At 67.5% G+C, this 42,225-nt stretch carries 34 protein-coding genes and 1 pseudogene (1 of these 35 running past the window's edge); 27 read left to right on the top strand and 8 right to left on the bottom strand.

The annotated features are described in order from the left end of the window. Positions 1-281 precede the first annotated feature (281 nt). Positions 282-480, bottom strand: a pseudogene (locus AC5W54_RS06050) (IS1380 family transposase); the annotation flags it as partial. Between the two features lie 239 nt (positions 481-719). Between AC5W54_RS06050 and nadA the strand changes: the two are divergent. After that, positions 720-1,748: a quinolinate synthase NadA gene (gene nadA / locus AC5W54_RS06045; protein ID WP_495961166.1), complete on the top strand. Its 1,029-nt coding sequence runs from the start codon at positions 720-722 to the stop codon at positions 1,746-1,748. 279 nt (positions 1,749-2,027) lie between these two features. Here nadA and AC5W54_RS06040 read toward each other — a convergent pair whose 3' ends face one another. Beyond that, on the bottom strand, positions 2,028-3,491 hold the full coding sequence (locus AC5W54_RS06040; RefSeq protein ID WP_495961165.1) for a M48 family metalloprotease: 1,464 nt from the start codon (positions 3,489-3,491) through the stop codon (positions 2,028-2,030). A 154-nt stretch (positions 3,492-3,645) separates the two neighbouring features. Here AC5W54_RS06040 and AC5W54_RS06035 point away from each other — a divergent pair, with 154 nt between their 5' ends. Then, a complete protein-coding gene (locus AC5W54_RS06035; RefSeq protein WP_495961164.1) occupies positions 3,646-3,894 on the top strand; it encodes a sulfurtransferase TusA family protein in 249 nt (82 codons plus the stop codon). Beyond that, positions 3,891-4,991 carry an AI-2E family transporter gene (locus tag AC5W54_RS06030; protein WP_495961163.1) on the top strand — a complete coding sequence of 367 codons (1,101 nt, stop codon included), beginning with the start codon at positions 3,891-3,893 and terminating at the stop codon, positions 4,989-4,991. The genes AC5W54_RS06035 and AC5W54_RS06030 overlap by 4 nt, the downstream gene beginning before the upstream one ends. A gap of 36 nt (positions 4,992-5,027) precedes the next feature. Here AC5W54_RS06030 and AC5W54_RS06025 read toward each other — a convergent pair whose 3' ends face one another. Continuing rightward, complete coding sequence (locus AC5W54_RS06025) at positions 5,028-5,504, bottom strand: peroxiredoxin (protein WP_495961162.1); 477 nt, start codon at positions 5,502-5,504, stop codon at positions 5,028-5,030. Between the two features lie 226 nt (positions 5,505-5,730). On the opposite strand from AC5W54_RS06025, the gene dapA reads away from it, so the two are divergent. The 13 genes from dapA to AC5W54_RS05960 all read left to right on the top strand — a co-directional run bounded on the left by dapA (position 5,731) and on the right by AC5W54_RS05960 (position 20,026). Continuing rightward, positions 5,731-6,615 (top strand): 4-hydroxy-tetrahydrodipicolinate synthase, encoded by an 885-nt coding sequence (gene dapA / locus AC5W54_RS06020; protein WP_495961161.1) that lies wholly within the window; start codon positions 5,731-5,733, stop codon positions 6,613-6,615. Positions 6,616-6,663: 48 nt separating this feature from the next. Further along, positions 6,664-7,632, top strand: a complete 969-nt coding sequence (locus tag AC5W54_RS06015) for a lipoprotein, NlpB (protein WP_495961160.1) — start codon at positions 6,664-6,666, stop codon at positions 7,630-7,632. A gap of 11 nt (positions 7,633-7,643) precedes the next feature. Then, positions 7,644-8,435: an MBL fold metallo-hydrolase gene (locus tag AC5W54_RS06010; RefSeq protein WP_495961159.1), complete on the top strand. Its 792-nt coding sequence runs from the start codon at positions 7,644-7,646 to the stop codon at positions 8,433-8,435. 41 nt (positions 8,436-8,476) lie between these two features. Beyond that, complete coding sequence (gene purC, locus AC5W54_RS06005) at positions 8,477-9,190, top strand: phosphoribosylaminoimidazolesuccinocarboxamide synthase (protein WP_495961158.1); 714 nt, start codon at positions 8,477-8,479, stop codon at positions 9,188-9,190. A gap of 253 nt (positions 9,191-9,443) precedes the next feature. Then, positions 9,444-12,434 (top strand): xanthine dehydrogenase family protein molybdopterin-binding subunit, encoded by a 2,991-nt coding sequence (locus AC5W54_RS06000; RefSeq protein ID WP_495961157.1) that lies wholly within the window; start codon positions 9,444-9,446, stop codon positions 12,432-12,434. Continuing rightward, positions 12,431-13,276 (top strand): FAD binding domain-containing protein, encoded by an 846-nt coding sequence (locus tag AC5W54_RS05995; RefSeq protein ID WP_495961156.1) that lies wholly within the window; start codon positions 12,431-12,433, stop codon positions 13,274-13,276. Before AC5W54_RS06000 ends, AC5W54_RS05995 begins: the two co-directional genes overlap by 4 nt. After that, positions 13,260-13,787, top strand: coding sequence for a (2Fe-2S)-binding protein (locus tag AC5W54_RS05990; RefSeq protein WP_495961155.1), 528 nt, complete (start codon positions 13,260-13,262; stop codon positions 13,785-13,787). The genes AC5W54_RS05995 and AC5W54_RS05990 overlap by 17 nt, the downstream gene beginning before the upstream one ends. Then, on the top strand, positions 13,780-15,309 hold the full coding sequence (locus tag AC5W54_RS05985) for an AMP-binding protein (protein ID WP_495961154.1): 1,530 nt from the start codon (positions 13,780-13,782) through the stop codon (positions 15,307-15,309). Before AC5W54_RS05990 ends, AC5W54_RS05985 begins: the two co-directional genes overlap by 8 nt. A 26-nt stretch (positions 15,310-15,335) precedes the next feature. After that, on the top strand, positions 15,336-16,139 hold the full coding sequence (locus AC5W54_RS05980; protein WP_495961153.1) for an enoyl-CoA hydratase/isomerase family protein: 804 nt from the start codon (positions 15,336-15,338) through the stop codon (positions 16,137-16,139). A gap of 41 nt (positions 16,140-16,180) precedes the next feature. After that, on the top strand, positions 16,181-17,458 hold the full coding sequence (locus AC5W54_RS05975; RefSeq protein ID WP_495961152.1) for a benzoate/H(+) symporter BenE family transporter: 1,278 nt from the start codon (positions 16,181-16,183) through the stop codon (positions 17,456-17,458). Between the two features lie 39 nt (positions 17,459-17,497). Next, positions 17,498-18,472 (top strand): XdhC family protein, encoded by a 975-nt coding sequence (locus AC5W54_RS05970; RefSeq protein ID WP_495961151.1) that lies wholly within the window; start codon positions 17,498-17,500, stop codon positions 18,470-18,472. Further along, the gene (locus tag AC5W54_RS05965; protein ID WP_495961150.1) at positions 18,462-19,067 is read left to right on the top strand and encodes a nucleotidyltransferase family protein; all 606 of its coding nucleotides are present in this window, start codon (positions 18,462-18,464) and stop codon (positions 19,065-19,067) included. Before AC5W54_RS05970 ends, AC5W54_RS05965 begins: the two co-directional genes overlap by 11 nt. A 101-nt stretch (positions 19,068-19,168) precedes the next feature. Continuing rightward, a complete protein-coding gene (locus AC5W54_RS05960; RefSeq protein ID WP_495961149.1) occupies positions 19,169-20,026 on the top strand; it encodes a helix-turn-helix transcriptional regulator in 858 nt (285 codons plus the stop codon). Positions 20,027-20,054: 28 nt separating this feature from the next. Here the strand turns inward: AC5W54_RS05960 and tsaA are convergent, their stop codons facing one another. Next, positions 20,055-20,759 carry a tRNA (N6-threonylcarbamoyladenosine(37)-N6)-methyltransferase TrmO gene (gene tsaA / locus AC5W54_RS05955; RefSeq protein WP_495961148.1) on the bottom strand — a complete coding sequence of 235 codons (705 nt, stop codon included), beginning with the start codon at positions 20,757-20,759 and terminating at the stop codon, positions 20,055-20,057. Positions 20,760-20,902: 143 nt separating this feature from the next. Here tsaA and AC5W54_RS05950 point away from each other — a divergent pair, with 143 nt between their 5' ends. Next, positions 20,903-21,418: a GNAT family N-acetyltransferase gene (locus tag AC5W54_RS05950; RefSeq protein ID WP_495961147.1), complete on the top strand. Its 516-nt coding sequence runs from the start codon at positions 20,903-20,905 to the stop codon at positions 21,416-21,418. 176 nt (positions 21,419-21,594) lie between these two features. On the opposite strand, the gene nadC is transcribed toward AC5W54_RS05950, so the two are convergent. After that, complete coding sequence (nadC, locus tag AC5W54_RS05945) at positions 21,595-22,455, bottom strand: carboxylating nicotinate-nucleotide diphosphorylase (protein ID WP_495961172.1); 861 nt, start codon at positions 22,453-22,455, stop codon at positions 21,595-21,597. Positions 22,456-22,567: 112 nt separating this feature from the next. Between nadC and ampD the strand changes: the two genes are divergently transcribed. From ampD to AC5W54_RS05915, 6 genes are all read left to right on the top strand, one after another. Then, complete coding sequence (ampD, locus tag AC5W54_RS05940; protein ID WP_495961146.1) at positions 22,568-23,164, top strand: 1,6-anhydro-N-acetylmuramyl-L-alanine amidase AmpD; 597 nt, start codon at positions 22,568-22,570, stop codon at positions 23,162-23,164. Positions 23,165-23,496: 332 nt separating this feature from the next. Further along, entirely contained in the window at positions 23,497-26,169 is a 2,673-nt protein-coding gene (gene aceE, locus AC5W54_RS05935; RefSeq protein WP_495961145.1) for a pyruvate dehydrogenase (acetyl-transferring), homodimeric type, read from the top strand. 61 nt (positions 26,170-26,230) lie between these two features. Then, positions 26,231-28,189, top strand: a complete 1,959-nt coding sequence (gene aceF / locus AC5W54_RS05930) for a pyruvate dehydrogenase complex dihydrolipoyllysine-residue acetyltransferase (protein WP_495961144.1) — start codon at positions 26,231-26,233, stop codon at positions 28,187-28,189. A 249-nt stretch (positions 28,190-28,438) separates the two neighbouring features. Beyond that, positions 28,439-29,095 (top strand): adenylate kinase, encoded by a 657-nt coding sequence (gene adk, locus AC5W54_RS05925; protein WP_495961143.1) that lies wholly within the window; start codon positions 28,439-28,441, stop codon positions 29,093-29,095. Positions 29,096-29,364: 269 nt separating this feature from the next. Continuing rightward, positions 29,365-30,069: a tRNA (adenosine(37)-N6)-threonylcarbamoyltransferase complex dimerization subunit type 1 TsaB gene (gene tsaB / locus AC5W54_RS05920; RefSeq protein ID WP_495961142.1), complete on the top strand. Its 705-nt coding sequence runs from the start codon at positions 29,365-29,367 to the stop codon at positions 30,067-30,069. Continuing rightward, complete coding sequence (locus AC5W54_RS05915; protein ID WP_495961141.1) at positions 30,066-30,836, top strand: class I SAM-dependent methyltransferase; 771 nt, start codon at positions 30,066-30,068, stop codon at positions 30,834-30,836. Before tsaB ends, AC5W54_RS05915 begins: the two co-directional genes overlap by 4 nt. A gap of 11 nt (positions 30,837-30,847) precedes the next feature. Here the strand turns inward: AC5W54_RS05915 and plsB are convergent, their stop codons facing one another. Further along, a complete protein-coding gene (plsB, locus tag AC5W54_RS05910; protein ID WP_495961140.1) occupies positions 30,848-33,298 on the bottom strand; it encodes a glycerol-3-phosphate 1-O-acyltransferase PlsB in 2,451 nt (816 codons plus the stop codon). Between the two features lie 128 nt (positions 33,299-33,426). Here plsB and AC5W54_RS05905 point away from each other — a divergent pair, with 128 nt between their 5' ends. Continuing rightward, on the top strand, positions 33,427-34,548 hold the full coding sequence (locus AC5W54_RS05905) for a phospholipase D-like domain-containing protein (RefSeq protein ID WP_495961139.1): 1,122 nt from the start codon (positions 33,427-33,429) through the stop codon (positions 34,546-34,548). Between the two features lie 58 nt (positions 34,549-34,606). Here the strand turns inward: AC5W54_RS05905 and AC5W54_RS05900 are convergent, their stop codons facing one another. Continuing rightward, on the bottom strand, positions 34,607-35,251 hold the full coding sequence (locus AC5W54_RS05900; RefSeq protein WP_495961138.1) for a YecA/YgfB family protein: 645 nt from the start codon (positions 35,249-35,251) through the stop codon (positions 34,607-34,609). A 67-nt stretch (positions 35,252-35,318) separates the two neighbouring features. Between AC5W54_RS05900 and AC5W54_RS05895 the strand changes: the two genes are divergently transcribed. The 3 genes from AC5W54_RS05895 to AC5W54_RS05885 all read left to right on the top strand — a co-directional run bounded on the left by AC5W54_RS05895 (position 35,319) and on the right by AC5W54_RS05885 (position 38,902). Continuing rightward, positions 35,319-35,879: a SprT family zinc-dependent metalloprotease gene (locus tag AC5W54_RS05895; protein WP_495961137.1), complete on the top strand. Its 561-nt coding sequence runs from the start codon at positions 35,319-35,321 to the stop codon at positions 35,877-35,879. Positions 35,880-36,037: 158 nt separating this feature from the next. After that, on the top strand, positions 36,038-37,987 hold the full coding sequence (acs, locus tag AC5W54_RS05890) for an acetate--CoA ligase (protein ID WP_495961136.1): 1,950 nt from the start codon (positions 36,038-36,040) through the stop codon (positions 37,985-37,987). 252 nt (positions 37,988-38,239) lie between these two features. Further along, positions 38,240-38,902: a LuxR C-terminal-related transcriptional regulator gene (locus tag AC5W54_RS05885; protein WP_110283237.1), complete on the top strand. Its 663-nt coding sequence runs from the start codon at positions 38,240-38,242 to the stop codon at positions 38,900-38,902. Positions 38,903-39,073: 171 nt separating this feature from the next. Here the strand turns inward: AC5W54_RS05885 and AC5W54_RS05880 are convergent, their stop codons facing one another. Next, on the bottom strand, positions 39,074-42,225 hold the 3' portion of the coding sequence (locus AC5W54_RS05880; protein WP_495961135.1) for a hybrid sensor histidine kinase/response regulator. It continues 799 nt past the right edge of the window; the window shows 3,152 of its 3,951 coding nt (coding positions 800-3,951); its start codon lies off the right edge, out of view; its stop codon occupies positions 39,074-39,076.

Genomic DNA, 42,225 nt, shown 5'->3' with positions numbered 1-42,225 from the left:
TGGATGAACATTATGACCAGCTCAAGTTCGGCATGTGAGGATGGCCGCCTTCAGGCGGCTCAAATTCTTGCCCCTTTGAGGGGCTAACAAAATAAAGCCCCCGGCTTTGCCGGGGGATATTTACTCCAAATCCACTAGCCACTGAAGCAGGAGTTCACGATGCCCCACAACTGGTAGGAACCCTTGGCTGGCGGGGCGAGGGTTGCCAGCCAAGATCCGCCGGCGCTATGTCCTGACAAGCGACTGTTTAATGTCGTTGATCTCCGTTTGTTTCGCTACACGGCGGTTCTATTTTCCCTGGTGGTACTGACCGCGCTAGTCGGCACCTTCCTGCAGGGTCAGCAGTTGCTGGAAAGGTTTGTTGCGGAGGAAGTTCTCGATAACGTCATAGTCGCTCATCCCCAGGCACAGCAGGCCCAGATAGCTCTTGACCACGTCGCTGGTGAGCATGCCCAGCGTGGTGGGGAAGCGGCCATCGATGCAGCCACCCGGGGTGCCCCTTGATCCCGCCGGTGGGGGCCCCCATCTTGTTTGCATGACGCTTTTCTGGCCGGGGGTGGTCAATACCCCGGTGTTCTGGTCTACAATAGGTAATCGGGTCGACCGTGGCGAAAGACGCAAGAGTCGACCCCTTGGTGTATTGCCCCGTGCGGAGCGCACGAGCGGCGATACCTGGTGAAACGCAGGGGGAGCCCCTGCCAGTCACAGTGGTAGACACGATGACGATCATGACTTCCCGTGCCGAGGTGCGTGAGTACCTGGCACGCGCCTACTGCCCCACCCGGATTCCCGCCGAGGACGAGGCCCGCGTAGACGAGATCAAGCGGCTGCTCGAGGCCCACAACGCCGTCCTGGTGGCGCACTACTACACCGACGATGCGATCCAGCAACTGGCAGAGGAGACCGGCGGCTGCGTGGCCGACTCCCTGGAAATGGCGCGCTTCGGCGCCCGCCACGAGGCCTCGACCCTGGTGGTGGCCGGGGTGCGCTTCATGGGCGAGACCGCCAAGATCCTCTCACCGGAGAAACGCGTGCTGATGCCGACCCTGGAGGCGACCTGCTCGCTGGACCTGGGCTGCCCGGCAGACGAGTTCAGTGCCTTCTGCGATGCCCATCCGGATCGCACCGTGGTCGTCTACGCCAACACCTCGGCGGCGGTCAAGGCTCGCGCCGACTGGGTGGTGACCTCGTCCATCGCCGTGGACGTGATCGAGCATCTCCAGGCCCGCGGCGAGAAGATCCTCTGGGCCCCGGACAAGCATCTGGGCGGCTACATCCAGCAGAAGACCGGCGCCGACATGCTGATGTGGGACGGTGCCTGCATCGTCCACGAGGAGTTCAAGGCCAAGGGGGTCGAGGACCTCAAGGCGCTCTACCCGGAGGCGGCGGTGCTGGTCCACCCGGAGTCGCCGGCCCCGGTGGTCGAGCTGGCCGACGTGGCCGGTTCCACCTCGCAGTTGATCAAGGCGGCCAGGGAGCTGCCCAACGACAAGCTGATCGTCGCCACCGACCGCGGCATCTTCTTCAAGATGCAGCAGGCGGTGCCCGGCAAGACCCTGTTCGAGGCGCCCACGGCCGGCAAGGGTGCGACCTGCAAGAGCTGCGCCCACTGCCCGTGGATGGCGATGAACGCCCTGGACAACCTGGCCGGCGCCCTGCGCGACGGCAGCGGCGAGATCGTCGTCGACGCCGAACTGCGCCGGGCCGCCCTCAAGCCGCTCGAGCGGATGCTCAATTTCCAGAAGTAAGCCATGCCCCGGCGTTACGCTCGGGGCAGGCACGACTCGCTTGCGCCGTGACGAAACCCCGACGCTTCACGAGCCGGGCGACGCGTCGGACTGGAACAAGGTCCCTCTTGCCAGTCCTCGATCGACATCCCTGTCGATCGCCGCTGCCCGACTCGTTTGCGTCGGCGTCCCGGCTAAATCGCTCGCATGCCTGCACCTTGGCGTGTCTAGCGCGCGACCACTCCACCATCCTGACTTCCAGCTTCCAGCTTCCAGCTTCCAGCTTCCAGCTTCCAGCTGTCAGAACTTCTCCAGCGTCTCCCGGTAGCCGAGGAAGTCGCGGCGGCGCTGCTCGATGCGGCTGGTCGCGGTGCTGTCGCCTTCACGCTCGGCGACCTGCCTGGCCACATCGAGCTGGCGGATGGCACTGTCGATGTGCCCGGTGAGCTGCAGCTGCTCGGCCCTGGCGAGGTGGCCCCAGGCCTCGCGGCCGCTTCGGCCAGCGGCCTCGGCCAGCAGAGTGAACACCTGGGGATCCTCGGGACGGTGCTCGGACAGCCCCCGTAGCACCCGCCAGGCCTCGTTGGGGTCGCGCTGCAGCAGTGCCTCGCCGAGCAGCCGGCTGGTGGGCACATGACCGGGCATCAGTCGCAGTTGGCGGCGGCTGCGCTCGATGGCGTCATCGTAGCGGCCCGCCTTGAAGGCCACTTCGGCGGCCGAGGCGGGCAGTAGCGCCAGGTCGGGCAGCTCCCGGGCCAGGGCATCGAGTTCGCGCAGGGCGTCGTCGGTATTGCCCTGCTCGGCGTCGATCAGCGCCGCCAGGTAGCGCCGGGCACTCTGTGGTGCCTCTCCCTGGGCCAGGCGGGTAGCGGCCTGCCGCGGGTCACGCCGATGAATCGCCAGCAGTGCCCGGGCCCGTATCAGGTGGTACTCGGGGCCCTCGTCCCGGGGGGTGCGGACCGTCAGCTGTCCGGCGCGATCCTGGGTGTCGCTGATGCGCGACTCGGTCACCGGATGGGTCAGCAGGAACTCGGGCGGGTTGCCGCCCTGTAAACTGGCCATGCGCTGCATGGCGCGGAACATGCGCACCATGGCCTGGGGGTCGTAGCCGGCCTGGGCCATGGCCTGGAGGCCGATGCGGTCGGCCTCTTGCTCGAAGCGCCGGGAGTAGGCGAGCTGGTCCTGGATGAAGGCCGCCTGGGAGCCCATGGCCACGCCGATGCCGGCATCACCGCCGCCGCCGGCGGCGATCAGCATGCCGGCCAGCATGGCGGCCATGGCGGGGATCTGGGTCTGCTCCGCGCGGGCCTGGCCGCGCGTGTAGTGGCGCTGGGAGAGGTGGCCGAGCTCGTGGGCGAGTACCGAGACCAGCGCGGCCTCCTCGTCGGCGAAGGCGAACAGGCCGGCATTGACGCCGATCACCCCGCCCGGCACGGCGAAGGCGTTGAGCATGCGGCTCTCGACCAGGGTGACGAGGGTGTTGGTGTCGACCAGGCCGCTGTGGGGCAGCAGTCGGGTGACCAGCGACTCCACGTACTCCTGGGCGATGGGATCGTCCCAGCCCGGGGCGCGGGCGCGGAACTGCCTGAGCCAGGCGCGGCCCAGGCGAGCCTCCTCGCCGCTGGCCGCCTGGCTGCTGCCGGCCAGGCTAGGCAGGCCGTAGTCGCCGCTCGAGCGGTCGTCGATCCATTGGGCGGTGGCGGGTTGGGCGAACGCGAGGCTCAGCACGCAGACGGCGAGGCAGGTTGTGACGATCCGGGGCATGGCCATCCTCTTTATCCGGCGGGGCAGGCGGCGGGAGTTACTCTCCGACATTGATTCGGCCCGTAAAGTGCCTTTAAATCTCCATGGGTTCCATGTCGAGCGGCGTCCTGCCTGACGCCCGGCATCCCCTGAATGCATTCTCCCGGGAGACAACATGGCTGTGCAACCTGATGATGTGCTCGATGCCCGCGGTCTTCCCTGCCCCCTGCCACTGCTCAAGGCCAAGCAGGCACTGGCCCGCCTCGAGCCCGGCCAACTGCTCGAGGTGATGGCCACCGACGCCGGTTCCTGGCGCGACTTCGAGACCTTCATCGAGCAGAGCATCCACGAGATGCCGGCCAGGGAGGAGCGTGGCGACGTCTTTCATTACTGGATCCGCAAGGGCGGGGAGCACCCCTCATGACCCTGCGGGCGGTCTTCAAGAGCTGGATCGACCACTACTTCTCCGACGAGGAGGCGGTGATCCTGCTGGTGGTGCTGGTGCTGGGCTTCGCCGTGGTGATCTGGCTCGGCCGGATGCTCGCGCCCTTCTTTACCTCCCTGGTGATCGCCTTCCTGCTGCAGGGGGCGGTGAGCTGGCTGGAGCGCCGCGGTGCGCCGCACCTGCTGGCGGTGACGCTGGTGTTCCTCGGTTTCCTCGGCATGCTGCTGGCGCTGGCCTTCATTCTCCTGCCGTTGATCTGGAACCAGCTCGTCAGCCTGGTGCAGGAGACACCGCGCATGTTCGCCAGCGGCCAGCAACTGCTGGATGAGATGCAGGAGCGCTACCCCAACCTGGTGACGCCGGATCAGATCCAGAACTGGATCGGCGTCGCCGGGCGCGAGATGACCCAGTTCGGTCAGCGCGCCCTGACCCTGTCGCTGGCGTCGCTGGGCAACGTCCTGGGGCTGATCATCTACCTGGTGCTGGTGCCGATCCTGGTGTTCTTCATGCTCAAGGATCGTGACACGCTGGTGGGCTTCATGCTCTCGCTGCTGCCCCAGAAGCGCACCCTGATGACCCGCATCTGGCAGGAGATGGACGACCAGATCGCCAACTACGTGCGCGGCAAGTTCATCGAGATCATCATCGTCGGCACCGTGGCCTTCCTGACCTTCGCCTTCTTCGGCCTGCCCTATTCGGCCCTGCTGGCGGTGCTGGTGGGGTTCTCGGTGCTGGTGCCCTACATCGGGGCCGCCGTGGCCACCCTGCCGGTGGCGGCGGTGGCCGGTTTCCACTTCGGCATGACCAACGAGTTCGTCTACGTGGTGATCGCCTACGGCATCATCCAGGCGCTGGACGGCAACGTGCTGGTGCCGATCCTGTTCTCCGAGGCGGTCAACCTGCACCCCGTGTCGATCATCGTGGCGGTGCTGTTCTTCGGCGGGATCTGGGGCTTCTGGGGCATCTTCTTCGCCATTCCGCTGGCGACCCTGCTCAAGGCGCTGGTCTATGCCTGGCCCCGGGGCATCAAGCAGCACAAGCAGCAGGAGGCGGAGGAGCCGCTGGCCGAGAAGTGAGGGCCACCGCCCGGTGCAGGGCGGTGGGGGAGGGGGTCAGGACGCGGCGTGCAGCGCCCTGGCGGCCTCCAGCACCTCCTCGACATGGCCGGGCACCTTGACCCCGCGCCACTCCCGGGCGAGCTTGCCCTCGGCGTCGATCAGGAAGGTGCTGCGTTCGATGCCGAGGTGCTCCTTGCCGTAGAGCTTCTTGAGCTTGATGACATCGAACAGTTGGCAGACGGTCTCGTCCTGGTCGGAGATCAGCGCGAAATTGAAGCCCTGCTTGGCCTTGAAGTTCTCCTGGGCGCGGAGGCCGTCGCGGGAGACGCCAAGGATCACGGTATTGGCGGCGTCGAAGGCCGCCTTGTGATCGCGGAAGTCGCCACCCTCGGTGGTACAGCCCGGGGTGCTGGCCTTGGGGTAGAAGTAGACCACCACCTGACGGCCCTGCAATCCGGAGAGGCTCACGGTGGTATCGCCGGTGGCGCTGGCGGTGAAGTCGGGCACGGGCTGGCCGATGCTGACGCTCATGAATGGCTCCTTTGTCGACGGAAGAGTGGCTACCGATTACACGCAACCGCGGCCGTGCTGTAAAGTCTCGCCTGCCCGTGCTGTACAGGCTTTGATCGCCTGAGTACCATCTACCCTCTACCCCCCCTGGCATCGGTGCCACCGTTTCACGGCGCGTGGGGGATGGCAGACGCAGCAGTCGTATCGCGTAGTCGTATCGCGTAGTCGTATCGAGAGGAATGTGAGGATGATCACTGGCAGTATCGTCGCCCTGGCGACGCCGATGAAGGTCAATGGCGACATCGATTGGGAGGCGCTGCGCCGCCTGGTGAGCTTCCACCTCGACAACGGCACCGACGGCATCGTCGCCGCCGGCACCACCGGCGAGCCCACCACCATGTCCTTCGCCGAGCATTTCGACGTCATTCGCGCGGTGGTGGAGGAGGTCGGCGGGCGTATCCCGGTGATTGCCGGTACCGGCGCCAACGCCACCTCCGAGGCCGTCGAGCTGGCCCGCTACGCCAGTGAGGTAGGGGCCGATTACTGCCTGTCGGTGTGCCCCTACTACAACAAGCCGACCCAGGAAGGCCTCTACCAGCACTTCAAGGCGGTGGCCGAGGGCAGTCGGCTACCGGTGATCCTCTACAACGTGCCGGGGCGCACCTGTTCGGATCTCTACAACGAGACGGTGCTGCGCCTCACCGAGGTCGACAACATCATCGGGCTCAAGGATGCCACCGGCAACCTGGAGCGCGCCGAGGACCTGATCGCACGCCTCAAGGGCAGCGACTTCATGCTCTACTCCGGCGACGACGGCACCGCCTGCGACTTCATGTTGATGGGGGGGCATGGCGACATCTCGGTGACCGCCAACGTTGCCCCCCGGGCGATGCATGAGCTGTGCGCCGCCGCCGTTGCCGGCGACGCCGACAAGGCCCATCAGATCAACACCCGACTGATGCCTCTGCACACCAACCTCGGCATCGAGTCGAATCCCATCCCCGTCAAGTGGGCGCTGCACCGCATGGGCTTGATCGAGCCCGGCATCCGTCTGCCGCTGACATGGCTGTCCGAGAAGTATCACTCCACCATCGGCGAGGCCCTGCAGTTGGCCGGCCTGATCGACGATTGACCGGTGCTCGGGTGCTGGAACCTGGACAACCCTTTGCAAGGTAACCGCATGAACTCTGCGCTGAAATGGATGCCGCTGGTGGCGGCCATTGCCCTGGCCACGGCCGGCTGTGCCCGCGACGGCTACTATCACGACCGCAACATCGACTACGCGGAAGCCAGCGGCAGCACGCCGTTGATCCTGCCCGAGACGCGCAACCCCAATCGCTACCGGGACGCCATGCCGGTACCCGAGGCGGCGGGCTCCTTCCGGGCGCCGGATGGCCGTTTCAGTGCCCCGAGTCCCCAGCCGCTGGCGGCAGGCCGCGCGGCCGAGCGTGACTTCGTCGAGCGCCGCGACATCGGCCGCGACAGTTGGCTAGTCGTCGGGGCCGACCCCGGCACGGTCTGGCCCCAGCTCGAGGACTTCGCCCGTACCCGCGGCCTGCAGGTGACCACCAGTGACAGCTCGCGTGGTGTGCTCGAGACTCCCCAGGCGCGGCTCAGCGTGCGCCAGGGGTTGCGTGCCGGCGACAGCGAGGTGCGCTGTGACCGCAACGGTGCCGCGGTGGCAACCTGCCTCGAGGAGATGGAACGGTTCTTCGGCGCGCGCAGCGCCTCGGCCAGCTCCTCGTCGCTGGCCGCTCAGCGCCTGGCCGGCGAGGAACGCTTGCGCCTCGAGCAGCAGGGCGACGCGTGGCGGGTGCTGGTGCCGCTGGACATCGATCGCACCTGGGCCGAACTCAGCCATCAGCTGCAGCAGGACTTCACCGTGGAGGAGCGCCGCGAGCTGCTCGACAGCGACCCCGCTGCCCACGACTTCCTGATCAGCTACATGACCCAGAGCGAACGCGATCGTAACCCGCTGCAGATCATCTTCAGCCCCGACGTGCGCCAGATGTCCCAGCAGATCCGCCTGGTGCTGGAGTCCGCCGGCCCCGAGCAGACCGTGCTGCGGGCCGAGAACGCCAGCGAGCGGGCCTTCACTCCCGCGGACCAGCGCGAGCTGCTCGAGCGGGTCTCGGGCCTGCTGCGCTGATGGGGGACCGGGTGGCCGAGTCGTGTCCACCCGCCGGGACGCTGTGTTTCGGCTCCCTGGGCAGCGGCAGCAAGGGCAACGCGACCCTGGTCAGCGACGGCGAGACCCACCTGCTGGTCGACTGCGGCTTCGGGCTGCGCGAGACCGAGCGCCGACTGGCCGCTTTCGGTCTGCATCCGCGCCAGCTCGATGCGGTGCTGGTAACGCATGAGCACGGCGACCATGTGCGCGGGGTCGGCCCCCTGGCCCGCCGCCACGGCGTGCCGGTCTACCTGACCCCGGGCACCTGGGCCTCGGGGCGGCTCGGCGAGCTGCCCGGCCGCCACTGGCTCACGCCCCAGGCCCGTTTCGCCATCAAGGGGCTCACCATCGATCCGGTCACCGTGCCCCACGACGCCCGCGAGCCGGTGCAGTTCCGCTTCCATGCCGGGGGGCGCAGTCTCGGCGTGCTCACCGACCTCGGCCACCCCACCGACCATGTCGTCCAGGCCTTCGCTGGCTGTGACGCCCTGATACTGGAGTGCAACCACGACGTGCGCATGCTCGCCGAGGGGCCCTACCCACCGCGACTCAAGCGGCGGGTGGGGGGCGACTGGGGCCACCTGGCCAATGCCCAGGCGGCGGCCCTGCTGGCGCGGCTGGGGCTCGATCGTCTGCAGCGCATCGTCTGCTCGCACCTGTCCGAGCACAACAACCGCCCCGAGCTGGCGCTGGAGGCCCTGGTGCCGCTGCTCGACGGCGACGAATCACGGCTGATGATCGCCGCCCAGGACACCGGCCTGGCGTGGCAGGCGATCGGCTGATTTCCCATACTCTCTCGTATTCGCAGCCTGTGGAGGCTCCCATGGAAAAGCGCCAAGAACTCTACGCCGGCAAGGCCAAGTCGGTCTTCGCCACCGACGACCCGGACCGCCTGGTCCTGCACTTCCGCGACGACACCAGCGCCTTCGACGGCGAGCGCATGGAGTCGCTGGCGCGCAAGGGCATGGTCAACAACAAGTTCAATGCCTTCATCATGGGCAAGCTCCAGGCGGCCGGCATTCCCACCCATTTCGATGGCCTGCTCTCCGACACCGAGAGCCTGGTCAAGAAGCTCACGATGATCCCGGTGGAGTGCGTGGTGCGCAACCTCGCCGCCGGTAGCCTGGTCAAGCGCCTCGGCGTGGCGGAGGGCCAGGAGCTCACCCCGCCCACCTTCGAGCTGTTCCTCAAGAACGATGCCCTGCACGACCCGATGATCAACGAGTCGCTGGCCGAGACCTTCGGCTGGGCCACGCCCGAGCAGCTCGCCGAGATGAAGGCGCTGACCTTCCGGGTCAACGAGGTGCTCAAGGCGCTGTTCGCCGAGGGCGGCCTGCTGCTCGTCGACTACAAGCTGGAGTTCGGCCTGTTCAAGGACCAGATCGTGCTCGGCGACGAGTTCTCGCCGGACGGCTGCCGGCTGTGGGACGCGAAGACCCGCGAGAAACTCGACAAGGACCGCTTCCGCCAGGGCCTGGGTGGGGTGATCGAGGCCTACGAGGAGGTCGGGCGGCGCATCGGCGTCGACTTTGACTGAGTCAGCCAGCTGCTGATGAAGCACTCCAGCGTCATGACAGGAAGGCGGCCCTTGGGCCGCCTTCCTGCATTCTGACGGCGTCTGTTGAGTCGGTTTCAACCCCTTATCCTTTGGTCGCAATTCAGACTCTCGGGTAAATCAGCCGATGCCAGGGCCAAACTCCAGCCCGCCGGGCAAGGCCGAGCGACGCACCGCTCCATAGACTCTTCGCTAGATGGCAACCGATTCCGACACGGCCATCGTGGAGAGGTGAATGAACGCTTTCGAGCCAACCATGCGGGAGGGGCAGTCGGGCCAGATTGGCCGACGACAGCCGCGCGTCGAGGACGATGCCCTGTTGCGGGGGCGTGGTCGCTATGCCGACGATCTGGCGGTTGCGCCGGGCACCCTGCATGCCGCCGTGCTGCGTTCCCCCCATGCCCATGCCCGGCTGGTCGACCTGGACGCCTCGCCGGCGCTGGCCATGCCCGGCGTGCATGCCGTCCTGACCGGCGAGGACGTCAAGCGCTGGGCGGCCCCCTTTCCCGTCGGCGTGCGCCAGCCCATGGAGCACTGGTGCCTGGCCGTCGACAAGGTGCGCTATGTCGGCGAGCCGCTCGCCGTGGTGATGGCCGAGAGTCGCTACCTCGCCGAGGATGCCCTCGACGCCATCCGCGTCGACTACCAGACGCTGCCCGTCGCGGTGGATACCGAGGCGGCCATCGCAGCAGGCGCCCCGTTGCTCCATGAGGGAGTCGGCAGCAACGTGGTCAGCGAGCGCCACTTTCGCTACGGCGACCCCGAGCAGGCCTTCGCCGAGGCCGAGCGCCGCGTCGCGCTCAAGGTGCGCGTGCCGCGCAGCTCCTGTACGCCGATGGAGTGCTACGTGGTCATCGCCGACTATGACGCCTCCAGCGACAGCTACGACGTGCTCTCCAACTTCCAGGGGCCCTATGCGCTGCACTCGGTGATGACTCGCGCCTTGAAGGTCCCCGGCAACCGCCTGCGCCTGCGCACTCCGCCGGAATCCGGCGGCAGCTTCGGCATCAAACAGGGGGTCTTTCCCTATGTGGTGATGATGGGCCTGGCCGCGCGCAAGGCCGGCGCCCCGGTCAAGTGGGTGGAGGATCGCCTCGAGCACCTGCAGGGGGCCTCCTCGGCCACCAATCGAGTGACGGAAATCGAGGCCGCGGTGACCCATGACGGCCGTGTCACCGCGCTGCACTGGGACCAGGTCGACGATTGCGGGGCCTACCTGCGTGCCCCCGAACCGGCCACCTTCTATCGCATGCACGGCAACCTCACCGGCGCCTACGCCATCGAGCATCTCGCCGTGCGCAACCGCGTCGCGCTGACCAACAAGACGCCCACGGGGCTCAACCGTGGCTTCGGCGGCCCCCAGGTGTACTTCGCCCTCGAACGGCTGATGCAGCGCATCGCCGTGGAGCTCGAGCTGGACCCTCTCGAGGTGATCCGCCGCAACCTGGTGCCTTCCGGGAGTTTCCCCTACCGTGCCGCGGCCGGGGCGTTGCTCGACTCAGGCGACTATCCCGCCTCGGTAGAGCAGGGTATTCGTGACGGCGGACTGGACGAGCTGCTGGCGCGCCGCGCGGCGGCACGCCGCGAGGGGGGGCTCTATGGCATCGGCTACACCGTGGCGGTGGAGCCGTCCATCTCCAACATGGGCTACATCACCACCGCCATGACGCCCGAGGAACGGCGCAGGGCCGGCCCCAAGAACGGGGCGGTCAGCACCGCGACGATCAGCGTGGGGCCGCTGGGAGACATCAGCGCTCATGTCTCCTCGACACCCCAGGGGCAGGGGCATCGCACCGTGGTGGCCCAGGTGATCGCCGAGGTGCTCGGGGTGCCGCTGGAGTCGATCCGTGTCAATGTCGAACTCGATACCGGTAAGGACGCCTGGTCGATCGCCTCGGGCAACTACTCCAGCCGTTTCTCCGGCGCCGTGGCCGGGGCCGTCTACCAGGCGGCGGTGAAGGTGCGCGATCGCCTGGCCGGCATCGCCGCCGCCCAGTGGCAGGTGGAGGCCGCCCACATCCGCTTCGCCGAAGGGCAGGTGAGGGTGGTCGATAGTGAGTTGACGATGCCCTTTGGCCGCCTGGCCGGTGCCACGCACTGGGCGCCGGGCACCCTGCCCGAGGGCGAGCCGGGCGGACTGCGCGAGACGGCCTTCTGGTCGCCGCCCCAGCTCGAGGCGCCGGATGATGACGATCGTATCAACAGCTCGCTCTGCTACGGTTTCATCTTCGACTACTGCGGCGTGGAGGTCGACCGCATCACCGGCAAGGTGAGACTCGACCGCTATGTCACCCTCCATGACGCCGGCCGCCTGCTCAATCCTGACCTGGTCGATGGCCAGGTGCGCGGAGCCTTCGCCCAGGGACTGGGGGCGGCACTGATGGAGGAGTTTGCCTACGGCGACGATGGCAGCTTCCAGTCCGGCACCTTCGCCGACTACCTGGTACCGACCAGCGTCGAGGTGCCTGAACCAAGGATCCTGCACAGGGAGACGCCGTCGCCGTTCACGCCGCTGGGGGCCAAGGGAGTCGGCGAGGGCAACAATATGAGCACCCCGGTGTGCATCGCCAATGCCGTGGCCGACGCGCTGGGCATGGCGGATATCGAGCTGCCGCTGACGCCGTCCAAGGTACGCGCTCTGATCGGCATCGAGGAGCCTCCGCGCCCCCAAGGAGTGGGCGAGGATCAGACGGCTCCCGCAGCCGGTGGCGGCTCGCGGCTCACTGCCAGCGACTCGGTGACGCTGCCGGGCAGTCCTCAGGCGGTCTTCGACACCCTGCTCGATCCCGAGACCCTGCAGGCGATCATCCCTGGCTGCCATGCCCTGGAACTCACCGGCGAGAACGCCTACCACGCCGATGTCACCGTCGGCGTGGGGATGATCCGAGCGCGCTTCGATGCGCGGGTGGCGCTCTCCGATCTCGACCCACCGCACGGTCTGCGGCTCTCCGGGGCCGGCACCAGCGCCATGGGCTCGGCGGAGGGCAGTGCGCGAATTCGGCTGACCGAGATCGAGGGCGGCCAGACGCGACTCGACTATGACTACGACGCCACCGTGGGCGGCAAGGTCGCCTCGGTGGGTGGGCGCATGCTGCAAAGCGCCTCGCGGATGATCATCGGCCAGATCTTCGCGCGCCTGGCCCAGCGCATGGGCGGCGCCGCACCACGGCTGTCGCTGTGGCAGCGCCTCAAGACCCTGTTCGCCGGCCGGGGAGGGCGCTCATGAAACCCGCTGCTTTCGATTATCTGCGCCCGGCGAGCCGTCGCGAGGCCTGCGAACTACTGCATGAGGCTGGGGACGACGCTCGGCTGATCGCCGGGGGCCAGTCGCTGATGGCGGTGCTCAACATGCGCCTGGCCCAGCCTAAGCGGCTGATCGATATCGCGGGTATCGAGGACCTGCACTATATCGAGCGTCGCGACGATCATCTGGCGGTGGGGGCCGGGATGACCCAGGCCGAGCTGCTCGAGTACCCCGGTCTCGCCGAGGCGGTCCCGTTGCTGGCGCAGGCGATGCCCTGGATCGGCCATTGGCAGACCCGTAACCGCGGCACGGTGTGCGGCTCGATCGCCCACGCCGATCCCAGCGCCGAGCTGCCGCTGTGTCTGACCACCCTGGGTGGCGAGGTGGTGCTCGAGAACAGGCGCGGCAAGTCGCGCCGGGTCCTGGCGAGAGACTTCTTCCAGGGCGTACTGACCACCGACCGCCACCCCGACGAGCTGATCACCGAGGTGCGTTTTCCCCTGGCGAGGCCGGGCGCGGAGTACCGCTTCCACGAAGTGGCCATGCGCCATGGCGACTTCGCGATCGTCGCGCTGGCGGCGGTGATCGACAGCGACCACGTCACCCTCGGCGTGGGCGGCGTCGCCGACCGCCCAGTGAGTCGCGAGTTCGCCCGCCACGATGACCCGAGCGAGGCCCTCAACGTCCTCGCCTGGTCCCTGGGCGCCGAGGACGACGCCCATGCCACGGCGGCCTATCGCCGCCAGTTGATCCGTGAGCTCGGCCGGCAGTTGATCGCCGGCGGGCCAAGTGACGAGGAGATCGCCCATGCACGCCAGGGCTGACCAGCGCATTCGTGTGACCCTGACCCTCAATGGGCGTGAGCGCAGCGGCTACGCCGAGCCTCGTACCCAGCTGTGTGACTTCCTGCGCCACGAGCTGGGGGCCACCGGCACCCACGTGGGCTGCGAGCACGGCGTGTGCGGGGCCTGCACGGTGCGCGTCGACGGACGCGCCAGCCGCAGCTGCCTGATGCTCGCGGTACAGGCCGAGGGGCGACGGCTCGACACCGTCGAGTCGCTGGCAGGAGGCGGGGGCCTTTCCGATCTGCAACAGGCTTTCCGGCGTCATCACGCCCTGCAGTGCGGCTTCTGCACCGCAGGAATTCTGATGTCCTGCGAGGAGTTCCTGGGCCGTGAGGCCGACCCTAGCGAGGCCCAGGTGCGCGACATGCTGTCGGGGCATCTGTGCCGTTGCACCGGCTATACCGGCATGGTCCAGGCGGTACTCGAAGTGGCCCGGACGCGCCGCGAGGCGGCCGTGCCTGACAGTCAACAGGAGAACAACGATGTTTGATCTTGGTCGCAGTTTTCTCGCCTCGGTGGAGCGTCGCCCTCGGGCGATCGCCATTTCCGATGGCGAGCTACGCAAGACCTATGCCGAATGGTTCGCCGATATCCAGAGCATGGCGAGGAGCCTCGAAGCGATGGGCCTGGCCAAGGGGGATCGTCTGCTGGTGGTGATGCAGAACCGCTGGCAGATGGCGACCCTGCACTGGGCCTGCCAATTCGCCGGGATCGTGGTCGCCCCCCTTAACTGGCGATCCACGGCCCGGGATCTGAGTTATTGCATCGAGGATGCCGAGGTCAAGGCACTCGCCTATGACGCTTCGGTGGCCGAAGCGGTGAACGGCTGTCCCGAGGCACAGCGGCTGCCGCGCATCACTGCCGGAGGGGTCGAGGACATCGGCGCCCATGATTTCGACGCCCTGCTCGGTGTGGACGGTGAGCTGGTGCTGCGTGCCGGCGCCGAGGATGTCTCGCTGATGCTCTACACCTCGGGTACCAGTGGCAAGCCCAAAGGCGTGCCACGCCTGCATCGCGCCGAGCGGGCCGCAGCGCTGGCCCATGTGGCCCAGAACCTCTATCGCCACGACGAGTGCACCCTCGGCGTGATGCCGCTCTATCACACCATGGGCGTGCGCTCGCTGCTGTCGATGGCACTGATCGACGGCCACTTCGTCTGTGTTCCGAAGTTCGATCCCGCGGCGACGCTGGACTCCATCGCGCGTGAGGGCGTGACCAACCTCTACCTGGTGCCGACCCTTTACCACATGCTCATCGAGCACCCCGAGTTCTCACCGTCACGGGTGGCCAGCGTCGACAAGCTGGGCTTCGCCGGCGCGCCGATGAGTGCGGGGCTGATGGCCCGGGTTCAGGAGGCCTTCCAGCCCAGCCTGTTCGTCAACCACTACGGCAGCTCCGAGATCTATACCTTCACCATCGACCAGCGGGCCAGTGACAAGCCGGGTTCATCGGGTCGGCCGTCGCTCAACCAGCGCATCCGGGTGGTCAGGGTGGGCGCCGAGTCGCCGGACGAGATCCTGGGCGTGGGGGAGGAGGGCGAGATCATCGCCGACATGGCGGGCGACGAGGCCTTCCAGGGCTACTGGCACCGCCCCGATGCCGACCGCAAGGCGCTCAAGGAGGGCTGGTACTTCACCAGCGACACCGGCTACTTCGACGCCGACGGCGACCTGTTCGTCACCGGCCGGGTCGATGACCTGATCATCACCGGCGGCGAGAACGTCAGCCCGGTGGAGATCGAGAATGTGCTCTCGGTGCACCCCCAGGTGGAAGAGGTCGTGGTGGTGGGGCTGGCCGACGAGCAGTGGGGCGAGGTGGTCACCGCCTTCGTCAAGGCCCGACAGACCATCGACGAGGGCGAACTCGACCGGCACTGCGTCGATTCCGGCCTGGCCCGCTTCAAACGCCCGCGGCGCTACGTCTTCGTCGATGAGATTCCCAAGTCCCCCGTGGGCAAGATCCTGCGCCGCGTGCTGCGCGAACAGGATACCCCCAGCGCACAACCCCACTGACCAGCAAACCGACAAGGAACCAAGACATGACTACCACCGACGTGAACGCCATCCTGGCCAGCGACTTCGACGGCTTCAGGGTCCAGGTCGACGCCGAGGCCGAGCGCGCCGACATCATCCTCGGCCGTCCACCGCTCAACGTGATCTCGATGCCCCAGCGCGACGAGCTGCGCCGCGTGTTCGAGGCGCTGGATGCCCATGACGGTGTGCGCGTGATCGTGCTGCGCGCCGAGGGCGAACACTTCTCCAGTGGTGGCGACATCAAGGGGTTCCTCGAGGCCTCGCCCGAACATGTCTCGAGACTGGCCGCCAACGTGGCCGCCCCGGCGCGCTGCTCGAAGCCGGTGATCGCCGCCAACCGTGGCTACACCTTCGGCGTCGGCTTCGAGCTGTCGCTGGCCTGCGATTTCCGCATCGCCTCCGAGACGACCCTCTATGCCCTGCCGGAGCAGAAACTGGGGCAGATCCCGGGTTCCGGAGGCTCGGCCCGCCTGCAGAAGATCATCGGCATCGCCCGGACCAAGCACATGGTGATGCGCGCCAAGCGCATCGACGGCGCCCAGGCACTGGCGTGGGGTATCGCCACCGAGTGCGTGCCCGATGACCAGCTGGAGAGCGCTACCCAGGCGCTGGTGGATGAACTGCGCGGCTTTTCGCCGCTCGCTCAGCGCACCGCCAAGCGCCTGATCAACGACAACGAGGATGCCCCGCTGTCAGTGGCCATCGAGATGGAAGGCCACTGCTACAGCCGGTTGCGCACCTCCAGCGATTTCCGTGAGGGTGTCGAGGCCTTCCATGCCAAGCGCCGGGCCGACTTCACCGGTGAATGACCCGTACCCCATGACATAACAACAACCCCAGGAGAGATACCATGCAAGCACACGACAACAACGGGGTCAGCCCCACGCCGGGTGCAGTCGTGGGCGCCAAGCGTCCGCTGCTCAAGGACCTGACCCGGGTCTTCACGGCCAAGTCGATCAGTGCTGGCACCGTCGCCGCACTGTTCGGTTGCTCGGGGCCGGCGCTGATCGTGATCAGTGCTGCCGAGGCCGGCAATCTGAGCAATGGCCAAACGGTGGCCTGGCTGTTTGCCATCTACTTTCTCGGTGGCCTGATCAGCCTGATCATGGCGTTGCGCTATCGTCAGCCGATCACCGGCGCCTACTCGATTCCCGGGGCGGCGATCATGATCGCCGCTCTGGCGACGATTCCCTTCAACGAGGCGGTCGGCGCCTTCATCATGAGTGGGGCGATTGTGCTGGCGCTGGGCATCAGCGGGGTGGTCGGGCGCATCATGCGCTGGCTGCCGATGCCGATCGTCATGGCGATGATCGCCGGCGCCTTGATCCGCTTCGGCATCGGCGCGGTGAACTCGGTGGGGGCCGCCCCCTGGATCGCCGGCACGGCGGTGGTGGCCTTCTTCCTCAGCTCGCGCTTCATCAAGGCGGTGCCACCGGTGTTGGTGGCGGCGGTGGTGGGACTCGGTGTGGCCTTCGTGATGGGCGCAGTCCAGCCTGCCGACGTGGACATCGCCTTCGTCGCGCCGCAGTTCACCGCACCGAGCTTCACCCTGGGTGCCTTCCTGGCCATCTCCGTGCCGCTGGCGGCACTGGTGATCGGGGCCGAGAATGCCCAGGCCACCGGGGTGCTGCTGGCCGAGGAGTACCGTCCCCCGGTTAATGCCATGACCATTATCAGTGGCATCGGTGGCATGCTCGCCGGCCTCCTCGGCGGCCACAACGCCAACATCGCCGGGCCGATGACCGCCATCTGCTCCTCCGAGCAGGCCGGCGACGACAAGAGCGCCCGCTATGGTGCCACCCTGGTAAATGGCGTGCTGTTCTGTGCCTTCGGCCTCTTTGCCGGTGCGGCGGTGCCCTTCATCCTGGCGTTGCCCAGTGCCCTGATCGGCAGCGTGGCCGGTCTGGCAATGATCGGCGTGCTGCTGGCAGCCTTCCAGCATGCCTTCTCCCGCCATCGTGGCCACCAGATCGGTGCCTTCGTGGCGCTGGTGGTGGCGATGAGCAACATCAGCCTGCTGGGGATCAGTGCCCCCTTCTGGGCACTGGTCTGCGGTATCGCTGTCTCCCTGCTGCTGGGCGAGAAGACGCTGGATCCCGACACCGAGACGACCCAGGTGGCCGATTGAACGCGGCTGCACCATCGGTAGCCAAGAGGGGGCGGAGCGATGCGTGACCTCGATCATCAGGTGATCACCCAGGCACTGGCCTGGGTCCGCGACGGCCACCCGATCTGGCTGTGCACGGTGCTGGCGACCTACGGGTCGGCACCCCGGGCGCCGGGCGCAATGCTCGTCGCCCGGCGCGATGGGCATCATGTCGGCTCGCTGTCCGGTGGCTGCATCGAGGAAGCTTTCCTCGAGCGCCTCGCCGCCGGTGATTTTGATCGACCGGTGACACTTCGCCGCTACGGCGAGAGCCGGGAGGAGCGCCAGCGGTTCGCCCTGCCGTGCGGCGGCGTGCTAGAGGTGATGATCGAGTACCGTGCCCCCGGCGCCGCCTGGCTGGCGCACCTCGAGGTGCTGTACCAGGCCCTGCAGGGGCAGCGCCGGCTGGTGCGGTGTGTTGATGTCGAGGCCGGCACCTTTCAGGCTCGCGATGATGACGTTGTCGAGGGGCCATGCGTGGTGCGCCGGCCCGTGTCCGTCGACATCCGTATCGGCCCCGTGCTGCGCCTGCTGCTGGCCGGCCTCTCGCCGGTGGCCGAGGCCTGTGCTCGCTTCGCCCAGGCGTTGGGCCACGAGGTGATCGTCTGTGACCCTCGCCCGGAAATGCGCGAAGGGTTCAGTATCGATGGGGTGACGGTGGTGCCGCAGTTGCCGTCGGCCTTCATCGCCGCCGGGGGCTGCCATGCGGCAACCGCGGTGGTGGCCTTGACCCACGATCCGCGCATTGATGATCTGGCCATGATCGAGGCAGTGCGTACCGAGGCCTTCTATATCGGCGTGATGGGCTCGCGCCGGACCTCGGATGCCCGCGCCACACGGCTGCTGCGTTCCGGGGGGCTGTCCCAGGCCGATATCGATCGCATCCACATGCCGATCGGCCTCGATCTCGGCAGCAAGACCCCGACCGAGATCGCCCTGGCCGTGGTGGCCGATATCGTGCGGGTCTACCACGGGAAAGCCCGCGATGCCCTCTGACGCCGTCGTTGCCCTGGTATTGGCGGCCGGTCGGGCGCGCCGCTTCGGCAACGACAAGCGCCTGGCGCACCTGCCACAGCGTGGGCCGCTGCTGGCCGCCACGCTGGCGACTCTCCGGCCACATTTCGGCGAGATCCGGGTGGTGCTGGGCATCGGGGACGATCCCGTCCATCTGGGCATTGCCAAGGATATTGGCACTATTGTTGCCGAGACGGCAGAACAGGGCATGGGAGCCAGCCTCGCCGCCGGCATTCATGCGCTGAGGGCCGAGAGCCAAGCCCTTGCGGTGGCGGTGATGCTGGGCGATATGCCTTGGTTGAGCGAGGACACCTTTGCCCTATTGTGCTCAAGGGCTAGTGATCGGGCGATCGTGCGGCCCTTCTACCGGGGGCAGGGTGGGCACCCGGTGCTGTTCGGTCGGTGTTTCTGGGGCTCGCTCGAGCAGCTGACCGGCGACGAGGGAGCCCGCAGTGTGGTGCGGCGGCATCGGGATGCCTGTATCGAGATCGAGGTTCAGGACCCGGGCGTCGTGCAGGATGTGGACCGGCCAGTGGATCTGGTCTGGGCAGGGAAGGGCGTAGTGGCCTCTGAGTGACTCGCCATGCGACTTTGGTCTGGCTGTGGCCGGTGCGCGGGTAAGAGATGGTACGCTGGCTTGTACCAGCATGCCCTTACACTTCCACTGACGAGGACGTCATGTCGAGTGCCCACCGCATCTTGCATGGCGAGTTTGGTCGCGTTGCCCTGCTGGACATGGACGAGTCGCTGGTGCCTCACGCCCATTCCGAATGCCATGTACTGCTCAAGGTCTCCGGGGAGGATACCTACTTCTCGGTGCGCGACCGCCGGCTGCCGCTGACCGACAGGACGGCGGTGCTCATCAACGCCTGGGAGCCGCACTTCTACGATCACCAGAGTGGTGCCGCCGACACCCTGATCCTGGCCCTTTACATCGAGCCGAGCTGGCTGGCGGCCTTGCAGCGTGGACTGGCACTGAGTGGCCGACCCGACTTCTTCTCCAGCCCCTGCATCGAACTCACCCCCCGCATGCGGGATCATGCCGACCTGCTGATCGACGCCATGTTCTCCTTCGGGCTGGTGCCTCAGGACAGGCTGGAAGAGCTGCTTTTTGATTTGCTGATCGGGATTACCGAGAAACATTCCGACTGGCGCCACCTGGCCAGGCTGCGAGTGGGTGTCGCCAGCGACTTCTACGATGCCCGCATTCGCCAGGCGAGCCAGTTCATTCTCGACCATCCCCAAGGGGAACTGGACATGGAAGGCATCGCTCGCCAGTGCGGCCTTTCCCGGGCGCATTTCTTTACCCTATTCAAGAAGAACACCGGCATGACACCGCAGATGTTCGCCAACATCGGCAAGATGCAGATGGCGTTCCGCTGCCTGTCCGACAATCGCTCCGGCACCCTGGGCAACTTGTCGGAATCCCTGGGTTTCTCTGAACAGGGCCACTTCACGCGCTTCTTCCGCCGCCATATCGGGGCCTCGCCCAGCCAGTACCAGAAGGTGACAGACAGCTATACGCTCACTTCATGACGGCGGACAGCTACTGCCACCCCGCTGGTCAGCGAAGAGTCACAAGTTCGATCACGTGCATCCATGACGGCTCGCCGGCCTGTTCCATCCGAAAGCGCACATCCACGTCGCGCAGCCGCACGCCATAGACCCGGGCGTCATCGCCACCGAGCGTGCGCCGGTGATAAGCGGGGCGGGGGTCCTGGGCCAGCACCTGGTGGATCAGGGCGCGCAGCGAAGCGCCGTCGGCGCGCTTCGCCAGGGTCGCCTCGGCCTCGGGCGCGAAGGTCACCGGCAGCAGGGGTGGGGCCTCGGGGGCGAAGCCGGCGCGCGCCTCGGGCTTCGCCTCGGCCCAGGGCAGGTAGGGCTTGATATCGAGCACCGGGGTGCCGCTGACCAGGTCGCACCCACCCAGCACCAGGCGTACTCCGCGGCGGGTATCGATCTCGAGGAGTTCCACCAGCGACAGGCCCAGGCGATTGGGGCGGTGGGTGCTACGACTGGCGAAGACCCCGGTCTTGGCGTTGCCGCCGAGGCGCGGCGGACGCACCAGAGGCGTCCAGTGGTCAGGGCTGTGGTGAAACACGAAGGTCAGCCACAGGTGGCTGAAGGCCGCAAGGCCCCGCACCGCCAGCGGGTCGTCGAAGGGGGACGAAAGCACCAGGGTGGCGCGGGCGGCCGGGGCCAGCCCAGGCTGGCGGGGAATGCCGAACTTGTCCGGATAGTCGCTCGCGATGACGCCGATCGGGGTCATCACAAAGTCGGGGGCAGTGGGGGAGGAGGGTGAACGGGTCATGGTGCGATTATGCCCGTTCACCCTGGGTCGAGCGAGGGGATTGGCCGCGGCGCTCTCCTTGTGTAGGCTGCAGCCGACAACGTCGCCGAGACAGGACCGCCATGAGCCAGACCGCCAGTGCCTCCGGGCCGCGCATCCTCTATCGTCAGGCCCTAGCCCGGGACGCCGCCGACCAGGCGGAGGTCTTCCACCACGCCGTGATGCAGGGTGCCGCGGCGCACTACAGCGTCATCCAGCGCGAGGCCTGGGCCGGCGTGCTGCCGCGTGAGGCGAGCGCCTGGATGGCGCGGCAGGCGCTCTACACCACGCTGGTAGCGACCTGCGACGGGCGCTGCGTAGGCTTTGCCGAGCTGGACATTCCCGTCGGGCGCGTCGTTACCCTCTATGTCTGGCCGTCGCTGGCCCGGCGCGGCATTGGCACCACCCTCCTGGTGCACGCCGAACGGCTCTTCCTCGAGCAGGGGTGTTGCCGGATGCGCATCGATGCCAGCCTGATGCTGGCCGATGCCCTGGTGCGGCGGGGCTGGCGGGATCTCGGCGAGGAGTGGGTGGAACGCGGCGGCGAACGGCTGTGCCGCCGCCGGCTGGAGAAGCCGCTCACCGCCGTCGAGACCTGAACTCCGTGAGTTCACTAGGATGACCGAGGGGCGCCGGGGGCAGGCCGGAGAGGAGGTCCGATTCCAGGGAAGGAATCGGTAGCGCCCAGGGACGGGTTCACAGCGCCTCCTCGCAGGTCTGCCTCCGGATCAGCCCCGCTGCCGAGACGCTTGGAGATCGACTTCGATGGACCGGCTTAGTCCACCAGCCGCATCGACAGGTCGATGGCCTTGAGGTCCTTGGTCAGGGCGCCGCTGGAGATGCAGTCGACACCGGTCTCGGCGATGGCGCGCAGGGTGGTCTCGTCGACGTTGCCGGAGGCCTCCAGGGTGGCCCGGCTCGCATTGCGCCTCACCGCCTCGCGCATGTCGGCGAGCGAGAAGTTGTCGAGCATCACGATGTCGGCACCGGCGGCCAGGGCCTGGTCGAGTTCGTCGAAGGTTTCCACCTCGACTTCCACCGGCAGGTCGCGAGCGATGTTGCGCGCTTCCTTGACCGCCGCGGCGATGCCGCCGCAGGCGGCGATATGGTTCTCCTTGATCAGGAAGGCGTCATACAGGCCGAGGCGGTGGTTGTGGCCGCCGCCACACATCACTGCATACTTCTGCGCCAGACGCAGGCCGGGCAGGGTCTTGCGGGTATCCAGCAGGCGTACCCCGGTGCCGGCGAGCAGGTCCACGTAGTGGCGCGTGCGGGTGGCCGTGGCCGAGAGGGTCTGCAGCAGGTTGAGCGCCGCGCGTTCGCCGGTCAGCAGGCTGCGCGCCGGGCCCTCGAGCTCGAGGAAGGCCTGATTGGCCTCGAGACGGTCGCCGTCCGCGGCGCGCCACCGCAGGGTCACCGTGGTGTCAAGCCGGCGGAACAGCTCGTCGACCCAGGCCACGCCGCACAGCACGGCAGCCTCGCGGGTGATGACCCGTGCCTTCGCCCACTGGTGGTCGGGGATCAACTGGGCGGTGATGTCACCGGGGCCGACATCCTCGGCCAGCAGACGGGCGGCGGCGTCGCGGATCTCTTCGCCGAGCTTCTGGTGATAAAGAGGGGCATCCTGATAAGGCATGGCGGGCCTGTCACTCTCGGGGTTGAGGCGGTCCTTGCAGGGCAAGGGGGTGCGATGAGCGTTCGAGGCGTTCATTATAGGGAATCCATACGGAAGACGTCAGGGGAAGGGGATGACGATCGATGCGGGGTGGCTGTCAGCTGCACGGCGGTTGCCGTCGCCCAACCGGGACGCGAGGCCCGAGGGCGAGGTCTCGCTGCTGGTGCTGCACTCCATCAGCCTGCCACCGGGGCAATTCGGCGGTGAGCACATCGAGCGCCTGTTCACCAACCGCCTCGACCCGCATGCCCACCCCTACTTCGCCGGCATCGCCGACCTGCGGGTCTCGGCGCACCTGTTGATCCGACGTGACGGCGAGTGCGTGCAGTTCGTCCCCTTCGAGGAGCGGGCCTGGCACGCCGGCCGTTCGCACTGGTGCGACGACGGCTGGCCGCGCACCGCCCTGAATGACTTCTCCATCGGCATCGAGCTGGAGGGCGATGAGGTCTCGCCCTATACGCTGGCCCAGTACCGGGCGCTGGCGGTGGCCACCGCCGAACTGCTGGCCACCTACCCGGCGCTCACCGGGCGTCGCATCACCAGCCACGCGCGGGTGGCGCCGCTGCGCAAGAGCGATCCCGGCCCGGCCTTCGATTGGGCCTTCTTCCGCCAGCTGTTAAGCAGGCAATGTTGGAAAGACTACGCAGTTCGGGGCGACAGGTGGTCGTGATCGTTCCCATTGGATGGCACGTTCGCTTCATACGGTAGTTCGGCTACAAATCCTTGTCCTTGGTCGAATTCATCGCCTTGACGTTTGCGTAATGCCTTGTGTTGCGTCGCGATGTATGGTTTTGGAAAATATTTCCATGTCTCCTTGAATTGGCAGAGAGGGGCGTTTACGGTATCTTCTTCGCCATCAGCGGCGGGTATGCCGAGCTGTCTTGTAAAACTACTACACCACCCCCGACGTGCGGCGTGTACAGCATCTCCACAAGAGATAACACCCATGCCCCCTGGGTTGCGGGGCAATCGACACCCCCATCGTCATTCGGAGAGACGTCTATGAGTCTGGAGACAAGAGAGGATCTCGATCCGATCGAGTCCGCGGAATGGTTGGATTCCCTGGAATCGGTGCTGGATCGTGAGGGCGAGGAACGTGCCCAGTACCTGCTGACCCGCCTGGCCGATCGCCTGCGTCGGGATGGCATGCAGGTGCCCTTCTCGGTGACTACCCCGCATCGCAACACCATCCCGGTGCACCGCGAGACGCCGATGCCGGGGGATCTCTTCATGGAGCGGCGTATCCGCTCGCTGATCCGCTACAACGCCATCGCCCAGGTGATCCGCAACAACCGTGCGAACCCTGGCCTGGGGGGGCACATCGCCAGCTTCATGTCGGCGGCCACCCTCTACGACGTGGGCTTCAACCACTTCTTCCGTGCCCCCCACGGTGACTTCGAGGGCGATCTGGTCTACATCCAGGGGCATGTAGCGCCGGGCGTCTACGCCCGCGCCTACCTGGAGGGGCGCCTGACCGAAGCGCAGATGGACAAGTATCGTCAGGAAGTCGACGGCGATGGCCTCTCGTCTTACCCGCACCCCTGGCTGATGCCGAACTTCTGGCAATTCCCCACCGTCTCCATGGGGCTCGGGCCGATCCAGGCGATCTACCAGGCCCACGTGATGAAGTACCTCGACTCCCGCGAGCTCAGGGACATGCACGACCGCAAGATCTGGTGCTTCATGGGTGACGGCGAGTGCGACGAGCCGGAATCCCTGGGTGCCATCTCGCTGGCCGGCCGCGAGAACCTCGACAACCTGATCTTCGTCATCAACTGCAACCTGCAGCGCCTCGATGGTCCGGTGCGCGGTAACTCGCGGATCATGGACGAGCTGGAGGGCGTGTTCCGTGGTGCCGGCTGGAACGTGCTCAAGGTAGTCTGGGGCCGCCTGTGGGATCCGCTGTTCGAGAAGGACAAGAAGGGCATCCTGCAGAAGCGCATGGACGAAGCGGTCGACGGCGAGTACCAGAACTACAAGGCCAACGGCGGCGCCTACACCCGGGAGTACTTCTTCGGCAAGTACCCGGAAACCGCCGAGATGGTCAAGGACATGTCCGACGAGGACATCTGGAAGCTCAACCGCGGCGGTCATGATCCGTTCAAGGTCTATGCGGCCTACCACCAGGCGGTCAACACCACCAATGGCAAGCCTACCGTGATCCTGGCGCACACCGTCAAGGGCTACGGCATGGGGGGTGGCGACGGCGAGGCGGCCATGGAGGCCCACCAGGTCAAGACCATGGAATACGAGGCGCTGCGCACGTTCCGCGACCGCTTCGGCATTCCGCTGACCGACGAGCAGCTCAAGGAGGTGCCGTACTACAAGCCCGAGGACGACTCCCCGGAGCTCAAGTACATGCACCTGCAGCGCGAGCGCCTGGGCGGCTACCTGCCGCAGCGTCGCAGCGACTTCGAGGCTCTCGAGATCCCCGATCTCGACGACAAGACCTTCGCCTCCCAGACCGGCGGCTCCAAGGGGCGCGAGATCTCCACCACCATGGCCTTCGTACGCATCCTCAACGGCCTGGTGAAGGACAAGAAGATCGGCAAGCAGGTGGTGCCGATCATCCCCGACGAGGCTCGCACCTTCGGCATGGAGGGCATGTTCCGCCAGCTCGGGATCTACACCTCGGAAGGCCAGAAGTACGAGCCCGTCGACAAGGGCCAGATCATGTTCTACCGCGAGGACAAGCAGGGCCAGATCCTCGAAGAGGGCATCTCCGAGGCGGGTGCCATGTCGGCGTGGATCGCCGCGGCCACCTCCTACAGCAACAACAACCTGACGCTGCTGCCGTTCTACGTCTACTACTCGATGTTCGGCTTCCAGCGTATCGGCGACCTGGCCTGGGCCGCCGGCGACCTGCAGGCGCGGGGCTTCCTCGTCGGCGGCACCGCCGGTCGGACCACCCTCAACGGCGAGGGGCTGCAGCACCAGGACGGCCACAGCCATCTCCAGTCGTCGACCATTCCCAACTGCCGCAGCTACGACCCGACCTATGCCCATGAGGTCGCCGTGATCGTCCAGGACGGCCTGAAGCGCATGTTCGCCGACAAGGAGAACTGCTTCTACTACCTGACGGTGATGAACGAGAACTACGAACACCCGGCCCTGGAGGAGGTCCCGGCCGAGGACATCGTCAAGGGCATGTACCTGCTGCGCGAGACCCGGGGCGACAAGGGCCGCGTGCAGCTGATGGGCTCCGGCACCATCCTGCGCGAGGTCGAGGCGGCCGCCGAGCTGCTGCGCGATGACTGGGGCGTCGGCGCCGATATCTGGAGCGTGACCAGCTTCAACGAGCTGCGTCGTGAGGCGCTGGGCCTCGAGCGCGAGGCGTTCCTCAATCCGGAGGCCGAGCCGGTCAAGCCGCACGTCACCCGCTGCCTGGAGGGACGTCAGGGCCCGGCCATCGCCTCCACCGACTACATGCGTCTGTTCGCCGACCAGGTCCGTGCCTGGGTGCCGACCGACTTCCATGTGCTGGGGACCGACGGTTACGGTCGCTCCGACACCCGTGAGAAGCTGCGTCACTTCTTCGAGGTCGATCGCTACTTCGTCACCGTGGCCGCACTCAAGGCCCTGGCCGACCGCGGCGAGCTCGACCGCAAGGTGGTCGGCGAGGCAATCGGGAAGTACGGCATCGACCCCCACAAGCCTAATCCGCTGACCAGTTGATCAGGTGGCTGGCGGGCCCCGGGCCCGCCTGTTCCAGGCACGAGTTGGAAGGAGCGCGACCTTGAGTAGCGAAATCATCAAAGTTCCCGACATCGGCGGCAGCACGGATGTCGAAATCATCGAGATCGCGGTGTCGGCAGGCGACGTGATCGACGCCGAGGATACCCTGATCACCCTGGAGTCCGACAAGGCCTCCATGGATGTGCCGGCCCCGAAGGGGGGCAAGGTCATCAAGGTGCTGGTCAAGGAGGGCGACACCGTCTCCGAGGGCGACGATATCGTCGAGCTGGAGCTGGAGGGGGCCGGCGGTGGCGAGGCCGAAGAGACGAAGGCCGAGCCCGAACCGGCTCCCGAACCCGCCGAGGAGAAGCCCGCGGCCAAGGCCGCCGGCGGTGGCGGCAAGCGTACCGTGGAGATCAAGGTGCCGGACCTGGGTGGCTCCTCCGATGTGGAGATCATCGAGGTGGCGGTGGCCGAGGGCGACGAGATCGCCGAAGAGGACACCCTGATCACCCTGGAATCCGACAAGGCCTCCATGGACGTGCCGAGCCCGCACGCCGGCAAGCTGGTCTCGCTGGCGGTGAAGGAGGGCGACACCGTCTCCGAGGGCGATGTCATCGGCACCATGGAGATCGCCGGTGAAGGCAGCAATGACGCCGAGGCGCCAGCCGAGCCGGCCCAGGCTGCCGAGGCCGAGCCGGCTCCGGTCGAGGAGAAAGAGGCGACCGGCGGCGAGCCCGAACGCAAGGAGATCCGCATACCGGACCTCTCCGGCTCCAGTGACGTGCCGGTGATCGAGATCATCGCCTCGGTGGGCGACGACCTCGACGAGGAAGACCCGCTGATCACCCTGGAATCCGACAAGGCCTCCATGGACGTGCCCAGCCCCTACAAGGGCAAGCTGGTGGAGCTCTCCGTCAGGGAGGGCGATACCGTCTCCGAGGGCGACCTGATCGGTTATATCGAGGTGGCGAGTGCCAAGCCGGCCCCGAAGCCGGCCGAGCGCCAGGCCGAGGCGCCTGCCGACAAGCCGGCACCGACGCCGGCCGGGACGCCGAGCCCCGAGGCCCAGATGGCGGCCCACAAGCCCCGCGACGCCAAGCTGGTCCACGCCGGTCCCGCGGTGCGCATGCTGGCCCGCGAGCTGGGGGTCGACCTGGGGCTGGTCAGGCCCAGTGGCCCGAAGGAGCGGGTGCTGAAGGAGGACGTCCACGCCTACGTCAAGCAGGTGATGGCCGGCCAGGCCCAGGCGCCTGCCGCCGCCCCGGCGACCGCCGGCGGTTCCGGCATCCCGCCGATTCCGGACCAGGACTTCAGCCAGTTCGGCGAGGTCGAAGAGAAGCCCATGGGGCGCCTGATGAAGATGGGCGCCACCAACCTGCACCGCAGCTGGGTCAACCTGCCCCACGTGACCCAGTTCGACGAGGCGGACATCACTGAGCTGGAGGCCTTCCGCAAGTCGATGAAGGCCGAGGCCGAGGCCCAGGGTGCCAAGCTCACGCCGCTGCCCTTCCTGATCAAGGCATGCGCCTTCGCCCTGCGTCAGTACCCGCAATTCAACGTCAGCCTCAAGGCCGACGGCGAGACGGTGGTGCACAAGAAGTACGTCCACATCGGCATCGCCGTGGACACCCCGGACGGCCTGATGGTGCCGGTGATCCGCGATGCCGACAGGAAGTCGCTGATCGAGCTGGCCAAGGAGTCCGTGGAACTGGCCGGCAAGGCCCAGTCGAAGAAGCTCAAGCGCGAGGAGATGACCGGTGGTTGTTTCACCATCTCCAGCCTGGGCTCCATCGGCGGCACCGCCTTCACCCCGATCGTCAACGCCCCGGAGGTCGCCATCCTCGGCATCTCCAAGGCGCAGATGAAGCCGGTGTGGGACGGCAAGGCCTTCGAGCCGCGGCTGATGATGCCGCTGTGCCTCTCCTACGACCACCGGGCGGTCAATGGCGCCGATGCGGCGCGCTTCACCGCCCTGCTCGGTCAGCTACTGACCGATATCCGCCGCCTGCTGCTGTAGTTACCGGGCGGGGGATCGACGACGGCGCCGTGAGGCGCCGTCGTTGTTTGTAGTGCCGAACGGGCACGATGACGCAGGGAAGACCAAAGTGTTATTCGGCTGTCAGCGGATTGATCTGCAACCGGTTTTCGCTTCTTTTTCCACAACATTCGGGTCGCGTCGCTTGTCTACGGACGATGCCACGGTTATCGTTCCTTCCCATCCATTTTTTCGCTTGTGACGACCACTTACCTACCGAGGTACAAGAACATGCGTTTGATCCTGTTGGGCGCCCCGGGTGCCGGCAAGGGCACCCAGGCCCAGTTCATCTGCGAGCGGTTCAAGATTCCGCAGATCTCCACCGGCGACATGCTGCGTGCCGCGGTCAAGGAAGGCAGTGAGCTGGGGCTCAAGGTCAAGGAGATCATGACCAGCGGTGGCCTGGTGTCCGACGACATCATCATCGCCCTGGTCAAGGAGCGCATCGCCCAGCCGGACTGCGAGAACGGCTTCCTGTTCGACGGTTTCCCGCGCACCATCCCCCAGGCCGATGCCATGAAGGACGCAGGCGTCAAGCTCGATCACGTGCTGGAGATCGCCGTCGCCGACGAGGAGATCGTCAAGCGCCTGGCCGGCCGTCGTGTCCATCCGGGCTCGGGCCGCGTCTACCACGTCGAGTACAATCCGCCGAAGGAAGCGGGCAAGGACGACGTCACCGGCGAGCCGCTGATCCAGCGCGACGACGACCGCGAGTCCACGGTGCGCAACCGCCTGGCGGTCTACCACGAGCAGACCGCACCGCTGGTCGACTATTACCGGCAGTGGGCCAAGGACGACCCCGCAACCGCCCCGTCCTACCACCGCGTCGAGGGTGTCGGCAGCGTCGACGAGATCACTGCCCAGGTGCTCGAGGCCCTCGAGGGCTGATTCGCCTCGATGTAGGGCAGAACTGCTGGGTGGTTGCGGGGCGCCGGGGACAGGCCGAAGAGGAGGTCCTACGCCAGGGATGGCGTCGGTAGCGCCCAGGGAGGGGTTCACAGCGCCTCCTCGTAGGCCTGTCGCCGGACCAGCCCCGCTCCAGAAGCGTTTAGAGCATGCCCGACTGCCACCTGATGGCCCGCCTATGGCGGGCCATCGCCGTTCCGGGCCTGTATAATGCGACCGTCCCGAACCGATCCTGATGAGGCTGCCCGCCCATGCCGATCCTGCTGGCCCTCGACGCCTCCTCGCAAGCCTGCTCCGCCGCCCTGCTGCGCCGTCGCGAGGGCGCCGATGACGAACTCCTCTCCCGCTTCGAGCTGGCGCCCCGGGCGCATACCCGGCGGCTGCTGCCCCTGGTCGACGAGGTGCTCGCCGAGGCCGGCCTCGCCGCGACGGCGCTCGACGCCGTGGCCTATGGCCACGGCCCCGGGTCCTTCACCGGCCTGCGCATCGCCGCCGGCGCCGCCCAGGGGCTGGCCTACGGCCTCGACCGGCCGCTGATCGGCGTCTCGACGCTCGCCGCCCTGGCCCTGGGGGGCCACCGCCGTCACCATTTCCGCTACCTGGTCACCGCCCTGGACGCCCGCATGGGCGAGATCTACGTGGCCGCCTGGCAGTGCCGCGACGGTCTACCCGAGCCGCTCAGCGAGGAGGCGGTGATGCCACCGGCGCGGCTGCGCTTGCCAGCGGGCCACGCCGACCACGACTGGGTGGGGGTCGGGTCCGGCTGGGGGCTGTGGGAGCAGCTGCCCACCGAGGTGCAGGCCGGAATCGGCCAGCACCTGCCCGAGATGGAGGCCGACGCCGCCGACATGGTGCTGCTGGCGGCGCGGGCCTTCGAGGCCGGCGAGGCGCGCCTGCCCCACGAAGTACAGCCGGTCTATCTGCGCGATCAGGTCGCCTGGAAGAAGGCACGGTGAGCGAGCGCCCCCTCCTGGTGGTGCGCGGCGCGGCCCTGACGGGGCTGGCCGATCGCCTCGGGTTGCCGCTCGGCGCGTCGGAGGAGGCGGAACTGGCCCTCGAGTGCCGCGGCGACCGCCTGGTGCTGGTCGGCGACCCACGGCGCTACGGCAATCCCTTGTCGGTGGACTTCGCCGCCGGCCGGGCGGCTCACCGGCGCCGCTTCGGCGGCGGGCGCGGCCAGCTCATCGCCCGCGCCTGCGGGCTGGGCAAGGGGGTGACGCCGTCGGTGGTGGATGCCACCGCCGGACTGGGGCGCGATGCCTTCGTGCTGGCGAGTCTCGGCGCCAAGGTGCTGCTGGTCGAGCGGGTGGCGGCGATCTTCGCCCTGCTCGAGGATGGCGTGGCGCGTGCCCTGACGGATCCGGAGACCCGCGGAATCGCCGAGCGGATGCGATTGGCCCGGGGCGACGCCACCCGCGAGCTCGCCGCCCTGGTGGCGGCCAGCGGCGTGGCCCCCCAGGTGGTCCACCTCGATCCCATGTTTCCCCACCGCGACAAGTCGGCGCTGGTCAAAAAGGAGATGCGCCTGTTCCGCAAGCTAGCCGGCGACGACGGCGACGCACCGCGGCTGCTGGAGGCGGCGCTGGATGTGGCCACCCATCGGGTGGTGGTCAAGCGGCCGCGCAGGGCGCCGCCCATCGAAGGGCCCGCTCCCCAGCACGTCATCGAGGGCAAGACCAGCCGTTACGATCTCTATGTGCACCAGTCATTGACCCGCGACTGAGGGGGCGGGATTCACGCGTCGTGGCTGCGAGTGATCAGCTGCAACCGGTGGCGCAGCGCCGGATCGAACAGCTCGCGCGAGCGCAGCGCCGCCTCGCGCAGGCGCTGGTCGAACACCAGCCGCTCTCCCTCGTGCCACAGCCAGCCCTCTCGTTCGAGACTCTCGACCAGGCTGGCGAACAGCCGGGTATCGAAGAACTCCGGGGCGTCGAGCCCGGAGAGCAGGGCCAGGCGCTCGGCCAGCTGACGGCTGCGTTCGGCGAGCTCCTCGGCGACCAGTCGACCGGGGCCGGCGTCGAGCAGTACCGCCAGCAGCAGGTAGCCGCGCTCCAGCGAGGGCTGCATCAGCTGGCCGAGCAGGCGCAGGCGTTCGCCGGCCTCCAGCGGCTCCTCGGGGCGCCGCCACCCCTCGGCGTCGCGTTCCAGCAGCCCCTGGTCGACCAGCAGGTCGAGCATCTCGGCCAGCGCCTCGCGCAGCGAGGCCGGCGGCTCGATGACCAGCTCCCGGGCCAGTATCGGCCAGGCTGGGGCGAGCAGCGTCGCCAGCGGCTCGAGGCGGTGGGCCGCTCGATGACGGAAGGCGAAGGCGACCAGCCCGGCCAGGGCGAAGAGGTGCATCACGTTGTTGCGATACCAGGCGAGCAAGCCCGCCTGGCCGGCATCGGCGATCAGGATGTCACCCAGCGGGTGCGACCGCTGCTCGACCATGTCCAGGGCCACCACCTGGTCGATCCACTCACTGGGGGTGCCTTCCGGCAGGCTCGCGTGGGCCCCGCCGGGGCGGCGTCGCTGCAGGTCGGCGAGCAGGGCGAGCTGGCGTTCCAGCAGGCTGATCTCGATGGCATGGTGGGGGGTGGCCAGCAACACCAGCGCCACCAGGTTGACCGGGTTGAGTGCCGCTGCGGCATTGATCCGCCGGCACAGCTCCTCGCCGAGTCGGGGCACCAGCGGGGTGAGCCAGGCGGGGCGCGTCTCGTCCAGGGTCTGTCGCCAGTCGCTCGCCTCACGGTCCAGATAATCGGCCAGGGTGAGGGGCTCGCCGACATTCACCGCCACCCGGCCGAAAGGCTGACGCAACTGGCCGAGCACCCGCAGCAGGGCCAGCGGGCTCTCCTTGCGCTTCCTGCCGCCACGCAGCTCGCGCTGGTAGCTGGCGCTCTCGATGATCCGTTCGTAACCGATGTAGACCGGCACGAAGGCGAGCCGCTGCTGGCCGCTGCCGGCGGCGCTGCGCAGGTAGGAGCGCAGGGTCATGGCCAGCATGCCGGGGCGAGCAGCGAGCATGCGCCCGCTGCGCGAGCGGCCGCCCTCGATGAAGTACTCCAGCGGGTGACCGCGCGACAGCAGCCGATGCAGGTACTCGTTGAACACCGCCGCATAGAGGCGGTTGTCGCGGAAGCTGCGCCGCAGGAAGAAGGCGCCACCGCGGCGCAGCAGCGGGCCAATCAGCGGCATGTCGAGGTTGCGGCCGGCGGCGATATGCGGCGGCATCAGACCGTCGCGGTAGAGGACGTAGGAGAGCAGCAGGTAGTCGATGTGACTGCGGTGACAGGGCACGTAGACCAGGGTATGGTCGCCGGCCAGCGCCTTTACCCGGTCGAGGCCGCGGACCTCCACGCCGTCGTAGAGGCGGTTCCAGAGGCGCTTGAGCAGGCCGTCGAGGAAGCGCAGTACCGGATAGGCCATGTTGGAGGCGATCTCGCGCCCGTAGCGCAGGGCGCGACGTTGCAGCCGGGCGGGAGAGCGTTTTTCATTCGCGGCCTGTTCGGCGATCACCCTGCACACCTCGGGGCTACGCACTACACCTTCGATCAGGGTCCGCCGGTGGGAGAGGTCGGGCCCCAGCACCCGGGTGCGCTGCCGACGGAAGTGCACGCGCAGCAGCCTCGCCGTCTTGCGGTTGGCGAGCGCCGCCCCGCGCTCGTCGAGCAGGTCGCCGAGCCTGAGCGGGGCGCCGAAGTGCACCTCCACGTTCTTGCCGTTGACCAGCACCGAGAGCGCCCGGCGCAGGCGGCCGGTGAACTGCCAGCTGTCGGCGGCCAGCATCTTCCAGAAGCCGAAGCGCTTGCCCGGGGCCCGGCCCCAGAAGACGCTGACCGGCACCAGCTGCACCCCGTGTTCGGGGTGTGCCCTGCGCTGCTCGAGCAGCGCCAGGAAGGGGGCCTCGAGTCGCGTGGAGCGCCGCCACAGGCGGCGCCCGGGGGAGGGCAGGGCGAGGCAGGCCGGCAGGCTGATCTCGCCCACGCGGCGCTGGCCGGCGGCCGTGGGCAGGCCGCGGGCGCGGCAGAGCGATTCCAGCAGCAGGGCATCGGACAGTGCCGGGTGGGGCAGGACATAGAGCACCGGCAGCGTCGGGTCGAGTTCCTCGGCGGGGGGCTCGATCAGGCGCAGCTCGACCCAGGCGGCGATCAGCCGCCGCAGTGGTGCGCGCAACGGGGTCATCAGCGTGCGTACGAAGGCCATCCGGTTGCCCTGGCTGAGAAAGCGAAGTGGCCAGTATAGCCATCGTGGGTCGGCCGGTCAGGGGCGTGGCTTTTCCTGGCCCGGCAAACGTGCGTCAATGCGGTGGAACCTCGTATCGGGAAGCGGCCATGCACGGCATGTGGAGAGACGGCAATCACTTCCAGCTGCTGCCGGAGTCGGCACGCTTCCTGCCGGCCATGTTCGAGGCGATCCACGCAGCGCACGAGTCGATCCTGGTCGAACTCTACCTGATGGAGTCCGGGCGGCTCGCCTCGGCGCTGCTCGAGGCGCTGTGCAAGGCCGCCGAGCGCGGCGTGACCGTGATGCTGATGCTCGATGGCTATGGCGCCATGGGGCTCTCGGCCGCCGACCGCCTGGCGCTCGAGGAGGGGGGGGTGGCGCTGCGCTTCTTCAACCCGCTGGGCTTCCACTCGCTGGCCCGAAACTTGACTCGCGACCACCGCAAGCTGCTGGTCGTGGATGGCCGCGTCGCCTATACCGGCGGCTTCGGCGTGGTGGACGAATTCCTCGACGCCTGGTACGAGGTGGCGGTGCGCATCGAGGGGCCGGTGGTGGCCGACTGGGTGCGGCTGTTCTGCCGCCTGTGGGATTCGCCGCTGACCCGCGGCAGCGGTGCTCCCGGTCTGGTGCATGACCTGCGACTGGCGGTGTCGCCCCGTGAGGACTACCGGGGCATGCGGGGGCGGGTGGTCTGGGGGCAGGGGTATCGCTACCAGGCGATTCGCCATTCGCTGCAGCAACAGGTGTCGTCGGCGCGACGGCGGATCTGGATCTGTACCCCCTACTTCGTGCCCACCTTCAGTCTGCGCCTGCGGCTGGCCAGGGCGGCCCGCCGCGGGGTCGACGTGCGCCTGCTGCTGCCCGGCGATCGACACGACCATCCGGGCGTGCGCTACGCTGGCCAGCGCTTCTACGGCCGCCTGCTCAAGGCCGGGGTGCGCATCTTCGAGTTCCAGCCCATCTTCATCCACGCCAAGTTCACGCTCGCCGATCACTGGACGAGCATCGGCTCGTGCAATTTCGATCACTGGAGCCTGCACTGGAACCTGGAGGCCAACCAGGAGGTGGACGACCGTCGCTTCGCCGAGGAGGTGGCCGAACTGTTCGAGCGTAACTTCGCCACCAGTCACGAGATCCGACGGGAGGAGTGGTCCCGGCGTCCCCGCTGGCAGCGCCTCAAGGAGTGGCTGTTCGGCAATCTGGATGCCTGGCTGACGCGGCTACGTTAGCCACGAGCCACGAGCCACGAGCCACGAGCGATCAATCTACGCTCGAAGCCCGAAGCCCTTACCGCTTGCCCTTGCCCCGCCCGGCAGGTTTCTTCCGGCGCGGCATGGGCTTGGGGGTTTCCGGCGGCACCCGGTAGTGCAGGTAGAGGTCCAGCACCAGGTCCGGCAACTGGGTGACCAGGGTCTCCAGCCGGGCGCTGTCGGCGCCGAACTCGGCCATGTCCGGCTCCTCGTCGAACAGCCCCGAGAGCGCCATGAAGGGCAGCAGCAGGGTGGCGGCGGCTTCCTCGTCGTCCTCGAACCAGGCCGCCTCGTCGAGGAACACGCCCTCCATGAAGCCGGCACACCAGTCACCGATCGGCGTCTCCTCCGGCGCCAGGCCGTCGAGCTCGAGCTCGAAGGGCAGCTCCGGCAGCAGGCCCTGCTCGAGGGCGGCTATGGCGTTGCGCCTGAGTTGCTCCAGCAGGCCCAGGATGGTCTCGCGCTCGGCATCGTCGGTGAAGGCGGGTTCGCCGTGGAACAGGTCGGTGACCCAGCTGGCGGGGGGCATGTCGCTGGGGGCCACGGCCAGCGCCACCAGGAAGCCGTGGGCACCGATCAGGTCCAGGGCGTCGGCGTCGACGCGCTCGGAGTCGAGAAAGTCATCGAGCAGATCGAGGTCGTCGTCATCGAGCAGCGGCTGGGGCTGGGGAGTGTCGGGCATCGGGCATCTCGCTATGTGGCAGGGGGTGGCTTGCCGCCCCGAGGCTGGCGCGTCATTCTAGCATCCCATGAACACGCCCGTGCTGCCCCATCCCGACCCCGACCGATTGGCGGCTCTCGATCGCGAGGCGCTGTTGAAGGTCCTGCACGAGCGGGTCGAGGCCGCCTGGCGACTGTGTCGTGAGGTGCATCCTGACCTGCCGCCGCCGCGGGTGTGGCACGACCTGCGCGGCAAGTGCGCCGGTCAGGCCCATTTCGGTCGCGGCGGGTTGCGCTTCAACCCGGTGCTCTATCTCGAGAACCGTGAGGCCTTCCTGGTCGAGGTGGTGCCCCACGAGATGGCTCACTGGCTGGTGCACCACCTCGAGGATGGCCACCTGACTCGCCCCCACGGACGCGAATGGCGGACCGTGATGCGGCGACTCTTCGGCCTCGAGCCCCGCACCACCCACCGTTTCGACACGCGTCGGGCGAGTCCCGCTCCGCATCGTTATCGCTGCGGCTGCCGCGAGCATGGGTTCACCGCCCGACGCCACGCCCTGGCCCGCCAAGGGGCGCACTACCGCTGCCGTCACTGTGCTCAGACCTTGGTCTACCTTGGCCGCGACATTCCCGAAAATGGTGCGTAAGTAGTTGTACAAAAAAGAAAAAATGTTGCTACCAATGTCTAAGAGGATGGCGGGAGCCGGCAGTATATGCTGGAATCACCTTTATGGGGTCGGCGCGTCCTGTGTGGACGCGACCGGCGACATCAACTAGGGGTGCATCTCCCGGAAGAGGCCAATCCATGACCGAGCAGCAGAAAGTCCATCCGGTGCGCGACGACTTCGCCGCCAATGCTCATGCCGACAGGGCCAAGTACCAGGCCATGTACCAGAAGTCGCTGGACGATCCGGAAGGATTCTGGGCCGAACAGGCGAAGCGTCTCGACTGGTTCAAGGCGCCGACAAAGATCAAGCATACGAGCTTCGATTCACACAACGTCGATATCCGCTGGTTCGAGGATGGGACTCTGAATGCCAGCGTCAACTGTCTCGACCGTCATCTGGCGACCCGCGGCGACCAGACCGCCATCATCTGGGAGGGCGACGATCCTGCCCAATCCAGGCACGTCTCCTACCGCGAGCTCTACGAGCACACCTGCCAACTGGCCAACGCCCTCAAGGAGCTGGGCGTCAGGAAGGGGGACGTGGTCACGCTCTACATGCCGATGATCCCCGAGGCGGCCGTGGCCATGCTGGCTTGCGCGCGCCTCGGGGCCGTCCACTCGGTGGTGTTCGGCGGCTTCTCGCCGGACGCCCTGGCCCAGCGTGTCATCGGGGCCGACTCCAAGCTGGTGATCACCGCCGACGAGTCGGTGCGTGGCGGCAAGCAGGTGCCGCTGAAGGACAACGTCGATGCGGCCCTGACCCGTGCGGGGACCGAGGTGTGCGAGAAGGTGCTGGTGGTCAAGCGCACCGGCGGCGAGATCGACTGGCAGGACGGCCGCGACGTCTGGTATCACGATCTGGTTGACCGCCAGCCCACCGACTGCCCGGCCGAGGAGATGAACGCCGAGGATCCGCTGTTCATCCTCTACACCTCGGGCTCCACCGGGGCGCCCAAGGGGCTCAAGCACACCACCGGTGGCTATCTCACCTACGCCAGCCTGACCCACCAGTACGTCTTCGACTACCAGGAGGGGGAGATCTACTGGTGTACCGCCGACGTGGGCTGGGTGACCGGTCACAGCTACATCGTCTACGGGCCGCTGGCCAACGGTGCGATCACCCTGATGTTCGAGGGCGTGCCGAGCTATCCGACCCACGGCCGCATGGGCGAGGTCGTCGACAAGCATGGGGTCAATATCCTCTATACCGCACCGACCGCGGTGCGTGCCCTGATGGCCCATGGCGACGACGTCATGGCCTCCAGCAAGCGTGACAGCCTGCGCCTGCTCGGCTCGGTGGGCGAACCGATCAACCCCGAGGCCTGGGAGTGGTTCTATCGGGTGATCGGCAACTCGAAGTGCCCGATCGTCGATACCTGGTGGCAGACCGAGACCGGCGGCATCATGATCTCGCCGCTACCGGGCGCCATGGACCTCAAACCGGGCTCGGCAACCCTGCCGTTCTTCGGCGTGGTGCCGGCGCTGGTCGACAGCGAGGGCAACGAGCTGAAGGGAGCCACCGAGGGCAACCTGGTGATCCTGGACTCGTGGCCGGGCCAGGCGCGTTCGATCTGGGGCGACCACGAGCGTTTCGTCCAGACCTACTTCTCCACCTATCCCGGGATGTATTTCACCGGCGACGGCTGCCGCCGCGACGAGGACGGGTATTACTGGATCACCGGCCGGGTCGACGACGTGCTCAACGTCTCCGGTCATCGCATGGGCACGGCCGAGATCGAGTCCTCGCTGGTCGCGCATGATGCCGTGGCCGAGGCCGCCGTGGTCGGCTTCCCCCATGACATCAAGGGCCAGGGTATCTATATCTATGTCACCCTGACCGATGGCGTGGAGCCCAGCGAGGAGCTCAAGAAGGAGCTGACTCAGTGGGTGCGCAAGGATATCGGCCCGATCGCGTCGCCGGACGTCATCCAGTGGGCCCCGGGCCTGCCCAAGACCCGTTCGGGCAAGATCATGCGCCGTATCCTGCGCAAGATCGCCGCCAACGAGTGCGATGGGCTGGGCGATACCAGCACCCTGGCCGATCCGTCGGTGGTCGACGAGCTGATCGAGCACCGGGTGAATCGCTGACGATGACCGCCGGGGGACGCTTCCATGCGTCCCGGCCCGGCTCCTCCCGGGCCTGAGCCTGGGGGGATTCCTTCCTTATCCTGCCGGCCGTTGCGGCCGGCTTTTTTGCGCCCGTTGACACGGCTTGTCGACAACCCGCGTCGAGCGCTTGGGAAAGCCTTCCCGCATGGGGTAACATGCCGTCATCGATCGCATAGAAGAGCCCAGTGTGGCGGCCGCCGGCCCGCTGCTCGAGGAACCGGAGGAGAATCCATGGCATTTGCCCAGAAATTCATCGTCGCCGATGACCATCCGCTGTTCCGTGCAGCCCTGACCCAGGCACTGCGCCAGCTGGCGCCCCAGGCCGAGATCGTCGAGTCGGATACCATGGAGGCCACCACCGAGGTGGTGACCCGTCATCCGGATGCCGACCTGATCCTGCTCGACCTGCACATGCCCGGCGCCCATGGCTTCTCCGGGCTGATCCAACTGCGTGGCCAGACCCCGGACATCCCGGTGGCGGTGGTGTCCGGCAGCGACGAGCCCCATGTGGTGCGTCGCGCCATCGACTACGGCGCCTCGGGGTTCATTCCCAAGTCCTCGTCACTTGCGCTGATCGCCGAGGCGGTGGGCGAGATCCTCGACGGCGAGGTGTGGTTGCCGGCCGAGCTCGCCGAGGCGATGGGCGAATCCGACGAGGAGGAGACCCGCTTCGCCGAGGCGATCGCGTCGCTGACCCCTCAGCAGTTCCGGGTGCTCAACATGCTCACCGAGGGCCTGCTCAACAAGCAGATCGCCTACGAACTCAACGTCTCCGAGGCGACCATCAAGGCCCATGTCACCGCCATCCTGCGCAAGCTCGGGGTACACTCCCGCACCCAGGCGGTGATCGCCGCCCAGAAGCTCGAAGTCGAGCCGCCCAAGGTGGAATCCTAAGCCGGCGGAGCCGGCTCAGGAGCTTGAAGAGCGGCGCTTCGCGCCTGGAAGCTTGAAGCTAGAAGAAAAACCGCCCCCATGGCCTTGCCGTGGGGGCGGTTGAGTTTAGGCTGCTATCCAGCTTCCAGCTTCCAGCTTCCAGCTTCCAGCTTCCAGCTCGTGCGCAGCGCGCTACCCCTCCTGCCTGGCCGCCCGGCTCGCCTGCAGGGTGCGGGTGAGCAGGGCGCGCAGGGCGGCGGGGCGTACCGGCTTGAGCAGCAACTGGTAGCCACTGCGCTTGATCTCCTCGGCGACCTCCTCGGTGCGGTCGGCGGTGATCACGATGCCCGGCACGGCACCCTCCAGGCGCTCGCTCAGGGCCTCCAGCGCCATCAGGCCGGTGACCTCGTTGTCCAGGTGGTAGTCGGCGAGGATGGCGTCGGGGTCGCCGTCCAGGTGACGCAGTACCGACTTGGCGCCACCGATGGTGGTGGCGGTGAACACCTCGCAGCCCCAGCCCGAGAGCATCGCCTTCATGCCCTCGAGGATCAGCGACTCGTTGTCGATGCACAGCACCCGGGTGCCGGCCAACTTGTTGCCGGCGCGCCGGGGGGGGGCCTCCTCGGCCTGCTGTGCCTCGGTGCGCGGCGCCACGACCGGCACGCTGACCGAGAACATCGTGCCGACCCCTTCCCGGGAGTGCACCTTGATGGGGTGGTCCAGCACCCGACTCATGCGGTCGGCGATCGAGAGGCCCAGGCCCAGCCCCTTCTCGCTCTCCTTGTGCCGCGAGGCCTGGTCGAGGCGGCGGAATTCCTGGAAGATCTCGGCCTGCTTTGAGGCGGGGATCCCCGGGCCCGAGTCCCACACCTCGATGGAGAGTCGAGGGCCGTGGCGACGACAGCCCAGCAGCACGCGCCCCTCCTGGGTGTAGCGAAGGGCATTCGACAGGAAGTTCTGCACGATCCGACGCAGCATCTGGGGATCGCTGTCGACCCAGGCGCGGGTCGGCACCACCACCAGGTCGAGGCCGCGGTCCTCGGCCATCACCTCGAACTCGGCGCGCAGCGGATGGAAGACGTCGGCCAGGGCGAAGTGGCTGCGCCGCGGGGTCAGGGCGCCGGCATCGAGCTTGGAGATGTCGAGCAGGGTGCCGAGCAGTTCCTCGGCGGCCTGCAGCGAGTTGTCGATATGCCCGATGGTGCGCCTCATGTCCACGGCATCCATCTCCTGGGAAAGCGCCGAGGTGAACAGCCGCGCGGCATTGAGCGGCTGCAACAGGTCGTGGCTGGCCGCGGCCAGGAAGCGGGTCTTGGAGGCGTTGGCGTCCTCGGCCACCTGCTTGGCCTGGCGCAGGGCGAGCTCCGCTTCGGCGCGTACCCGGTTCTCCTGGCGCAGGGCGGCGTTGGCCTCGGAGAGGGCCTGGGTCCGTTCGCGTACCCGCTCCTCGAGGGTCTCGTTGGTCTCCTTGAGGGCAATCTCCGCCAGGCGACGCTCGGTGATGTCCTGATAGAGGGAGAAGAAGCCGAGGATGGCGCCGCTGTCGCCGAAGTGAGGCGTGTAGGTGACCAGCATGTGGCGGTTTCCCTCGGGCAGGGCCAGCGACACCTCGAAACTGACCCGCTCGCCGGCCAGGGCGCGTTCGATCCAGGGGGCGCGATCACGGGCCATCTGGGGGGGAAGCACCTGCTCGATGTGCTTGCCGATCACCGCGTTGCGGTCGATGCCGAAGGCCTGCTCGTAGGCGCGGTTGGTGAAGAGGTAGCGACACTCCTTGTCGAAGTAGGCGATCAGCGCCGGCACATTGTCGGTGTAGATGCGGATGTTGTTCTCCGAGCGGATCAGCGCCTCCTCGATGCGCTTCTGCTGGGTGATGTCCTGGTAGGTATAGACGAAGCCGCCACCCGGCATGGGGTTGCCCTGGACCTCGAGGACGCTGCCGTCCTGGCGATAACGCACGTAACGATGGGGCTGGCCCTCGCGGATGTTGTCGAGCAACAGCTGGACGTGCTCCTCCGGGTCGCCGGGACCGTACTCACCGTTGTGGGCGTTGTAGCGGAAGATGCGGTCGATGGGGGCACCGACCCGGATCAGGTGATCGGGGAAGCGGAACAGCTCCAGGTAGCGCTGGTTCCACACCACCAGGCGCAGGTTCTGGTCGACCACGCTGATGCCCTGGTTGATGTTCTCGATGGTGGCCTGCAGCAAGGCGCGGTTGAATTCCAGGACCTGGGAGGCTTCATCGACGATGGAGATCACGTCCGAGATGCCGATCCCGCGCCCCTGCAGCGCCGAGTTGACCACGATGCGAGCCGAGGAGGCACCGAGCACCGAGGCGAGGAAGCGTTCGGTGAACTGGATCACATCGATCGAGGCGCGGGTGCCGTCCTCCAGCGACTTGCCGGTGCGCCGGGCATAGTCGTCGAAGGCGCGGCTCACCTGGCCGGCGCCGAGAAAGCGCTCGCACAGTACCTTGAGGTCACCGACGGTGGTGGCGCCGGTCCAGGGGCGGTTCACCGAAGTCTGGCGGGTCTCGACGCTGTCGACGAACAGCGAGGCCTGGATGCGTTCCACCACCCGCTGGGGGGTCATCTGCGAGACGAAGATGTAGCAGAACAGGTTGACCCCCAGTGACAGCATCACGCCGTGGGTGAAGCTGTCGCCGACGTTGAGGCCGAACAGCGAGGTGGGCGTGAGCCAGGCGATGCCGAGCGGTCCGCCGTCGAGCCAGTGTCCCGGCAGCACCCCGGCGGAGATCATCGCCGGCATCAGCAGGCTGTAGGCCCAGATGGCGAAGCCGGCGTTCATGCCGACGATGACCCCGAGGCGGTTGCCGCGCTTCCAGTAGAGGCCGCCGATCAGCGCCGGGGCGAACTGGGCGGCGGCGGCGAAGGAGAGCATGCCGATGGAGGCCAGCGAGGTGAACTCGCCGATCAGCTGGTAGAAGCCGTAGGCCATGGCCAGGATCACGGCGATGGTGATGCGCCGCGCGCGCAGCACCAGGCGGCCATAGTCGCGCGCCTTGGTGTCGAACCAGCGCAGGCGGAACAGGGCCGGAATCACGATCTCGTTGGAGATCATGATCGACACCGCCACGGCGGCGACGATCACCATGCCGGTGGCCGCCGAGAAGCCACCGATGAAGGTCAGCAGGGTCAACCATTCGTTGTTTGCCGCCATGGGCAGCGCCAGCACATAGGTGTCCGGCTCGATGCCGCTGTCGGCGAACAGCGTCAGGCCGGCGGCGGCCAGCGGCAGCACGAAGAAGGCGAAGGCCACCAGGTAGAGCGGAAAGAGCCAGCGGGCCATGGTGGCGTCGTCGCGGTGGGTGTTCTCCACCACCG

Source organism: Halomonas sp. LMYGS-3, assembly GCF_059509875.1.
This window is presented reverse-complemented; position numbering and strand designations above follow the sequence as displayed.

Coding starts and splice junctions, on each gene's coding strand:
- AC5W54_RS06040 (WP_495961165.1), bottom strand. CDS start 3,491: ATGCCCCGGATCGTCACAACCTGCCTCGCCGTCTGCGTGCTGAGCCTC.
- AC5W54_RS05995 (WP_495961156.1), top strand. CDS start 12,431: ATGAAACCCGCTGCTTTCGATTATCTGCGCCCGGCGAGCCGTCGCGAG.
- AC5W54_RS06025 (WP_495961162.1), bottom strand. CDS start 5,504: ATGAGCGTCAGCATCGGCCAGCCCGTGCCCGACTTCACCGCCAGCGCC.
- ampD (WP_495961146.1), top strand. CDS start 22,568: ATGACGATCGATGCGGGGTGGCTGTCAGCTGCACGGCGGTTGCCGTCG.
- AC5W54_RS05960 (WP_495961149.1), top strand. CDS start 19,169: ATGTCGAGTGCCCACCGCATCTTGCATGGCGAGTTTGGTCGCGTTGCC.
- AC5W54_RS05985 (WP_495961154.1), top strand. CDS start 13,780: ATGTTTGATCTTGGTCGCAGTTTTCTCGCCTCGGTGGAGCGTCGCCCT.
- purC (WP_495961158.1), top strand. CDS start 8,477: ATGGAAAAGCGCCAAGAACTCTACGCCGGCAAGGCCAAGTCGGTCTTC.
- AC5W54_RS05990 (WP_495961155.1), top strand. CDS start 13,260: ATGCACGCCAGGGCTGACCAGCGCATTCGTGTGACCCTGACCCTCAAT.
- AC5W54_RS05975 (WP_495961152.1), top strand. CDS start 16,181: ATGCAAGCACACGACAACAACGGGGTCAGCCCCACGCCGGGTGCAGTC.
- nadA (WP_495961166.1), top strand. CDS start 720: ATGACGATCATGACTTCCCGTGCCGAGGTGCGTGAGTACCTGGCACGC.
- tsaA (WP_495961148.1), bottom strand. CDS start 20,759: ATGACCCCGATCGGCGTCATCGCGAGCGACTATCCGGACAAGTTCGGC.
- acs (WP_495961136.1), top strand. CDS start 36,038: ATGACCGAGCAGCAGAAAGTCCATCCGGTGCGCGACGACTTCGCCGCC.
- AC5W54_RS06000 (WP_495961157.1), top strand. CDS start 9,444: ATGAACGCTTTCGAGCCAACCATGCGGGAGGGGCAGTCGGGCCAGATT.
- AC5W54_RS05885 (WP_110283237.1), top strand. CDS start 38,240: ATGGCATTTGCCCAGAAATTCATCGTCGCCGATGACCATCCGCTGTTC.
- AC5W54_RS05900 (WP_495961138.1), bottom strand. CDS start 35,251: ATGCCCGACACTCCCCAGCCCCAGCCGCTGCTCGATGACGACGACCTC.
- tsaB (WP_495961142.1), top strand. CDS start 29,365: ATGCCGATCCTGCTGGCCCTCGACGCCTCCTCGCAAGCCTGCTCCGCC.
- nadC (WP_495961172.1), bottom strand. CDS start 22,455: ATGCCTTATCAGGATGCCCCTCTTTATCACCAGAAGCTCGGCGAAGAG.
- AC5W54_RS05965 (WP_495961150.1), top strand. CDS start 18,462: ATGCCCTCTGACGCCGTCGTTGCCCTGGTATTGGCGGCCGGTCGGGCG.
- AC5W54_RS05980 (WP_495961153.1), top strand. CDS start 15,336: ATGACTACCACCGACGTGAACGCCATCCTGGCCAGCGACTTCGACGGC.
- AC5W54_RS05950 (WP_495961147.1), top strand. CDS start 20,903: ATGAGCCAGACCGCCAGTGCCTCCGGGCCGCGCATCCTCTATCGTCAG.
- AC5W54_RS06030 (WP_495961163.1), top strand. CDS start 3,891: ATGACCCTGCGGGCGGTCTTCAAGAGCTGGATCGACCACTACTTCTCC.
- aceE (WP_495961145.1), top strand. CDS start 23,497: ATGAGTCTGGAGACAAGAGAGGATCTCGATCCGATCGAGTCCGCGGAA.
- AC5W54_RS06035 (WP_495961164.1), top strand. CDS start 3,646: ATGGCTGTGCAACCTGATGATGTGCTCGATGCCCGCGGTCTTCCCTGC.
- AC5W54_RS05905 (WP_495961139.1), top strand. CDS start 33,427: ATGCACGGCATGTGGAGAGACGGCAATCACTTCCAGCTGCTGCCGGAG.
- dapA (WP_495961161.1), top strand. CDS start 5,731: ATGATCACTGGCAGTATCGTCGCCCTGGCGACGCCGATGAAGGTCAAT.
- AC5W54_RS06015 (WP_495961160.1), top strand. CDS start 6,664: ATGAACTCTGCGCTGAAATGGATGCCGCTGGTGGCGGCCATTGCCCTG.
- plsB (WP_495961140.1), bottom strand. CDS start 33,298: ATGGCCTTCGTACGCACGCTGATGACCCCGTTGCGCGCACCACTGCGG.
- adk (WP_495961143.1), top strand. CDS start 28,439: ATGCGTTTGATCCTGTTGGGCGCCCCGGGTGCCGGCAAGGGCACCCAG.
- AC5W54_RS05970 (WP_495961151.1), top strand. CDS start 17,498: ATGCGTGACCTCGATCATCAGGTGATCACCCAGGCACTGGCCTGGGTC.
- AC5W54_RS05895 (WP_495961137.1), top strand. CDS start 35,319: ATGAACACGCCCGTGCTGCCCCATCCCGACCCCGACCGATTGGCGGCT.